A 55,137-nucleotide genomic window follows, 5' to 3' on the forward strand; every position below is an offset into this window, starting at 1 on the left:
GGTCGCCGCCTGCCGCGAGCGCGGAGGCGACGTCGGAGACATCGGCGTGGAAGGCGAGGCTCGCGCCGAAGTGCGCGACGGCCGCGGCCGGGGACGCCGGGGCGACGCGCAGTACGGGGTTCGTGCTGGTCGCGGTGCTGGTCACAGTGGTGTCGACGGTCGCGGTCATGGTCTGGCCTTCCCTCCCTGCCCCGCCGCACCGGCACTTTCGCCGCACCGGGCCCACGGGGACCTCCTGGCCAGAAATCTACGGCCGGTGATCCCCTTCCTGAAGTGGCGATCCACGGCATCGCTCTTGATCGGCCGGGGTTTTCCCTGCTATCCATCGCTCATGACCGCGTATTCCCCGGACGCCACCGACTGGCACATCCTCGATGTCCTCCAGCGCGAGGGCAGGGCCAGCTTCGCGGAGCTGGCCCGTGCCGTCTCGATGTCCGCGAGCGCGGTCACCGAGCGGGTGCGCCGCCTGGAGGAGGCGGGGGTCATCCAGGGGTACGCGGCCGTCGTCGACCCGGAGAGCCTCGGTCTGCCGATCCTGGCCTTCGTCCGGCTGCGCTATCCGAACGGCAACTACAAGCCGTTCCACGACCTTGTCGAGGCGACGCCCGAGATCCTGGAGGCGCACCACGTCACGGGCGACGACTGCTTCGTCATCAAGGTCGCGGCGCGCTCGATGAGCCATCTGGAGAAGATCTCCGGCCGGATCGGCACCCTGGGTTCGGTGACCACGAGTGTCGTGTACTCCTCACCGCTCCCCCGGCGTCCCCTGGGTCACTGACCCCTCCGGCGAACCGTCGGCTCAGTCCTGGACGCCCCGCTGCCGTACGACCGATCCCGTTCTGCCCTTCACGACCTCCAGCTGGGCGTGGATGCGCCGCCGCAGGTCGGCGACATGGCTGACGATGCCCACGCTGCGGTCGCGCTCCCGCAGGGAGTCGAGCACGTCGAGGACCTCGTCCAGGGTCTGGTCGTCGAGGCTGCCGAAGCCCTCGTCGATGAAGAGCGTGTCCAGCCGCACCCCGCCGGCCTCGTCCGTCACGACGTCGGCGAGGCCGAGGGCCAGCGCGAGCGAGGCGAAGAACGTCTCGCCCCCGGAGAGCGTCGCCGTGTCGCGCTCCCGGCCGGTCCAGGCGTCCACGACGTGCAGTCCGAGCCCGCTGCGGCCACGGCCCGCGCGGTCGTCGGAGTGGACGAGGGTGTAGCGCCCGGAGGACATGCGCTGAAGTCGTACGGTCGCGGCGGCGGCCACCTGTTCCAGGCGGGCGGCGAGGACGTACGACTCCAGGCGCATCTTGCGCTCGTTGTCCGCCGAGGTGCCCGCGGCCAGCCCGGCCAGGCGTGCCACCCGGTCGAACTCCTCACGCAGCGGCGCGATCCGGCGTACGGACGTGCCCGCGCGCGTGGACAGCCGGTCCAGTTCCGTGCAGCGTCGGGCGGCCTCGTCCTGGGCGGAGGCGGTCTCCCGCAGCCGTCGGGCGGCGGACTCGGCGGCCCGTTCGGCGGCGGCCAGGTCGGCGGCAGGCCGCTCGGCGGCGGCCGCCGTGTCGGCCTCGGCGAGCACGGCGCGCACCGCGCTGTCCTCCAACTGCCAGACGTCGAGTCGTCGTTGGAGGTCCCGGTGGGCCGTGTCGTCGAGGAGCGCGGCGGCCGCGGCCTGGGGGGTGTCGAAACCGGCGCGGAAGGCGGCGTCGGACAGGCGCGCGTCGGCGTCCTTGAGGCGCTGCGCGGTGTCCTCGGCCACGCGCACGGCCTCCGCCGCCTCCGTGAGCAGGGCGGCCTGCCGCTCCAGCTGCGCGGCGCGCGCGGCGACGCTGTCGGCGGCGCCCCGGGCCTGCGCCAACTCCTCCTCCAGGGAGGCCCTTTCGCGGTCGTTCCGGTCGCGGTGGGAGATCCGGGCGGCGGCGCGCAGTGCGGCCTCCTGCTGGGCCGCGACCCGCCGCTCGTGCTCGAGTCCGGCCTGCGCGAGCCGCTCCCGCGCGGCGTGCAGCCCGGATCCCGCAGCCCGCGCCTCGGCGTACCGCAGCTCCAACTCTTCGGCCTGTTCGGCGAGTTGCGTGGTCGGCGTGTCGCCCGCCTCGGCGGTGGCGGCCGCCAGCGCCTCGCGTACGACGCCGAGCCTGCGCTCGTCCTCGGTGGCCTGTTCGTCGGCGCGCTGGTACGCGGCGAGGGCCCGCTCCTCGGCCTCCCGGTCGATGTGTCCGGCGTCCTTGCGCGCGGGTGCGGGGTGCGCGGAGCTGCCGCACACGGCGCAGGGCTCGCCGTCGACGAGACCGGCGGCGAGTTCCGCGGCGATGCCCTGAAGACGCTGTTCCTTCAGGTCGAGCCAGTGGACCCGGGCGTCCGTCGCGCGTTCACGGGCGGTGCGGGCCCTGGCGTGAGCGGCGTCCGTGTCCCGGGCGAACTGGTCGCGCTGCCGGGCCGCCCTCAGCCGCGCCTGGGCGGGATCACGGCGCTCGGCGAGCTGCTCCGCACGCGTGGTGGCCTCCTGCGCGGACTCGATGCGCGCCTGGAGCTCCGCGCGGGTCGCCTCCCAGGTGGCGAGCCAGCTCTCGGCGTCCTGGCGGATGTCGTCGTCCGCGCGCTCCTGACGGTCCAGGGAGGCGCGCTCCTGGGTGAGTTCGCCGAGCCGGCGCTCCGCCCTGCGGGCCGACTCCAGTCCGCCGAGCTCCTCGGCCGCCTTGCGCGCCGCCGCCGCGAGCCCGGGCGCACCGGCTCCGGCGTAGGTGTCCGGCAGGGCGAGACGCGCGCGTGCCTCGTCCGTGGACGCGCTGCGGTGCTCGGCCTCGGCGACGTCGCGCAGATCGAGCGCGGGGGCCACCGTCTCCGCCTTGCGCGCCCGCTCCATGCGCGCCTGCGCCTCCCGATGGGCGTCGGCACGCTCCTCCAGCCGCGCGGCACGCTCCCGCGCCTCGGTGAACCTGCGCTGCAGCCGCGCCACTTCGCGTACGTCGTCGAGTACGCGGTCGGCGGCGGCCTGCGCGGACTCGGCCGCCGTACGCGCGGTGCGTGCGAGGGTCAGCCGCTCGCGGGCCGTACTGCGGGCCACGGCGGCCCAGGTGAGGACTGCTTCGGCGAGGCCGGGCTCACCGGGCGCGAGATCGGGCGGCGGCACCTCGACGATGTCGCCGGCGGCCTGCTGCATGCGGTGCGCGTCGGCGAGCAACGCGGCGTCGCCCTCCCGCACTTCGGCCTCCGTGGCCCGGCGCCGCTCGGCGAGCCGCTTCTCGACCTCGGCGAACCGGTGGGTGTCGAAGAGCCGGCCGAGCAGCTTGCCGCGGGCCTCGGCGTCGGCCCGCAGGAAGCGGGCGAAGTCGCCCTGGGGCAGCAGCACGACCTGGCAGAACTGCTCACGGCTCATGCCGAGCAGCTGGGTGATCTCCTCGCCGATCTCCTGGTGGGAGCGGCTGAGGTCCTTCCAGGTGGCCGCCGACGCCTCGTACTCGCGCAGCCAGCTCTGCGCCTTTTCCGTGGTCGTGCCCGTGCCGCGCTTCTTGGGGCGGGCCCAGGGCGGCTGCCGGGTGACCTCCAACCGGCGCCCGGCGACGGTGAGTTCGAGGGTGATCTCGGTGCGCGTCATGGGTGCCGCGTGGTCGCTGCGCAGGGTCTGGCCCTGGCCGCTCTGGCGGGCGCCCGGGACCGCTCCGTACAGCGCGTAGCAGACGGCGTCGAGGACGGACGTCTTGCCGGCGCCCGTCGGCCCGTGCAGCAGGAAGAGCCCGGCGGCCGACAGCTCGTCGAAGTCGACGCTCTGGGTGCCGCCGAACGGCCCGAAGGCCGTGATGTCGAGGCGGTGCAGCCTCATCGGGCCTCCTTCGGGTCCTGCGTGCCGTGTGGGTCGTGCGTGTCTTGCGTGCCGTGCGTGTCGTGGGCGTCCCGCGTGTCGTGCGTACGTGGGGTCACCGGGCGATCTCCCGGACGGCCTCGTCGGCGCGGACGGCGTCGAACGCGTCCCTCAATACGGCCTGTTCGTCGGCGTCGGGGCCCGCGCCGCGCACATGGGCCACGAAGTCCTCCGCGATCTCCTGCTCGCTGCGGCCCGCGAGCCGCCGGGCGTAGGAGATGTCCGGGTCCTCGGGGGCCCGCTCAGGTTCGAAGACGAGGCTGAGCGTGTGCGGGAAGCGCTCGGTCAGCCGGGCCATGGGCTCGGCGGGGCGCACCGGGTCGGTGAGGGTCGCCTCGACCCACGCGTCCTCGTGGCGCGCCAGCCGCGGATCGGCGAGCAGGTCTTCCAGGTGCCCCCGGACACGCGCGAGCTTCCGGGGAACGGGACAGTCGACCCGCTCCGCGCCGACGAAACCCTCCGGCCCCAGGTCCACCAGCCACATGCTCTTGCGGTGGTCGACCTCCGAGAAGGAGTACGGCAGCGGGGAGCCGGAGTAGCGCACGCGCTCGGTGATGGTCTGGCTGCCGTGCAGATGGCCCAGTGCGGTGTAGTCGACGCCGTCGAAGACCCCGGCGGGTACGGCGGCCACCCCGCCGACGGTGATGTCCCGCTCGCTGTCGCTGGCGGCCCCGCCGGTGACGAAGGCGTGGGCGAGGACCACGGAACGGGTGCCCCGCGTGCGCGTGGCGAGGTCGGCGCGGACCCGGTCCATGGCGGCGGTGAGGACGGCCTCGTGCCCCGCCTTCTCGACACCGAACTCGGTCTTGACCAGGGCCGGTTCGAGATACGGCAGTCCGTAGAAGGCCACGTCTCCTTGGTCGTCGGCGAGGAGGACGGGCGTGCCGCAGGCGGAGGGCTCGGTCCGCAGGTGGATGCCCGCGCGGCCGATGAGACCGGCGCCGACACCGAGCCGGCGCGCCGAGTCGTGGTTCCCGGAGATCATCACCGTGGGCACCCCGAGGTCGGCGAGCCGGTGCAGCGCGTCGTCGAAGAGCTCGACGGCGGCCAGCGGCGGCACCGCCCGGTCGTACACGTCGCCCGACACGACCACCGCGTCCACCTCGCGCTCACGCACGGTCGCGACGAGGTGACCGATGAATCCGGACTGGGCATCGAGCATGTTCACCCGGTGGAAGGCCCGGCCGAGATGCCAGTCGGACGTGTGCAGAATCCTCATGATCCCCGAGACTAACGGGCGGGTCGGACATCACGGGCGGCTACTCCCGTATCGGTCCGCGCTGCCCGCCTATGCGTCCCCGTACGCCTCTCCGCCCAGTTCGAACCCGGCCGTCCCGGCCGTCGCGTCGGCGAGCCACGCCCGGAAGGGCTCGACGTCGGTGTCCGGCAGCCCGATCTCGATCGTGACGGCCTCGCCGTACCGGACGTCACGGACCTCGCGCCCGGTGGACCGCAGGTCGTTCTGTATCTTGCCGGCGCGCTGGTGGTCGACCGTGACCGTGGCCAGCCGGAAGCGTTTGCGCGTGAGTGTGCCGAGGGTGTCCAGTGCCTCGCCCACCGAGCCGCCGTACGCCCTGATCAGTCCGCCCGCGCCGAGCTTGACCCCGCCGTAGTAGCGGGTGACGACGGCGACGACGTACCGCATGTCGCGGCGCAGCAGCATCTGGAGCATGGGCGCGCCCGCGGTGCCGCCGGGTTCGCCGTCGTCGCTCGCCTTCTGGACGGCGGCGTCGGCTCCGATGACGTACGCGTAGCAGTTGTGCGTGGCGTCGGCGTTCTCCTTGCGGACGCCCGCGATGAACGCCTGGGCCTCCTGCTCGGTGGCCGCCGGGGCGAGGGCGCACAGGAAGCGGGAGCGGTTGACCTCGGTCTCGTGCACGGCCGCGCGGGCGACTGTGCGGTACTCGTCCTGCATCACGCCAGCGTATGCGCTTCCCGCGCGGGTCCGGCACGCCGGACCCGGGGGGGGGGGGGGGGGGGGGGGGGGGGGGGGGGGGGGGGGGGGGGGGGGGGGGGGGGGGGGGGGGGGGTGGGGGGGGGGGGGGGGCCCCCCCCCCCCCCCCCCCCGGGGGGGGGCCCCCCCCCGGCGGCCCCCCCCCCCCCCCCCGGGCCCCCCCCCCCCCCGGGGGGCCCCCGCGACCCGGAGATCTCGTCGGCACGGCGAGAGGGCACGGCTCGCCCGCGCGGCCCTCGCGGCACGTACGCCCCCGCGGCGCGACCCGACGCGCCCCGTCCCAGCGCGGCCTATCCCGACGCGACCCATCCCGGCGCGACCCGTCCCGACGCAGCCCCTCCCAGCGCGACCCATCCCGACACAGCCCATCCCGACGCAGCCCCTCCCGGCGACCCGTCCCGACGCGACCCATCCCGGCGCAGCCCCTCCCGACGCAGCCCCTCCCGGCGACCCGTCCCGACGCGACCCGTCCCGACGCAGCCCCTCTCGGCGCGGCCTATCCCGGCGCAGCCCGTCCCGGCGCAGCCCACCCCGACGCGACCCGTCCCGACGCAGCCCGTCCCGACGCAGCCCGTCCCGACGCGACCCATCCCGATGCAGCCCATCCCGACGCGACCCATCCCGACGCGACCCATCCCGACGTAACCCATCCCGATGCAGCCCATCCCGACGCGACCCATCCCGACGCAGCCCTCCCGGCGCGACCCATTCCCGACGCGGGCGGCCTCGGCCGCCGCGCGCCCGGTGGACTCGAGATCGCCCGCTGGGCGCCCCTGGCAGCGGCGGGCCGACCTCACGGCCACTGACACCCGCCGCGCACCGCGCCCGACCGCGGCGGCGGGTCCGCCGGTGACTGCCTCCGGCGCCTGCCCGGGCTGCCGGGCGGCGTGGATCGCGCGGCCCGCGGTCGCCCCGGTCCAGCGGATGGCAGAACCGGCACGCGAACGTCCCGGTGGAAACGGCTCCGCCCCGCACCATCGACCCGGCGACAGCACGACGGCCCCGGTCGCCCCGCGGCCAACCCGCGGCCAACCCGCGGCCAACCCGCGTCGTCCCGCGGCCAACCTCTGTCGACCCGCGGCCGACCCCTGTCACCGCCCCGGTGTCCGCGGGGCCCTCGGGACGTTCGGACCCGGCTCAGGTGCGCGGGGCGGGGTGGTGGATACTCGCTCCTCGTTGCCCGAAGCCGGATCGCCGGCCCGACCGATCGCAGGGAGATCGCAGCATGACCGGCACCCAGGTGGACAGTTCGGACTCCGCCGAGCCCCTCGAACGGGAGCCCTCCGCAGCCGCGCCGCGCTGGCGGGCGTGGCTTCTGGAGGGGCTCAGCGAGCAGTCGGCCAAGCACCCCGGCCCACACGCCACCCCGGACGCCGAGCACCAGGGCCACAAATGGTGGCGGGTGATGTGCCTCACCGGCGTCGACTACTTCTCCACGCTGGGCTACCAGCCGGGTATCGCGGCCCTCGCCGCCGGACTGCTCTCCCCGCTCGCGACCCTCGTCCTGATCGCGCTCACCCTGCTCGGCGCACTGCCGGTCTACCGTCGCGTGGCCAAGGAGAGCCCGCACGGCGAGGGCTCGATCGCGATGCTGGAGCGGCTGCTGCCCTGGTGGGCCGGGAAGATCTTCGTCCTGGTGCTGCTCGGCTTCGCGGCCACCGACTTCCTGATCACGATCACCCTGTCCGGAGCGGACGCCTCCGCACACGTCGTGGAGAATCCCTTTGCTCCGCACTGGATGCACGGCGGGAACACCTGGATCACCCTGCTTCTCATAGCCGCGCTGGGCGCGGTCTTCCTGAAGGGCTTCAAGGAGGCCATCGGGATCGCGGTAACGCTCGTGGCCACCTATCTCACCCTCAACGTCGTCGTTCTGGCCGTCTCCGCCTGGCAGGTGCTCAGCCACCCGGTCAAGATCGGTGACTGGACCGACGCGATGACGGCCGCGCACTCCTCGCCGCTCGCCATGATCGGCGTGGCGCTCCTCGTCTTCCCGAAGCTGGCACTCGGCATGTCCGGCTTCGAGACGGGCGTGGCGGTGATGCCGCAGGTCGAGGGCGACCCGACGGACACGTACGAGAAGCCGACGGGCCGGATCCGCGAGACCCGCAGGCTGCTCACCACGGCCGCCGTGATCATGAGCGGCTTCCTGCTGCTGTCCAGCCTGGCGACGACGATCCTGATCCCGCAGGACGAGTTCAAGAGCGGCGGCTCGGCGAACGGCCGTGCCCTCGCCTACCTGGCCCACCAGCACCTGGGCGAGGCGTTCGGCACGGTCTACGACCTCTCGACCATCGCGATCCTCTGGTTCGCGGGTGCCTCCGCGCTCGCCGGTCTCCTCAACCTCGTCCCGCGCTATCTGCCGCGCTACGGCATGGCCCCCGAGTGGACGCGCGCCGTCCGCCCCCTCGTGCTCGTCTTCATGGCGGCCGCGGTCCTCATCACGCTGTGGTTCAACGCGAACGTCGACGACCAGAGCGGCGCGTACGCGACCGGTGTGCTGGTCCTGATGCTCTCCGCCTCCTTCGCCTCGGCGGTCGCCGTGCATCAGCGGGGCCACCGCGCCGCCGCGATCGGCTTCGGCGCGATCACCGCGGTCTTCGGCTACACCCTGGTCACCAACGTCATCGAGCGCCCCGACGGCATCAAGATCGCGCTGATCTTCATCCTGGCGATCCTGATCACCTCGTTCGCCTCCCGGGTGCGCCGCGCCTTCGAACTGCGCGCCGCCGAGGTCACGTTCGACGAGGCCGCGGCCCGTTTCATCGACGAGGCCGCGGCGAGCGGACCGCTGCGGCTGATCGCGAACGAGCCGCACGAGCACAGCACCCGCGAGTACCGCGCCAAGGAGTACAGCCAGCGCGAGCAGACACACATCCCGGACGGCCGTCCCGTGCTGTTCCTGGAGGTGTTCGTGACCGACTCCTCGGACTTCACCGCCGACCTGACCGTGCACGGCGACGAGAAGCACGGGGTGCGCAGGCTGCGCGTCGAGGGCGCGACCGTGCCCAACACCATCGCGGCCGTCATGATGCGACTGCGCGACCGCACCGGCCAGGTCCCGCACGCCTACTTCAACTGGACCGAGGGCAACCCCCTCAGCCACCTGGTCCGCTTCCTCGTCTTCGGCGACGGCGAGGTCGCCCCGGTCACCCGCGAAGTGCTCCGGCGCGCCGAGCCGGACCCCGAACGCAGGCCCCGGATCCACGTGGGCTAGCCCTTCCTCCGGCCCGTCGGTCCCGCTGCCTTCCCTCCCCCCGTCAGCCCTGCTTCTTGCCCCGCGGCACGGTCATGCCCGTCAGCAGCGCCGTGCCCGGGGCGAGCGCGCCCCAGGAGTCTCCGTGCCAGGCGAGGACGGCTGTCGCGGAGGTCGGGAACTTCGCCCGTACGTCGTCCAGCGCGTCGTCGAGGCTGTCCCCGGCCAGTTCGAGCACGAGTTCCTCCAAGCCGGGGTTGTGCCCGATCAGCAGCAACGTCCCGATCCGGTCCGGGACTTCGTGCAGGGCCGCCAGCAACTCCGGTACCTCGGCGCCGTACAACCGCCGGTCGAACCGTACGGGCGGCGGGGTGCCCCACTGCCGCGCCGCCAACTCCCAGGTCTGGCGGGCGCGTACGGCGGTGGAGCACAGGGCGAGGTCCGGCAGACAGTCCGACTCGGCGAGGGCGCGTCCGGCGGCCGGGGCGTCGCGGCGGCCGCGCGGGGCGAGGGGCCGCTCGTGGTCGGCCACACCCATGGGCCATGCCGACTTGGCGTGCCGCAGGACGACGAGTCTGCGCAGCGGGCCGGCTCCGGCGCGTGCGATCACCGCTGCGCCCCGATGTCACGGGTGAGTTCGAGCCCGAGGAGACGGTCCGCGTAGGCGTACGTCTCGAAGCGGGCACCGTCCGGTACGTCGTCCGCGTGCTCGACGCGCCGCAGCACCTCGAGTACGGCGGGTACGTCGAGGTCGTCCTCCCACGCGGCGCGCAGTTCCTGGCGTACGCGCTCGGGGACGGGCTTGGACGGCCGGGTGGCCCAGGCGGCGACGGACTTGCGCCAGCGCGCGAGCGTCTCCCGGGCGCCGTCGAGGTCGGCGGTGGCGAAGTCGACGGGCTGTCGGCGCGGGACCGCGAGCAGAACCATCCTCAGCAGCGCCGGGTCGGCCGTGCCCCGCACCGGGGCGACCTCGATGCGGATGCCCTCCACGGCGGTGGCGCCGGGCGCGAGCACGTGCAGGGCCGGGCCCGCACCGCTCCGGTCGCCCTCGGCGCGGCGGATGCCGAGCGCGTCGGCGCGCACCCGGAGCTCCGCGGGCGGGTCGGCCACCGTGACGACGGGGGTCCCACCGAGTTCCAGGGTCCTGGCGAGCACGTCGGCGACCAGCAGCACCCGTAGTGCGGACAGATCGTCCCGCTCCACGTGCGCCTCGACGCGGGTCAGGCTCCGGCGGGCAGGGACGGCGTCGATGGGCTCGCCCGTTCGGGCGTCGGTGATACGCAGCACGGAGCGAGCGTAGGCGGGCGGGAGCCCGGGCGCAGGGAGGTCGGACCCATTCCGGACACACGGGCTTCCCCGGCTGCCCCTCCGGATGAGGTGCGAGTGGTCGTCCAACGACGAGATCGCCGAGGAACTCGTCGTCAGCCCGCTGACCATCCGCACCGATGTGCACCGCGCCATGTCCACACTCCACGCACGGGGCCACGCCCAACGGGTCGTCATCGCCTACCGGTGCGGCCCTGCGCGTCGGCCCTCTGGCCACAGCGCCGGGCCCGGTCCCCTTGCTCCCGGCGTCAGGCCTTTCGAGAGCCCTCGGGCGCCAGATCGATCTCGTCCTCGGCGTGTTCGAAGAAGTCGTCGGCCAGCCGATGGCACAGCCTGGCCAGCCGCTCCAGGTCTCCCGGCGACCAGTCCGCCAACGCGACCGACATGCCTCGGCAGCTCGCCTCCCGCACGCGGTCGACCGCGTCCCGGCCGGCCGGCGTGAGCTCGATGCGCTGGGCTCGGCGGTCGTTCGGGTCCGGGACGCGCGTCAGAAAGCCGGTCTTCTCCAGCTGCTGCACCTGCCGGGTCACGTGGGACGCCTCGACGGACAGCAGGTTCGCCAGCTCACTGGGCCGCAGCGAGCCGGTGTCGGCGACCTGTCGCAGCAGCGCCACGGCGGCCCGGTCCAGGGGCAGCCCGGCCAGTGCCATGAGGCGCTCATGCTGACGAACCCTGCTGGTCAGATACGAGATACGAGTGAGCGCACGCTCGATCTCGGCCACGTCCGTCAACGCGGGATCGGCTGCCTTGGGCGGTGGTGTCGACATGGAACGACTCTAGCGTCCACTTGCATAAGTCAAGCAATGTCGCGTGAGGCCGAGGGGGTCCTGAGGGCTGCTCGGGCCCCGCCCCTCAGGAGTCGAGGTCGTCGGCGAAGTGCCGGTAGCCGTGCCGGTCCTGGTGGACGTTCCAGAGGGTCTCCGCGAGCGCGGCGGGGTCCTTCCTGGGGTGTCCGGGGCTGATCGCGCCGGGAATGACGAGTTGCGCGACGTGGATGCCCTCGTCGGCGAGCGCGCCGTGCAGCAGGTGGCCGTAGGCGCTCTCGGCGGCGAAGGCGATGGAGGTGCCGGCCCGGTCGGGGTGGGGTACCGCGGCGGTGCCGCCGTTGACGAAGAGGATGGTGCCGCGGCCGAGGGCGCGCATGCCGGGCAGCACCTGGTGCACGGCGGCGACAGGGCCGTACACCGAGAACTCGATCGGTCCCACGAGGTCGGCGGGGGTGGTTTCCAGGACCGGCCGCATGAACTCCCGCTGCGGGACCGGGCTGTACTGCATGACCTCGATGGGCCCCAGGGTCGCGGTCGCCGCGTCCAGCGCCGCTTCGAGGGCCTTCGGGTCGCGTACGTCGGCCACGAAACCGCGCGCCGTCAGGCCCTCGCGCGCCAGAACCGCGGAGAGCGTGTGCGCCCGGTCCGTGGTGCGGGTGACGAGGGCGATGTCGAACCCCTCGCGGCCGAACCGCCGTGCGACGGCGACTCCGAGGCCGGGTCCGGCTCCGATGATGGCGATGGTGGTCATGGTCTTCCTTGGGGCCTCGGGGGTGGGGCAGCCTACGAGGGGCAGCATGCCCTTGCTGGGCCTCCGCCGCTCGTCACTCACGGCGGCACCCCGCAGGAAGGCCCTCGGGCGGCACCCCGTACGAGGGCCCTCGGGCGGCACCCCGTACGAGGGCCCTCGGGTGGCGCCTCGTACCGGGTGATCTCGGGGCGTTGACGGGGCGTCAGCCGGTCAGTAGCGGCCGCCTTCCGGTGCGGGAAGGGTGTCCAGGTCGGCCAGGGCCGCCGCGCTCAGCTCCACGTCCGCCGCCCCGGCGTTGTCCGCCAGGTACTTCGGGGTCTTGGTGCCGGGGATGGGGACGACGTACCGCCCCTGGGCGACCAGCCACGCGAGTGCCACCTGCGCCGGGGTGATCCCGGCCCGCTCGGCGATCTCGCGGACCCGGCCGACGATGGCGAGGTTGGCGCGCAGCGCGTCCTGCTGGAAGCGCGGCAGCCGTCGCCGGAAGTCGTCCTCGGGCAGGTCGTCGAAGGAGGCGAACCGTCCGGCCAGGAAGCCGCGGCCCAGCGGCGAGAACGGCAGGAAGGCGATGCCCTGCTCCTCGCAGTACGGCAGCACCTCGGCCAGCGGGTCGCGGGTCCACAGCGACAGCTCGGACTGCACCGAGGCCACCGGATGCACCGACTGCGCCCGCTCGATCTGCTCGACGTTCACCTCGGACAGGCCGATCTGCCGGGCCTTGCCCGCGGCCACGACCTCGGCCATGGCTCCCCAGGTCTCCTCGACGGGCACCTGGGGGTCGACGCGGTGCAGCTGGTAGAGGTCCACGTGGTCGGTGCCGAGGCGCCGCAGGCTCTCGTCGATCGACTTCCGTACATGCTCGGGACGGCCGTTGTTGACGATGAGCGGGGAGTGGTCGGGACCGCCGGTCGGGTCGCTCACGACCAGGCCGACCTTGGTGGCCAGCACCGCGCGCTCACGGTGGCCGCCCGCCAGCGCCCGCCCGACCAGTTCCTCGTTGGTGTAGGGGCCGTACACGTCGGCGGTGTCGATGAGGGTGGCGCCCAGGTCGAGCGCCTGGTGGACGACCGCGATGGAGGTGGCCTCGTCGCGCGGTGACCTCATGTCGTAAGAGAAGGTCATGCCCATGCACCCCAGGCCGATCACACCGACCTCGGGTCCCTTGCTGCCCAGTGTCGTGGTGCGCATGGCGTACGTCCTCTCGGTCGGCCGTGGTCGGTTCACGGCGGGCTTGCTGGTCCGCGCCCTCGGACCGGCGAACGGTCGAGGGGCTTCCACCCTCCCCCTCACGCGCGCCGCATGACAGACCGCGCCGTACCGGGGAGTGACGTTCCCGGGTGTGACAGGACCCCTGTGCCCCAGGGAATCACCGTGTGCCTCATGCTGTTCTCCGCCTGAGTACCCATGACACCACGCGGGCCCATGACAGTCCCCGACACCAGATCCAGGAGGCCGACCGTGTACGGCGACCCGGCAACGATCCGCAAGATCCTCACCGAACTCGGCGACACCTGGGCGATCGTCGGCCTCTCGTCCAACGAGCGGCGCGCGGCGTACGGGGTCGCCGACGTCCTCCAGCGCTACGGCAAGCGGATCGTCCCCGTGCACCCGAAGGCCGAGACCGTTCACGGTGAGAAGGGCTACCCGTCGCTGGACGCGATCCCGTTCGACGTCGACGTCGTCGACGTCTTCGTCAACAGCGACCTCGCGGGGCCCGTCGCCGACGAAGCCGCCGCCGTCGGCGCCAAGGCCGTCTGGTTCCAGCTCGGCGTCATCGACGAGGGCGCTTACGACCGTACGCGCGCCGCCGGGCTCGACATGGTCATGGACCGCTGCCCCGCGATCGAGATCCCGCGCCTCGGCTGAGCAGCGTCCGCACGGCAAGCCGGTTCGGGGCAAACCCGGTTGACGGCCCGTGATGGGGGCGGGTTTGCTGCTCCGGTGTCCACACTCAGCTTTCAGCAGTCGGACGACGAGGCCGGTCTCAAGGACTGGCAGTACGTCCACAATGTCATCGTGCCACCCGCCGCCCTGTCGCTCGACGAGGTCCGTGAGCGGGCCGGGCGCAACCACCTGGAGGTCGCCCACCTCGGAGACGTCCTGGTGGGCTGCTCAACCGTGCGTCCGCCGAAGGACGGTGGCTCGACGGCGACGGTGATCGTCCGGGTCCTGCCCGGACACCGTCGGCAGGGGTTCGGCGAGGAACTCTACGAGCGCGGGCTGAAGCAGGCGCGGGCGCTGGGCGCGGACGTCATCGAGACGGTCGTACTGGCGTCCAACGAGGACGGGCTGCGGTTCGCCGTGCAGCGCGGGTTCGTCGAGATCGAGCGGTATGTGCTGCCGGGCGAAACGGCCGAGTGGGTCGACCTGCGGCTGGCCTGAGCCGGCCGGGCCCGGTCACCGCGCCCGGTCGAGGAAAGCCGTCACCGTTTCGGTGAAGCGCCGGGGGTCGTCGAGCCACGGGTGGTGGCCGGCCTCCGGCTGGACGATCAGTTCCCCCTCGGGGAACAGCTCCGCCACGGCGGCGGCCACGCGCGGCAGTGGGCCACTGTCGAGTTCGCCCGCGAGCAGCAGGACCCGTGCGTCCAGCGTGGCGACGGCGGCGCGGGCCACGGCAGGTTCGAACGCGCCGGCGGACGCGTACAGGCCCGCGGCCTCCTCATTGGTCTGTTCGACCTCGGTCTCGGCGTGCGCCTGCGCGGTCGCGTCCCAGCGGCCGTAGAAGAACGGGGCGGCGGCGTCCCAGTCGGCATCGGCCGCCGAGCCCGCCCAGATCCGTTCGTAGGCGTCGTGCCCCGCTGCGAACCACGGCTCGGCCTTGCGCCGCGCGGCCGCCTCCCGGCGGTGCTCCTCGGTGAAGTCGATGCCGAGGGCCCGGGCGCGCCCGGTGACCGATGTGAGGGTGCGGATGCGGTCCGGATACCGGGCCGCGTAGAGGAGCGCGAGGTCACCGGCCGCCGAGTGGGCGAGGAGATCCATCCGCTCCCACCCGAGATGCGCCCTGAGGGCCTCGACGTCGTCGACCTGCCGGTCGCAGCGGTACGTCGCCGGGTCGGCCGGGACGGCGGAGTCACCGGTCCCCCGCAGATCCAGCAGGAACAGCCGACGGTGCCGCGACAGTCCGCCGAGGTCGCCGAGGTAGGCGGAGGCACGCATGGGCCCACCGGGCAGACAGAGCAGCGGCTCGCCCTGACCCGTGACGTGGTAGGCCAGTTGGGTCCCGTCGGGGGCGGAGAAGATCGGCATTCCGTCATCCTCATGACGACGGGACGGTCGGGGCAAGCGTTTTTACGCACGCCGAGGGAGGTCCCCCGGACCGAAAGAACGTCCAGGTCGGCCGGTACGGGCCGACCTGGACGTCCTGGCCGGGATGATCAGACGAGGTCGAACCGGTCGAGGTTCATGACCTTGACCCACGCCGCGACGAAGTCCTTCACGAACTTCGCCTTGGCGTCATCGCCCGCGTAGACCTCGGCGAGCGCGCGCAGCTCGGAGTTCGAGCCGAAGACGAGGTCGGCACGGGTGCCGGTCCACTTGATCTCGCCGGTGGCGTCGTCGCGGGCCTCGAAGGTGGTCGCGTCCTCGGACGTCGGCGTCCACGTCGTGCCCAGGTCGAGCAGGTTGACGAAGAAGTCGTTGGTCAGCGTTCCGGGGGTCGCGGTGAGGACACCGTGCGCCGACTGCTGGTGGTTCGCGCCCAGGACGCGCAGGCCGCCGACGAGGACCGTCAGCTCGGGAGCGCTCAGGGTCAGCAGGTTCGCGCGGTCAAGCAGCAGGTACTCGGCCGGGAGGCGGTTGCCCTTGCCGAGGTAGTTGCGGAACCCGTCGGCGGTGGGCTCCAGCGCGGCGAAGGACTCCGCGTCGGTGTGCTCGTCCGTCGCGTCGACGCGGCCCGGGGTGAAGGGCACCTCGACGTCGTGACCGGCGTCCTTGGCGGCCTTCTCGACCGCGGCGCTGCCGCCGAGGACGATCAGGTCGGCCAGGGAGACCTTCTTGGCACCGGCGTTGAACTCCCGCTGGATGCCCTCCAGCGTGCGCAGCACCGCCGCGAGCTGGTCGGGGTCGTTGGCCTCCCAGCCGCGCTGCGGCTCCAGGCGGATGCGCGCGCCGTTGGCGCCGCCGCGCTTGTCGCTGCCGCGGAACGTCGAGGCCGACGCCCACGCGGTGGAGACCAGCTGCGGGACGGTCAGGCCCGAGTCGAGGATCTTCGCCTTGAGGCCGGTGACGTCCTCGGCGGCGATGGCCTCGCCCTCCGCCTCCGGCAGCGGGTCCTGCCACAGCAGGGTCTCCGCGGGGACCTCCGGGCCGAGGTAGAGCGACTTCGGGCCCATGTCACGGTGGGTCAGCTTGTACCAGGCGCGGGCGAAGGCGTCCGCGAACTCCGCGGGGTTCTCGTGGAAACGGCGGGAGATCGGCTCGTAGATCGGGTCGACGCGCAGCGAGAGGTCGGTGGTGAGCATCGTGGGCAGACGCTTCTTCGACGGGTCATGCGCGTCGGGGACGGTCGCCTCGGCGTCCTTCGCCACCCACTGGTTGGCGCCCGCGGGGCTCTGGGTCAGCTCCCACTCGTAGCCGAAGAGGTTGTCGAAGAAGCCGTTGCTCCACTGGGTGGGCGTGGTGGTCCAGGTGACCTCCAGGCCGGAGGTGATGGCGTCCGCGCCCTTGCCGGTGCCGTACGTGCTCTTCCAGCCCAGGCCCTGCGCCTCGATCGGGGCGGCCTCGGGGTCGTCGCCGACGCTCTCCGCCGGACCCGCGCCGTGGGTCTTGCCGAAGGTGTGACCGCCCGCGATGAGGGCGACCGTCTCCTCGTCGTTCATCGCCATACGGCGGAACGTCTCACGGATGTCGCGGGCCGCGGCGATCGGGTCCGGGTTGCCGTTGGGGCCCTCGGGGTTGACGTAGATGAGGCCCATCTGAACGGCGCCGAGCGGGCTCTCCAGCTCACGGTCGCCGGTGTAGCGCTGGTCGTCGAGCCAGGTGGTCTCGGGACCCCAGTACACGTCCTCCTCGGACTCCCAGACGTCCGCACGGCCGCCGGCGAAGCCGAAGGTCTCGAAGCCCATCTGCTCCAGGGCGACGTTGCCGGTGAGGATCATGAGGTCGGCCCAGGAGAGGCTCTGGCCGTACTTCTTCTTGACCGGCCACAGGAGGCGGCGGGCCTTGTCGAGGTTGCCGTTGTCCGGCCAGCTGTTGAGGGGGGCGAAGCGCTGCTGACCTGCGCCGGCGCCGCCGCGGCCGTCGCTGATGCGGTAGGTGCCCGCGCTGTGCCAGGCCATCCGGATCATGAACGGGCCGTAGTTGCCGAAGTCGGCCGGCCACCAGTCCTGCGAGGTCGTCAGCACCTCGGCGATGTCCTGCTTCACGGCCGCGAGGTCGAGGGTCTTGAACGCCTCGGCGTAGTCGAACTCCTCACCGAGGGGGTTCGCCACGGCGGGGTTCTTGGCGAGGATCTTCAGGTTGAGCCGCTCCGGCCACCACTGGCGGTTTCCGCCGCCCTGGGTCGGGTGCGCGGCACGCCCGTGCGCGACGGGGCAGCCACCTGCGCCCTCCGACTTCGCATCGGTGACGATTGCATCATGGTTCTCGGACATGGGAATCCTTCCGGACGGGGCGGATCTCTGTGCTCAGGAACAGCGGGCGGTGGAACAGTCGGTCACAACAGTCGAAACAGTCGAAACGGCCGGCGAGCGGGCCCCTGGGGACGTCGACGACGACACCGTACGACCGGCACACGACGGAGTGGTGGCAGTCGCCGACGCGTCGCTCGAACCGGGTGGGACCGCCGGGTTCGGCACGGCCTACGCGTCGCACCGCGGTGGGTGCGCGAAGGGCCCCGTGCGCGGGGCGCCGGTTCCGCTCGCCTGGGCGATGCGCCTCGCGTGGACGATGCGCTCGGGGATGCGCTCGCGGCTGAAGTGGGCGAGCTCCACCCGTCTCCTGAACCGTCACGTGCCTTCCCCTGCTGTTGTCCTGTCCCTTGGCTGCCGCCGGAACCGATCCTACGATGGACTCAATCCAAGTCAATACGAGAACCAGACCCGTACGGATTCATTCGTCAGACGATGCATGGTTAGGCTGGTGAGCATGAGTGACCTGCTCGAACGACTTCGCGGACGCGGCTGGCGGATGACCGCCCAGCGCCGGGTGGTCGCCGAGGTACTCGACGGCGAGCATGTGCACCTCACCGCGGACGAGGTGCTCGCGCGCGCCACCGCCCGGTTGCCGGAGATCTCCCGCGCGACCGTCTACAACACCCTCGGCGAGCTCGTTTCGCTCGGCGAGGTGATCGAGGTGGCCACCGACGGCCGCGCCAAGCGCTACGACCCGAACGCCCACCGCCCCCACCAGCACCTGGTGTGCTCGGTCTGCGGCGCCATCCGGGACGTCCACCCCAGCGGCGACCCCCTGTCCGATCTGCCCGCCTCCGAGCGGTTCGGCTTCACCGTCTCCGATGTCGAGGTGACCTACCGGGGCCTGTGCCCCGACTGCGGCCGCGCCTAGGGACGAGTACCGCGCACAGGACGCGTTTCAGCCACCGCACGCCGACCGACCCCCGAGCGAACCGCGTCGAGGCCCCTTCCTCCGTACCGTCACCTTCACTCCGGCTCACACCACCTTCGCCTCCGGTTCGCCCGGCGTACGCCTGTGGTCGCCTCCATGAGGGGATGGACCACATCACGTTCCTCGTGGCGGTCGTCATCGTCACGGCGCTGGCTTTCGACTTCACCAACGGATTCCACGACACGGCGAACGGGATGGCCACGTCCATCGCCACCGGGGCACTCAAGCCGAGAACAGCGGTCCTCATCAGCGGCGCCTTGAACATCGGCGGGGCGTTCCTGTCCACCGAGGTCGCGAAGACCATCTCGGACGGCATCGTGGACGACACCCTGGTCACACCAGGGATGATCTTCGCGGGCCTGGTCGGGGCGATTCCCTGGAATCTGCCGACCTGGCTGCTCGGGCTGCCCTCCAGTTCCTCGCACGCCCTGTTCGGCGGACTGATCGGGGCGGTGTGGGTCGGCGCGGGCGAGCACGGAGTGCACTTCGCACCACGCAGGACTGCTCGGGCGGCATCCTCGGCGCCGGCCTGGGCAGGCGACTGGCCGAGGTCCGCTGGGGCACGGCGGGGCGCATGGTGATCGCCTGGCTGGTCACGCTGCCCGCCGCCGCGTTGGTCGGCGGGGTCTCGGCGAGCGTGGTGAAGCACGGCGGCACCTTCGGCACCGTGGTGATCGCCCTGTGCGCCGCCGCCGTCGCCGCGTCCATCGTGGTCGCTTCGCGCCGCAACCCGGTGCGCGCCGACCATGTGAACGACGCCCACGAGGTCACCGTCCGTGCCGCTGTGCCGACGACCGTCGGCTCCGTCGCCTGAGCCAAGGGGAAGTCGTACGATGCATGTGAACTGGTCCGCACTCGGCGAGGTCACCGCGGTGAGCGTCGCCGTCACTGTCGGAGTGGTGGTCGTCTTCGCGCTCGGCGTGCTGGGTGTCTCCCAGATCGAGGCCGCACGCGAGAAGGACGCCGGCGGCACCCACGCCCTCGGCTTCGCGCGGGCGGGACTGTCTTTCCTGGCCTGCGCAGCTGTCGTCGCGTACGGAATTTACCTGATCGTGCCGCAGTTCCACTGAAGTGAAGCCGGGGAGGCCGCGATGACGCCATTGCTGACGGGTCTGACCGTCGATTACAGCGACCACGACGACCCGGTACTGATCCGGTCGGACGGCAGTCCGGTGGAGACCTGGCGTGAGAACTACCCGTACCACGAGCGCATGGAGCGCAAGGAGTACGAGTGGCACAAACGCCTCCAGCAGATAGAACTGCTGAAGCTGCAGAGCTGGATCAAGGCGACCGGGCGCCGCCTCGTCATCGTCTTCGAGGGGCGCGACGCGGCCGGCAAGGGCGGCACGATCAAGCGGTTCACCGAGCACCTCAATCCGCGCGGCGCCCGCGTGGTGGCGTTGGAGAAACCGACCGAGCGCGAGCGCGGCCAGTGGTACTTCCAGCGGTACGCGGAGCATCTGCCGACCGCGGGCGAGATCGTGATGTTCGACCGGTCCTGGTACAACCGGGCCGGCGTCGAGCGAGTGATGGGCTTCTGCACGGACGACGAGTACCGGCGCTTCATGCGGCAGGCCCCCGCCTTCGAACGGATGCTCGTCGACGACGGGGTGGACCTGGTCAAGTTCTGGTTCTCCGTGTCGCAGGGCGAGCAGCGCACCCGTTTCACGATCCGCCAGGTCGATCCCGTACGACAGTGGAAGCTCAGCCCCATGGACCTGGCCTCCTTGGACCGCTGGGACGACTACACCGCCGCCAAGGTCGCCATGTTCCGCGAGACGGACACCGAACAGGCCCCCTGGACCGTGGTGAAGAGCAACGACAAGAAGCGGGCGCGTGTCGAGGCGATGCGCAGCGTCCTGGCCCGCTTCGCCTACGCGGACAAGGACGACGAGGTCGTCGGCAGCCCGGACCCGAGCATCGTGGGCGCGGCGGCGAACCTGCTGGAGGCGGGCGAGGACGACACCGGCCACTGAGCGCCGGGGGCTCCCCTCAGTCGTGCGGCGGGCGGTCGGTGAGGCGGTGGTCGGCCAGGTTCAGCGCCTCGTCGACCACCCGGCGCAGATGGCCGTCACCGAGTGAGTAGATCACCCGGCGGCCCTCCTTTCTGGTGTTCACCAGACCGGCGAGCCGCAGCCGGGCCAGATGCTGGCTGACGGCCGGGCGCGCGGCCCCGCACGCCTCGGTGAGCGTCGTGACATCGGCCTCCTGGCCGGTCAGCGCGTGCAGGAGGGTGAGCCGCGTGCGGTCGCCCAGGACGGCGAGGAGTTCGGCGGCGAGCGCGAACTGTTCCTCGCCGGGGGTGCGCGGATGCGCATCATGCGCAGGTGACAGGTGCATGCGTGCGCTCATACGCACATAATGGTCCCATGGACGCCGACACGTCCAATCCCGCGTACCGGAAGGGGACCCCCATGAGCGACCGGCACGACGAGCAAGGCCACGGCCACGACAACAGCGACGGTCGCGGCCACACCCACGGTCACGGCTCGCCCCACGGCCATGACCACAGTCACCACCACGGCCGCTCGGGGCACGACCACCCGCCGCCCCATCCGCACCCCCACGATCACCCCCACAGCGCCCCTTCCGGGCCCCTCCCCCGACTGCGTCACCTCCTCACCCCCCACTCCCACGAGACCGGCGACAAGCTCGACTCCGCGCTGGAGTCCTCGGCGCGCGGCATGCGCGCCCTGTGGGTGTCGCTCGTCGTCCTCGGTACCACCGCCGTGGCGCAGGCGGTCGTGGTCGTGGTCTCCGGATCGGTCGCGCTGCTCGGCGACACGGTGCACAACGCCGCCGACGCGCTCACCGCCGTCCCCCTCGGCATCGCGTTCGTGCTGGGCCGGCGCGCGGCGACGCGCCGCTTCACCTACGGCTACGGCCGGGCGGAGGACCTCGCGGGCATCGTGATCGTGCTGACGATCGCCGCTTCCGGTGCCTTCGCGGCCTGGACCGCGGTCGAGCGGCTGATCGACCCGCGTCCCCTGCACCACATCCCGGCCGTCGCGGCGGCCGCGCTGATCGGCTTCTTCGGCAACGAGTGGGTCGCCCGGCACCGCATCCGGGTCGGGCGGGAGATCGGCTCGGCCGCCCTCGTCGCGGACGGCCTCCATGCCCGTACGGACGGATTCACGTCACTGGCGGTGCTGGTGGGGGCGGGCGGCGCGGCACTGGGGTGGCAACTCGCCGACCCGCTGGTGGGCTTGGCGATCACGGCCGCGATCCTGCTGGTGCTGCGCGACGCCGCCCGCGAGGTGTTCCGGCGCGTGATGGACGCCGTGGACCCGGAGTTGGTCGACTCGGCCGAACAGGCGCTGCGGGAGGTCCCCGGCGTGCGCGGGGTGGGTGAGCTGCGGCTGCGCTGGATCGGGCACCGGCTGCGCGCCGAGGTGGCGGTCGTGGTGGACGGCGAGGCGAGCGTGCGACAGGCGCACCGGATCGCCGTCGAGGCCGAGCACGCCCTGCTGCACGCCATACCGAAGCTCACCGCGGCCCTCGTACACGCCGATCCGGCTCCCGTGCCGGGCGAGACGGACCCGCACCTGGCGCTGGCGCATCACATGGTCGCCTGACCGGTCAGGCGATGCCCAGCCCCTCCAGCACCACCGCGTTCGGCAGTTCGGCGAACGCCTTGCCCGGTACCAGCAGCTTCCCGCGCCGCCGGCCACTGCCCACCAGGACGTACGGCAGCTCGACGACCGCCGGGTCCACCAGCACCGGCCAGTCGCCGGGCAGTCCGATCGGGGTGATACCGCCGTACTCCATGCCGCTCTCGCCGGTGGCGGTGTCCATCGGGGCGAACGAGGCCTTGCGGGCGCCGAGTTGGCGGCGGACGGCGCCGTTGACGTCGACGCGGGTCGCGGAGAGGACCACGCAGGCGGCGAGCGTGGTCTCGCCGCCGCGTCGGCCGGCGACCACCACGCAGTTGGCGGACTGGTCCAGCAGTTCCTTGCCGTAGTGCTCGACGAAGGTCGCGGTGTCGGCCCACTCGGGGTCCGTGTCGACGTACACGATCTGGTCGGCGGGGACGGTGCCGCGCCAGTGGCGTACACCGTCCGCGACCGGGCGGGTGAGCTCTTCGAGGCAGTCGGGGGCGGCCGTGGCATGGTCGAAGTGTCCGATGGGAGCGCGCATGACGGCACGCTAACAGCCGCTCCGGTCCGCCCGGCCGGGTGTCTCAGCGCACGAGCGGGACCGACACCGCCATGACCATCTCCACCGGCACGTCGCCCTTGTTGGCGTACGTATGGGGGGTGTTGGCCTCGAAGGACACGCTCGCGCCCTCGGGGACGCGGTAGTCGGTCCCGTCGACGCTGAGGGTGAGTTCGCCCGCCATGACGTGGACGAGTTCGACCGTCCCGGTGGGGTGCGGGTCCGAGGGGCTGCCGTCGCCCGGCATCAGCCGCCAGTCCCACATCTCCAGCGGTCCGGGCGCCTCGGTGCCCGCGAGGAGGCGGTTGTAGCTGCCCGCGTCCGTGTGCCACAGCCGTACGGCCTGCTCGGCCGGGACGATCCGGACCTTGGGGCCCTGCTCGTAGTCGAGGAGGGTCGTGATGCTGACGCCGAGCGCGTCACCGATCTTCACGACGGTACCGATGCTGGGGTTGGTCCTGGCCTGCTCGATCTGGATGAGCATGCCGCGGCTGACTCCGGCGCGGCCGGCGAGCACGTCCAGGGTGAAGCCGCGCTCGGTGCGCCAGCGCTTGACGTTGCGCGCCAGGGACTGGGTCAGCAGGTCGAGATCCGACACATTCCGTCCAATAGTCTGCGTCCAATATTCTAGATTACAGAGTTCAATAGAATGAACTATGCTGTGGTGCACCTGATCGTTCACTGAACTGTACTGCGAGGGGCCCGATGACGGCACAGACAGCGCTCTTCGCCCTGGGCACCAGCCTCCTGTGGGGCCTGGCCGACTTCGGCGGAGGGCTGCTGACCCGGCGCACGCCCGCGCTCACCGTGGTCGTCGTCTCGCAGTCGATCGCGGCGGTGGTACTGGGCGCGATCGTGGTCGTGACCGGCGGCTGGAGCGCGGCGGGACCGCAGCTGTGGTTCGCGTTCGCCGCGGGACTCGTGGGACCCGTCGCGCTGCTCTCCTTCTACAAGGCGCTCGCCCTGGGCCCGATGGGCGTCGTCTCCCCACTCGGCTCCCTCGCCGTGGCCGTCCCCATCACCGTGGGACTCTTCCTCGGGGAGCGCCCCGGACTGACGCAGGTGGCAGGCATCGCGGTCGCCGTCGTGGGCGTCGTGCTCGCCGGCGGGCCCCAGTTGAGAGGCGCCCCCGTGCAACGGCAGGCGGTCCTCCTCGCCCTGATCGCCGCACTCGGCTTCGGCACGGTGTTCGCGCTGATCGCGGAGGCGTCCTCGTCGGTGACCGGGCTGTTCCTCGCGCTGTTCGTGCAGCGTCTGACCAACGTCGCCACCGGTGGCGCGGCGCTCCTCGTCTCCGTGCGACGCGGCGCCGCCGCCCTCCCCGAGGGCGGCTTCCCCTGGCACTCCCTGCCCGCGCTCGCCTTCGTCGGCCTCGCGGACGTCGCGGCGAACGGCACGTACTCCGTCGCCGCCCAGCACGGCCCGGTCACGGTGGCCGCCGTCCTCGCCTCGCTCTATCCGGTGGTCACGGCCCTGGCCGCACGCGGCTTCCTCAGTGAACGGCTGCGCGTGATCCAGGCGGCGGGCGCGGGCCTGGCACTGGTCGGCACGATACTGCTGGCCACCGGCTGATCGGTACCGATCGACTTCAGGACGACTCGGCGTCCAGCTCCGCCAGCCGCTCCACGGTCTCCTCGTCCAGCTCCGACAGCGCGAGCAGTTGCTCCGGTGTCACCCCGTCGGGAATCGGGACCGGCGCGGGCGTCCGCAGCGGCGGCTGCCAGCCGTCGGCCGCGTCCCAGCGCCGTACGACCCGTGCGGGCGCCCCCGCGACGACCGAGTGGTCCGGCACCGCGCCGCGCACCACCGCACCGGCGGCCACCACGACGTTCCGCCCGATCCGCGCCCCCGGCAGGATCACCGCCCCGGTGCCGATCCAGCAGCCGGATCCGATCTCCACCGGTTCCATCCGGGGCCACTGCTTGCCGATCGGCTCGTGCGGATCGTCGTACGAGTGGTTCGTGGACGTCACGTACACATACGGCCCGAAGTAGCAGTCGCTGCCGATCGTGACCGTCGTGTCGGCGATGACATGGCTGCCGCGGCCGAGCACCACACCGTCACCGATGCGCAGGATCGGGTCGGCGCCGAGGTCGAGGTCGGGCATCAGACCGGCGGTGAGCGTGACCTGTTCGCCGACGATGCAGTGGGCGCCGAGATGGATCCAGGGTTCACCGAAGACGGTGCCGAGCGGGAAGGCGAGTCTGGTACCCGTTCCCATCGCGCCGAAGCGCAGCCGCCCCGGGCGCTCGGCCGTCACCGAACCCGTGCGCTGCACCCAGGCCCAGCCCGCGTGGACGGCGCGCTGCGCGAGGCGGCGCCGCCATGATGAGAACACGTTCCTGTTGCTGGGCACCCGCTCACCGTACTCAGGGCGACCTGGGCCCAGCAGAGATCACCGCTGTGATCTTCGCCCCACCGGGGCCGGGAGCGATGGCATACGGTGCCGCTGTACCGCCGCCGCCGACGACAACGAGGAGAAGCTGATGACGCAGCAGGCGCTGATCATGGGGATCGGCGGCAAGGACCCGCAGGTGGACCCGGAGGCGTTCGCGGCACCGACGTCCGTGGTGATCGGGGACGTCACCCTGCACGCGGGCGCGAGCGTCTGGTACGGCGCGGTACTGCGGGCCGACTTCGGTCCGATCGTCATCGGCGCCGACAGCAACATCCAGGACAACTGCACCCTCCACGTCGACCCCGGCTTCCCGATCACGGTCGGCGAGCGCGTCTCGGTCGGCCACAACGCCGTGCTGCACGGTGCGACGGTCGAGGACGACTGTCTGATCGGCATGGGCGCCACGGTCCTCAACGGCGCGGTGATCGGCGCCGGTTCCCTCGTGGCGGCCCAGGCCCTGGTCCCCCAGGGGATGCGGGTCCCGCCGGGCTCCCTGGTGGCCGGAGTCCCCGCCAAGGTCAAGCGCCCCCTGACGGAGGAGGAACGCCAGGGCCTCACTCTGAACGGCACCTTCTACGTGGACCTGGCGAAGACGCACAAGCAGGCGCACGGAGGCTGAGGGGCGCCCCGCAGGGGCGCGGGGCTGTGTCATTGCGCGGCTGCGCCGCGTGGGCGCGACCAGCAACGCACAGCCCGCACGCACCCGACGACAAGAGCTACTCGGCAGCCGCCACCGGCTCCCGCTCCCCCGCCTCGATCTCCGCCGCCGCCTTCTTCGCCTTGCGCTTCACGATCAGCATCGAGGCAAGCCCGATGAGCACGGCCACCACGAGCCCGACCCACGAGAACCGCTTCAGCCAGGACTCGGCGACGACACCCACGTAGTAGATGACCGCGGTGGTACCCCCGGCCCAGATGATCCCGCCCAGTACATTGGCGATCAGGAACTTCCAGTACGGCATCTTCAGCACACCCGCGAGCGGCCCCGCGAAGATCCGCAGCAGCGCGATGAACCGGCCGAAGAAGACGGCCCACATGCCCCACTTCTGGAAGGACCGCTCGGCGGTCGCGACGTGCCCCTCGCTGAAGTGCCTGGGGAACTTCGCGCCCAGCCAGGCCAGCAGGGGGCGCCCGCCCTTGCGGCCGATGGCATAGCCGATGGAGTCGCCGACGATCGCGCCGATGCCGGCGCACGCCCCGAGGATGACGGGGTTGATACCCGAGTGCTGCGAGGACAACAGCGCCGCCGAGACCAGGATGATCTCGCCGGGCAACGGGATGCCCAGGCTCTCCAGGCCGATGACCAGGGCCACCAGCGCATAGATGCTGACCGCGGGCACCGTCTCGAGCCAATGCTGGACGTCCAACGCCGGTTCCTCCCGAATCGCACACTTCCCGGCGTGCGCCCGCGACGACGGGCACACGCCGGGAAGCCTACCGCTCAGCCTCGCGGGGCGGCGTCCCACAGGTCGCAGCGATGCTCCCGGTGGACGGTCGCGCTCACGACGTTTCCGCCCCGGGAGACGGTCCGCAGCGAGAGCACCGGACCCGACACCGCCGGGCATCGAGGGCTGCCCGGCGGCACGCGGACTCCTGCGGAGCAGGGCAGGGCACGGGTTGCGCCTCCAGGGCGAAAGACCGTCCACTGGCGTTGAGGGTGTAAGACCCGTAGGTCCGCTGGACCCGCAGGCAACCTGAGCCAGGAATCCCCCTGCTTCAGCGGGGGAGGGTTCCAATGGGTCGCCCCGAAGTCGAAGCCCGTGTGCAGATCGCGCGGCGAGGCGAACGGCGGCGAGGTGCGGCGAACAGCCGCCCCTCGTCCTCGTTCGCCCCGTTCAGTACGGGGACCCGGGCCGCGGCCCCCTTCGCGTACGCCTCGAAGGGCTGTACCGGCAGGAAGGCGCCGCCGACGACGGGCCCCCAGTCGAATCCGCCCTGGGCGGCGAGGATCGCCGCGGACGACTTGCCGCGCAGACACGCCGCCGACAGATCGGCGCAGCCCACCTTCCGTGCGAAGGCCGCGCCGGCGGCCACGGCCGCCTCGTGGGTGCGCGCCGCGCAGTTCCCGTACGCGCCGCTCTCGACGATCCCCGCCCGGTACAGGCCCTTCGAGGTCGGCGAGGCCAGCTGGGTGCAGACCGAGCGGCCGCCCGCCGACTCGCCCGCGACGGTGACGCGCGGCGGCGAGGACCGTCGCGCCCAGCATCAGCGTGCGCAGGCGGCCGGATCGGAGGATCCGCCCCCTGTTCACGCGCCCACCTCCACGCTGCCGCGCAGCCGCAGATCCCGCGACGACGACCCCACCCACACCGAGCGCCGCCCGGTGCCGAGGACCCAGTCGTGCCGCCCGGCGTCCCAGGACGACAGCGTGCGCCGGTCGAGGCGCACCGTCGCCCGCCGCCGCTCCCCCGCCCGCAGCGCGAGCCGCCGGTACCCGGCCAGCAGCCGTACGGCCTGGTCGAGCCGGAGATCCGGCGACGGTCCCAGGTAGACCTGCGCCACCTCGACGCCGTCGCGCCGCCCGGTGTTGCGCACGGTGAAGCCGACCTCGTTCCCCCGGACCCGCAGATCCTCGTACGCGAACGAGGTGTACGAGAGTCCGTGCCCGAAGGGGAACAGCGGGTGTACGCCCTGCGCGTCGTACCAGCGGTAGCCGACATGGATCCCCTCCGAGTACTGCTCGGTGCCATTCACGCCGGGGTAGCGCCGCGGGTCGCCGGCGACCGGGTGGTGGGCGTCGTCGACCGCGAAGGACTGGGTGAGCCGGCCGCCGGGATCGCAGTCGCCGAACAGGACGGCGGCGGTGGCGGCCGCGCCCTCCTGGCCCGGGTAGTACATCTGGAGCACGGCGGCCGTGCCGTCCAGCCAGGGCATCGAGGTCGAGGAGGAGGTGTTGAGGACGACGGCCGTCCGGGGGTTGGCCGCGGCGACGGCCTTGATCAGCCGCTCCTGGTTCCCGGGCAGCGCGAGGGTGCCGCGGTCCAGGCCCTCGGTGGCGTCCTCGTAGGCGAAGAGGACGCCCCGGTGACGCGCCGCAGCCGGAACAGCTGTCCCGTGTCGGCGCCCTGGGCGGTGATGGAGACCTGGTGCGCGCCCCGGGAGAGGTTCAGGGCCTTGCGGCGTACGGCGAGTCCGTCGGGCGCCGCGGAGACCAGACCGCCGCTGAAGTACTCGCCGTAGCCGGGCAGCGGCGGGAAGAGCTCGACGCCGTCGACGAGCACCGTGGGCCGGATGCCGGAGTAGTGGATGACGAAGGTCCACTCGTCGGCGTCCGCGACGGTGAGCGTCCCCGTGTACGTCCAGGCCCCTCCGGCGGCGACGCTCTGGCCCTCGGCGTCGATGCCCGCGGTCAGCGCCCCGTCGGGGATCGCCTTGCCGAAGAGGTCCTCGCCGAGGGCGTACGACACCCGGGCGCCGCCTCCCGCGCGGGAGCGGATGGCGTCGAGCGGGCTGTCGGCGTGGTCCGGGACGACGTGCGCGCTGCCGCCGCCGCTGACGAACGGCAGGGAGCCGGTGGGGCCGACGACAGCGATGCTGCGGGCGGCGGCCCCGGTCAGGGGCAGCGCTTGACGCCTGTTGCGCAGGAGGGTCGCACCCGCCTTGGCGACCTCCAGGGCGACGGCCGCGCCCGCTTTCGGGTCGCGGGCGGGACGGGGCGGAACGCTGCCGTCTAGCAGCCCGAAGCGGTCCATCACGGCGAGGACGCGGCGTACGGCCCGGTCGACGTAGGACTCGGCCACGGCGCCGCTCTGCACGGCCGACTTCAGGGCGGCCCCGAAGTACGTCCCGTCCGGCATCTCCATGTCGAGGCCGGCGGTGAGGGCGGTGACGGTGCTGTGGGCCGCGAACCAGTCGGTCATCACCCAGCCGCCGAAGCCCCACCGCTCGCGCAGGATGCCGGTGAGGAGCGTCTTGTTCTCGCAGGCGAAGGTGCCGTTGACCTTGTTGTACGCGCCCATGACCGCGCCGGTGCGGGCGGCGACGGCCGCCTCGAAGCCGCGCAGTTCGACCTCGTGCATGGTCTGCTCGTCGACCCGCACGTCGACGGACATGCGGTCCTGCTCCTGGTTGTTCAGCGCGAAGTGCTTGACCGTCGCGATGAGGCCCTCGCCCTGGATACCGCGGATCTCGGCCGCGACCAGGTCGCCGGCGAGCAGCGGGTCCTCGCCGAAGGTCTCGAAGTTGCAGCCCGCGTACGGGGTGCGGATGAGATTGACCATCGGGGAGAGCAGCACGTCCTGGCCGAGGGCGCGGCCCTCGCGCCCGATGACCTGCCCGTAGCGGCGGGCCAGGCCGGGGTCGAAGGCGGAGGCGAGAAGCACCGGGGCGGGCAGGGCGGTGGCGTGCCGGGTGACGCGGACTCCGGCGGGGCCGTCGGCGAGGCGGAGCGGGGGGATGCCGAGGCGGGGTACTCCGGGTGTGTACCCGGCCTGGCCGAGCGAGGCGGGGTCGGTGGCGCCGTGCAGCAGGGAGATCTTCTCGTCGAGAGTGAGCTTGACCATCAAACCCTCTACGCGAGGGCCGGCGCCGGATCTGGACTCCGCCCGGGCGAGCGGAACGGAACCGGTGGTGGTGGCCGCCGCGGCGACCGCGATGGCGCCGCCCAGCAGACGCAGGGTCGAACGCCGGGAAAAGGTGTGGGACATGAGCCGTCACTCCTTCGGTGCGCGGACACGTCGTCGTGACCCGCAGGTACGCGCGCCGACGACAACGGCCGCCTTCGGCCCTTGAACACACCAGGTCCAGAACCAACATGACACGCCGTCACACAGCACGGGTACGGCGCGAAAACTATGACCGCCGGTGACTCGTGTCAATGAAATGAACAGGAACGGCCGAGGCCCCGACAACAACCGAAGGGACCACAGCAGAGACCATGGCAGGGACCGCAGCGAGGGCGGCCGGTTATGCCGCCGCCGGGCCTCCCGCCACCACCAGTTCCGCGTTGCGGTCCCCTGCGCCGCCCGCCCAGCCCTCCTGGACGCCGCCCTTCATGCTCTCGGCAAGGCCGGGAGCGTTGTAGGCCACTTCCCGGTACAGGGAGGCGAGTCCCACCGCCGAGAGGTCGTCGAAGTCCTGGGCGGTGCGGTGCGGCGCTGCGGACTCGACGAGGGTGGTGAACAGGGACACCGTCCCGTCCCCGTTGTCTGCCAGCTCGATCAGCCGGGCGTGGTGCGGATAGTCCACGTGGGAGGCGGTGTTGACCTCCCAGAAGGAGCGGGCGGGCGTCGCGTGCGGGTGCGGCGTGATCCGGTTGACGTGACTGTGCCCGTTGATCCAGGCGACCACGTTCGGGAACCGGCCGAGCAGGGCGATGACCTCCGCTCCGTCGTGGCGCGGCTCGTCCGTGCGGGCGGCGTCGGGACGGCGGGTCATGCTGGGGCTGTGGTGGTGGCTGAAGACCAGGATGTGGGCGTCGTCGGCCCCGGTGTTGCGGACGAGCCGGCCGTCCGCGTCGTAGGACCGGGAGCTGTGCGCGGCCAGGGTCCTTTCCAGCCAGCGGAGTTGGTCGCCGCCAAGTGAACCCTCGTAGTGGCCGCTGCGGTACGTCGTGTCGATGCTGATGCCGAGGACGTTCTCGGCCACCTTGAAGGAGTAGTACATCCGCTCGCCGTCCAGGTTGTCCTGGGTGTAGCCGTGGCCGACCGGACCGGCACCGGCGTGGGCGGGGTCGAGATGCGCGGCCAGATAGTCGTGCGGGGTGCACAGCCGGCGCCGCTCGTCGGCGGTCACGGTCCGCGCCGAGGCCGCGTTCCTGGTCAGGATCGACTTGAGCACCTCGCTCTTCGGATCGTCGCCCGACCCGAGCGCCTTGGCGTAGGCGGCCGCGTCCGCGGCGGGTACCGACAGCAGTTTGCGGGAGCCGACGGCGAAGTCGTTCAGCGCGGGCGACAGGCAGCCGCCGGGCAGATCGTCGTGGTTGCCGACCGTGGAGTACCAGGGGATGCGCAGCCCCGGGCTGGTGACCGGGCGGGTGGCCGCGTCGAGGAAGCCGGGGATGAGGGGCAGCCCGCGCCGCTTGTCCAGGTCGCGCAGGTGGGGGTCACCAGGGTGCCAGTACAGGGGAAGACCGGAGTTCTGGGCGCCTTCGTACGCCCGCGGGTCACCGGTGTTCGGCGTGATCCGGCCGCCGCTCATCACGGTCAGGAACCACTCCAGCTCGATCGCGGAGTTGTTGTCGACGTTGTCGCCCGTGGTCATCACGAAGGCTGGGCGCAGCCTGGTGTTCGGGCCGCCGCCGAGCGCGTTCACCTGCTCGACGAGCGCGACCGCCCCGGCCACCGTCAGCGCCTCCTGCGCCCGCCACGACGAGGCTCCGCGCGAGCGCAGGAACTCGGTGCGCAGCGGGTTCTGCACGTCGGCGAGATGGAGGTCGGTGAACTGTACGAAGCACGCGAGCGGGGTGCGCCGGTCCTGGCGCCCGGAGCCGGGCGTGGCGAGCTCCTTACGGACGACCAGGGGCCAGCCGGGGCCCGAGACCATCCGTCGGTAGGTGCCGGTGTGGGCGCTGCCGCCGAGGCGGGCCGTCGTCTCCAGGGTGGTCACGGCGTACGGCGCCGCTCGCGGGGTGCCGCGGGGCGGCGGCTGGGCGACGACGCTCCGTGCGGCGGGCTCGACGGCGGGATGCCGGCGCTGGCGCGGGAGGAGCGTCCCCGCGCTGGTTCCGGCGACGCCGGCCGCCGCCGTGGCGCCTGAGGCGAGCAGAAATCGACGACGGTTGACGGCGGCGGATACGGGTGCGGTTCCGGCCATGGGGCGACCCTCCGGTGCCTCCGAGCGATTCACTTGCTGGAACCACTCAGCCAGGCCGCGGGGACACGGGCGTGGCCTCGCCGTGAACGCCTCCGGAACAGGCGGAACGCCACGTGGCCCCGGTGTTTCCGAGGGCGTCGCCCGGCCCGCGGGAGGTCCGGCGGCGACGCCGTGGACGGCGTTCGGGACCATTCCGCCATCGGCCTCAAAGTCCCTTGACGCGCGGCATGTTACCGATAACATCACTGAGTCTGGGAACGCTCCCAAGCCCCAAGCCCCAAGCCCCAAGCCCCGAGCCCCGAGCCCCAAGTACCAAGTACCAGGCTCGAGAACGGGACCGGGACCGAGGACGGAACCGGGGACGGGGACGAGTGACCGCACCCCGTCGCGCCCGCCCCACCGTGCCCGCACCGCACCCACCCCCACACCCGCACCGCACCCACACCCCGCCGAAACCGACGCCCGCCCCCAACCCGGACCGGAGAAGTCCCGATGCCGCATCTCCTGCGCGTCCCCGCGCCCCCCGCACCGCCCCTGACCGGCCACCTCCCCTTCGCCGACGCCCCGGAGGCGGCCGACCCCATCGAGGTGACCAGCCGCTACCTCACGCGCGGCGGCCGCCCCTGGTTCCCGGTCTCCGGCGAGTTCCACTACGCGCGCTACCCGGCACGGGACTGGGAGGAGGAGCTGCTGAAGATGAAGGCGGGCGGGGTCACCGTCGTCGCCAGTTACGTCATCTGGATCCACCACGAGGAGACCGAGGGCCGCGTCCGCTTCGACGGCGACCGCGATCTGCGGCGCTTCGCCGAGTTGTGCGCCCGGCACGGCCTGGACTTCATCCCGCGCATCGGCCCCTGGTGCCACGCGGAGGTCCGCAACGGCGGCTTCCCGGACTGGCTGCTCGCCCGCACCCGCGCTCCCCGCACCGACGATCCCGCCTATCTGGAGCCCGTACGCGGCTGGTTCACGGCGATCGCGGAACAGCTGCGCGGACTCGACCGGGCGCACGGCGGTCCGATCGTCGCGATCCAGATCGAGAACGAGCTCTACGACCGGCCCGGCCACCTCCTCACCCTGAAGCGGATGGCGCAGGAGGCGGGTCTGAGCGCGCCGCTGTGGACGTCCACCGCGTGGGGCGGGGTCCAACTGCCACCCGACGAACTGCTTCCGCTGTACGGCGGCTACACCGAGACGTTCTGGACGGAGGCGGGCGGCGGCTGGGCGGACACCTGCCGCACGCACTTCTTCTTCACCCATCAGCGCGACGACGAGGGCATCGGCGCCGACCTGCGCCCGACGACCGTACGCGGCGGCGACCCCGCGCCCACGGAACGCTTTCCCTGGGCCACCTGCGAGCTCGGCGGCGGCATGGCCGTCGCCTACCACCGCAGGCCGCGCGTCGAGCCCGACGACATCGGCGCGCTCGGCCTCACCAAGATCGGCTGCGGTTCGGTCTGGCAGGGCTACTACATGTTCCACGGCGGCACGAACCCGGCCGGTGAGCTCACCACCCTCCAGGAGTCCCACGCCACCGGCTACCCCAACGACCTGCCCGTCCTCACCTACGACTTCCAGGCGCCGCTGGGCGAGTACGGCCAGGTCCGGCCCTCGTACCACGCACTGCGCCTCCAGCACCTGCTGCTGGCCGACTTCGGCGACCTGATCGCCCCCATGGAGTCCGTCCTGCCCGAGCGGCAGCCCGCCTCCCAGTGCGACCGGCACACCCTGCGCTGGGCCGTGCGCGGCGACGGCACCTCCGGCTTCCTGTTCGTCAACAACCACCAGCCGCACGAACCGCTGCCGGCCCACCCCGGCACGACCTTCACGGTCGACTTCCCCGACGCTCCCGCCCTGACGTTGCCCAGCGCCCCGGTCACCGTCCCGGCCGGCGCGTACTTCTGCTGGCCGCTGCGTCTGAACGTCGCCGGTCTACGGCTCGACTGGGCCACCGCCCAGCCGGTCTGCCGGGTCCAGGACGACGGGCGTACGGTCCTGGTGCTGGCCGCCGCCGACGGCGTTCCGGTCGAACTCGCCCTGGACGCGGGCACGGTCGCATCCCTCGACACGCCCTCCGGCGAGGTCACCGAGGCCGACGACCGGATCCTGATCACCGGTCTGCGCCCCGGCACCGACGCCCTGGTCCAGGTCAAGACCGCGGACGGCGACGACATCGGCCTGCTCGTGCTCGACGCCGGCAGCGCCCGCACCGCCTACCGGGGCACGGCCTGGGGGGCCGAGCGGCTGGTGCTCTGCCCGGACGGGGTCGTCTTCGACCAGGACGGACTCCGCGTGCACAGCTCGGCGACGCGGCCCTCCTTCGCCGTACTCCCCGCGCCGGAATGGGAGTTGACGGTGGCCGGAACTCCGCTGTCGACGACGGCCGTCGGCCCGTTCACCCGCTGCACGATCGCCGAAGGGGTCGACGCCGAGGACACCACGCTCGCCGCCACCCTGGTGCGCCCCGCGGGACCGCCGCCCGCGCTCACGAAGGGCCCGCTGGGGCGCGCGAGCGCCCCGGCGGACGAGCACTTCACGACCTCCGCGGCCGAGTACCGCGTGGAGGTCCCGGACGAGCTGCTGCGTGAACCGTCCGGCACGCTCCTGCGCCTTCACTGGACGGGCGACGTGGGGCGCGCGTACGTCGGGGACACCCTCGTCGCCGATCAGTTCTTCTCCGGCCGCGTCTGGGACCTCGGTCTCGACCGGCTCCCCTCCGAAGCCCTGCGCGCCCACGGCCTGACGCTGCGGCTGCTGCCCCGGGCCGCCGGCGCTCCGGTGTACGTGCCCGAGCAGACGGGCGACGTCACGGGACGGGCGGCCTTGTGGCGCGTCGAGTGGGTGACCACCCGCACCTGGGCGATCACGGCGGACAGTGCCTAGCGGCGGCCGACGCGGCAGGCGGGCCTATCCTGTGGGCCTGCCGGGCGGATCGGTACAGACCGCCGCCGAGACGTCGGAGGTTGCGCCCCCATGACCCGAGGTGCCACGGACGGCGCCGTCCCCCAGGGAACCGAGGGCCCCAAGGGACGCAGCCGGCGCAGCTTCGCGGGGGCGCGCCCGGTGATGGACGACGTGGCCCGTCTGGCCGGTGTCTCGAAGCAGACGGTCTCCCGGGTGCTCAACGACAGTCCCGCTGTGCGGCCCGAGACCCGGGAGGCCGTCGTGACCGCCATGCGCACGCTCGGCTACCGGCCGAGCCGCAGCGCGCGTTCCCTGGCCAGTGGCAGGACGCGGATGCTCGGGGTGATCTCGTTCGACGCGGCGCGTTACGGGCCCGCCTCCATCCTGACCGCGATCAACTCCGCCGCCCAGGAGGCCGGTTACCTGGTCAGTTCCATCGCGCTCGAGACGGCCGACCGGGACACCCTGGTGCGCGCCGTGCACACGCTGTCGGCCGAGGGGGCGGACGGCCTGCTCGCCATCGCACCGCAGCGCTGGGTGGGCAGGGCCCTGGCGGAGGCGGCGCTCGACGTCCCCCTGATGGTCCTGGAGAACGACCTCGGGGACGACGCCTCCTACGTCACCGCGGACTCCCGCGACGGAGCGCGCCAGGCCACCGAGCACCTGCTGAAGCTCGGCCACGGCACGGTCCACCACATCGCGGGGCCCACGGGCTGGCTGTCCGCCGAGCGCCGCCTGGAAGCGTGGCGCGACACCCTTCGGGCGGCGGGGGCCGAGGTCCCCGAGCCGCTCATCGGCGACTGGAGCGCGGACTCCGGGTACGCGCTGGGCGGCCGGCTGGCCGGGCGCCCCGAGGTCACGGCGGTGTTCGCCTCCAACGACCAGATGGCGCTCGGCGTGCTGCGCGCCCTGCACGAGGCCGGGCGGCACGTTCCGGACGACGTCAGCGTCGTCGGCTACGACGACATCCCCGAGGCCGCCCACATGCTGCCCCCGCTGACGACCGTGCGCACCGACTTCGCCGCGGCAGGCCGACGTTCGCTTCAGCTGCTGCTGTCGCGCATCGACGGTTCGGCGAAGCCCCGGATCGATCACATCGAGCCGGTCCGGCTCGTCGTACGCCGCAGCACGGGGCCCACGCCGCGGAAGCGGTGACGCGCGGCAACGTCGACGCGGCGGGAAACGCCGGGCGGGCCCACTCGACGCCCGGCCGAGGGGACCCGCCGCCGTTCCGCTAGCTCGGCTCAGGCGTTCGGCCGCAGGGTCCAGACGACGGTCATCTCGCCCGTGACGGCGCCGTCCGCGCGCTGGATGGCGATGGCCACGGGGAACTCGGGACGCTGACCCGCGTCGAGCTCGGCGACGACCTCCGCGGCCGGGCGGCCGAGGGTCGCGGTGGCCGTCACGGGGCCCATCGCGAGCTTCTTGTACGCGATCTCGGCGCTGACCGCGAGCGGCACGGCGCGCGACAGCTGCTCCCCGAACGCGGCGAGCACGATCGCCCCGCTCGCCGACTCGCCGAGGGTGAACATCGCTCCGGCGTGCGGCCCGCCGACATGGTTGTGATAGTCGCTCTGGTCCGGCAGGGCCACCACGGCCTTCTCCGGGGTGGTCTCCACGAACTCGAGGTTCAGCGTCCGGGCCATCGGCACCGTGGCGGCGAGCATCTCGCCGATCGTCATCTGGTCTGCGCTCATAGCGGCATGTTACTCATGAGTAGCCGGATCTGGCCAGATTTCGATGCGTCCCTGACAAGGGGCAGTGACCGAATCGTTTCCCTGGTGCCACTAGGGTTAGCGCCCATGTGGCCAGGACAGCAGCCGCCCGGGGGCGAGCAGAACCCGCAGAACAGCCCGTACCAGCAGCCGAATCCGTACCAACAGCCCGGCTATCAGCAGCCCAATCCCTACGGGCAGCAGCCGCAGTGGGGCACCCCCGCGGGCATGGGCGCGCCGCAGCCACCGCAGGGCGGGGGCGACGGCGGCAACCGGACGAAGCTCGTGGCGATCATCGCGGCCACGGCCGTAGTGGTGGCCGCGGGCGTGACGGGCTTCCTGGTCCTCGGCGGGAACAAGGACGACAAGGCCGGGGGCGGCACGAACAACACCTCCGGCCCGTCGACGTCGGCATCGACGGACCCGAGCGACTCGGCGTCCACGTCGGACGACAACCCGCGCGGCACGGAGACGGAGAAGCCGACCATCGCCGGCTGGAAGGTCGTGGTGAACCCCAAATGGGGGATCGCCTTCGACGTGCCGGCGGACTGGGAGGTCCAGTCCCCCGGCCTCGGGATCGGCTTCGAGTTCCCGAAGGAGGAGGACAAGGGAATCACGATGTCGGGCACCGCCGAGTACAAGTCCAAGTGGTGCACCTCGGACGACGACAAGGACGGCCGGACCCAGGACACCCCGCTGGCCGTGGTGGGTACCAAGGGCGCCAGCGGCGCCAAGAACAGCGACGAGATCGCGATCAACACCCCCGTCTGGTGGGTCTTCGGCGGCTACACCCAGCCCGACAAGAAGAGCCTCTCGTACGACAAGAAGGCCACGCCCTTCACGACCACCTCGGGCATCACGGGCAGCGTCGGGTGGGCCCAGTCGACCAACACACCCGACAAGGGCAAGTGCGCGAGCGACGGCAAGGCACTCACGTTCGGCTTCAAGAACTCCGCCGCCGATTTCGTGTCGTTCAACTTCTTCGGGGCCAAGGGCGTGAAGGACGAGGTCTCCAAGGCGACCCTCATGAAGATCCTCGGCACGGTCCGGCTGCACGGGACCCCGACCGGCGGCTGACCCCGGTGGCACACCGGCCCGCCCCGACGGGCGGGCCGGAACGCCGGGGGCCTCAGCCCTTCAGGTAGTTGCGGAAGACCCAGCGGCCCGTGATCGCGTCTTCGTCGACGTGACACTGGCCGATGCACACCCAGTTGCCGGTGCTGTTGCTGCAGGCGTAGTCGGCGTGCACCTTGTTGTCCTTGTACTTGTAGCCGGTCACGCTGCCCCGAGGCGACGGTGTGGCGTGGACAGCCACCTTCTCCTGACTGACGGTGTAGCTGTGGCTGACCGGCTGGCAGGAGAACGCGGCCGCCGAGGCGGGCATCGCGGCCGCGACGGGGAGGGCCGCGCCCACCAGCGCGGCCGTGGCGAACAGAGATGCAACATGCTTTCGCATGACGCTCCTTTCCTTGGGAACGAATCGTTCCTGGAGGGGGCAAATCATCATGAACATGACATGATCACCCTAGAAGACGCCGCGACCAGCGTCAAAGAAGCCGTCGGCACGGCGACCGGGGAGTCGGCCCGCGGCCGGCGCACGATGTTGCGCGTGGGGACACCGGCGGGGATAGTCGGCCGGTGACCTCCGCCGCCGACGCCTTCCGCCGCTCCCGCCGCCCCACCTGGGCGGGCCGCAACTACACCCTGCTGACCGCCGCCGCGGTCTTCACCAACCTGGGCGGCCAGGGCGCGCTGATCGCCGCGGCGTTCGCGGTGCTCGAGGCGGGCGGCAACGGGGGTGACGTGGGGCTGGTGGCGGCGGCTCGGACGCTGCCGCTGGTGCTCTTCCTGCTGATCGGCGGAGCGGTCGCGGACCGGCTGCCGCGCCACCGGGTGATGGTCGCGGCCAACGCCCTGAACTGCGTCTCGCAGGCGGTGTTCGCGGTCCTCGTCCTCGCCGGTGAGGCGCGGCTGTGGCAGATGATGCTGCTGTCCGCGCTCGGCGGCACCGGGCAGGCGTTCTTCGGCCCGGCGGCCGAGGGCATGCTGATGTCCTCGGTGAACGGGGAGCAGGCGAGCCGCGCCTTCGCCGTGTTCCGGATGGCGATGCAGGGCGCCGGCCTGGGCGGCGCCGCCCTGGGCGGGGCGATGGTGGCCGTGGTCGGACCCGGCTGGGTGCTCGCCGTGGACGCGGTGGCGTTCGCGGTCGCCGGGGCACTGCGCTCGTTCCTCGACGTGAGTCACATACCGCCGCGCGAGCCCGGCGGCGGGCTGCTCTCCGATCTCCGCGAGGGCTGGCGGGAGTTCGTCGGACGGCCGTGGCTGTGGACGATCGTCGCCCAGTTCTCCGTGGTGGTCGCGGTCGTCGGCGCCGCCGACGCGGTCTACGGTCCGCTGGTTGCCCGGGACAGCCTCGGCGGCCCGGGGCCATGGGGGCTCGCGCTCGTCGCATTCGGTGCCGGAACCGTTGGCGGCGCACTGCTGATGACCCGCTGGAAGCCCCGCCGGCTCCTCCTCGCGGGCACCCTCTGCGTCTTCCCGCTCGCCGCTCCGGCCGCCGCGCTCGCCGTACCGGTCCCGGTGGGTCCCCTGTGTGCCGTGATGTTCGTCAGCGGTGCGGCGATCGAGGTGTTCGGGGTGTCGTGGATGACCTCGCTGCACCAGGAGATCCCCGAGGACAAGCTCTCCCGAGTCTCGGCGTACGACTGGTTCGGCTCGATCGCGATGGTCCCGCTGGCCACCGCCCTGGCGGGCCCGGCGGAACAGGCCTTCGGGCGTACGACCGCCCTGTGGGGCTGTTCGGCGCTGGTCGTCGTGGTCACGGCGGCGGTGCTGTGCGTGCCGGACGTGCGGAATCTGACCCGGCGGAGCAAGCCGGTGGCCCAGTGGTCACCGGTGGCGGAGGTCGAGCTGCGGTCAGCCGATGCTGAAGGCACCGCCGGGCGGCTCGGGTGAGGGAACCGCGTCCTCGTCACGTACGGGTGCGGCGGAGCCGATGAACTCCCGCAGCGCGGCGCCGCTTTCGACGCGCGCCGGGAAGGCGTCGGCGGCCGTGCGGCGGGCGAGAACGGCCGTGTCGAGCGGGCGGTGGGAGGCCACGAGCACCGCGTTGCCGAAGCGCCGGCCGCGCAGCACGCCGGGTTCGGCGATCAGGGACAGCTCCTCAAACACGGTCGCGAACGTGGCGAGTTGGGAGCGCAGGAAGGCGAAGGGCGCGGCGTCGGCGAGGTTGGCCAGATAGACGCCGCCCTCGCGCAGCACGCGCGTGGCGGCGCGCGCGTACGCCGTGGACGTCAGGTGCGCCGGGACGCGCGCGCCGCCGAAGACGTCCGCGATCACGATGTCGGCGGAGGCGGGCGCGGCGGATTCGAGCCAGCCTCGCGCGTCCGCGCCGTGCAGCGTGATGCCTGTGTCCTCGGGCAAGGGCAGGTGCTCGCGGACCAGCTCCAGCAGACCCAGGTCGGCCTCCACCACGTCCTGCCGTGAGCCGGGGCGGGTCGCGGCCACATAGCGGGGCAGCGTCAGGGCTCCCCCGCCGAGGTGGAGCACGTCCAGGGGCCGGCCCGGCTCCACGACGGTGTCCAGGACGTGCCCGAGCCGTCGGGCGTACTCGAACTCCAGATGGGTCGGCTCGTCCAGATCGACGTACGACTGCGGTGCGGCGTCGACCGTGAGCAGCCAGGCCCGCCTCCGGTCCACGTCCGGCATCAGCTTGGCGGTTCCGTGATCCACGGTCCGTGTCACGGGTATCGGCTCGTCCACGGGTCCATTGTGCCGCCCCTTCCAGGAGCGCGGTCATCGGTACGAGCCGGTGCCCGCTCCCCCGTTGCGGGAGCGGGCACCCTCGTCCTGCCTCTCGGCCGTCAGCCCACCGAGGTCACCGTCCCCGCGCCGACGGTCCGGCCGCCCTCGCGGATCGCGAAGCCGAGCCCCGGCTCCAGCGGCACCTCGCGCCCGAGCTCGACCGTCATCGCGACGGTGTCGCCGGGCCGGGCGACCGCCCGCTCGCCGAGGTCGACGTCGCCGACCACGTCCGCGGTGCGGATGTAGAACTGGGGCCGGTACCCGGTGGAGACGGGCGTGGTACGGCCGCCCTCGCCCGTCGACAGGACGTACACCTGGGCCGAGAAACGACGGCTGGGGGCGACGCTGCCGGGCGCGGCGACGATGTGCCCGCGGCGTACGGCGTCGCGGGGCACCCCGCGCAGCAGCAGCGCCACGTTGTCCCCGGCCTGCGCCTCGTCCATGGGCTTGCCGAAGGTCTCCAAGCCGGTCACCACCGTGTCGACGGCCGCGCCGAGCACTTCGACGCGGTCGCCGACCCGGATCGTGCCGCGCTCGACCGCGCCGGTGACGACCGTCCCGCGCCCGGTGATCGTGAGCACGTTCTCGACCGGCAACAGGAACGGCGCGTCGAGGTACCGCTCGGGCATGGGCACATACGTGTCCACCGCGTCGAGCAGCGCGTCGATCGCCGCGGTCCAACGGGGGTCCCCCTCAAGAGCCTTGAGGCCGGACACCCGTACGACGGGTACGGACTCGCCGCCGTAGCCGTGCGCGGAGAGCAGCTCGCGGACCTCCAGCTCCACGAGGTCGATGAGCTCCTCGTCGCCACTCGCGTCGGCCTTGTTCAGGGCGACGACAATGTGGTCGACACCCACCTGCCGGGCGAGCAGCACGTGCTCGGCGGTCTGCGGCATGATCCCGTCGAGCGCGGAGACGACGAGGATCGCCCCGTCGAGCTGCGCGGCCCCGGTGACCATGTTCTTGACGTAGTCGGCGTGACCCGGCATGTCCACGTGCGCGTAGTGGCGGGTGTCGGTCTCGTACTCGACGTGCGCGATGTTGATGGTGATGCCGCGCGCGGCCTCCTCCGGCGCCCGGTCGATCCGGTCGAACGGTACGAACGTGCCGGAGCCGCGCTCGGCGAGGACCTTGGTGATGGCGGCGGTCAGGGTGGTCTTGCCGTGGTCGACGTGACCCATCGTGCCGATGTTCAGGTGCGGTTTGGTGCGGACGTATGCCGTCTTGGGCATGGCGGTACCTCGAAGCCTCTTGAGTGTCAGCGGAGCTGAGTGATGGCCCCGGCGCTCAGCGGCCGGGACGGGGACCCCAAGGACTTGCCGACCCTCCCCCTGCGGGGTCCGCCGGACGATCCGGGAAGGGTCAGCTTCGGGCGCCGTCGACGGCGGCCACGATGATCGGGACGGCAGCCTTCGGCGCATCCGCGACTGCGGATGCTGCGAAGAGGAAGGCGTGCCGGAACATGAGGCGATCATCGCCGACGTATCCGGCCACGTCGAATGGTTTTTCTCGCCACGAGGGCGGGTGTGGCGGGTGTCTCTGCCGGTGTGTCAGGGGCCGATGTTCTTGAGCGCCTCACGTACGGAGAGGGGCGCGAGCCGCCCCCGTTCCCGGGCGACGAAGGCCCGTACCGCCTCCGGATCCGTCTTCGCGTACTCGCGCAGACACCAGCCGATCGCCTTGCGGACGAAGAAGTCGGGATGTCCGGACTGCCGTACGCAGTAGGCGAAGAGCCGCTCGGTGTCGGTCGCCTCCTTGTAACGGAGCTGGTGGAGCAGGGCCGTACGGGCGGCCCACAGGTCCTCGTCCTCGATCCACGCGTCCATGTCGCTCTTCAGCTTCGGATCGGCGGCCACGAGGCCTCCCACCACGTGGGAGGCGAGTGCGTCGACGGTGTCCCACCAGGAGACCGTGCCGACGAGATGGCACGTCACCGGGAGGAAACCGGAGGAGAGTTGCCTCACATGGCGGCTCAGGTAGTCGACGGCGAAATAGTGGTACTCGCGCTGCGGCAGCGCCCAGCAGCGCAGGGCCACGGCGGTGCAGTCGGCCTCTGCAGGGGCCGCTGTTCCGAGGAGGACCGTGCGGGACAGCGCGCGACGATCGGGCGTGGTCAGACCGAGGAAGGGGGCGACGTCCTTCATGTACGCGCGCATGGACACGGCCCGTTCCGGATCGGCCGCCGCGCCGTAGGCCGTGGTGAGCCGTTCCAGCACGGTGTCCGCGAGGGAGCTGTTCGGCACCTCGAACCGCGCACCCGACGTTCCGGAAGCTGTGACGCCCATGAGACGAACCATACGGCGATCACACACACGGGTCGGTTAGTGTCGCCGAATGCTCGATGCCACCACCCGCTCTGGGGGCACCGCCACAGCCGCTCCCCCGGCTCCCGTCGCTGAGCTCTCCCTCGCCGCGGAGTTCGCCGTCTCCACACCCACGGGCCTCGCCGCCCGTTGCACGAGAGTCCTGCTCTCGCCCTGGTCCCGGCTCTCCCTGCTGCTGGTGCTGCTCGCGGCGGCCGCGTCGAGCGTGCTGCTCTTCGAACCGCAGCGGCTGCTGTCCGACGGCTGGCCGCCACAGCTCAGCGGCGCCGCGGCGGCCGTGGTGTTCGCGGTGGCGTACGGACTGTGCACGGTGGCGTTCGTGCCCCGGCCGCTGCTCAACCTCGCGGCGGGCGCGCTCTTCGGCTCGCAGCTGGGCCTCGGCACCGCGCTCGCGGGCACGGTGCTCGGCGCCGGCGTGGCGTTCGGGCTCGGCCGGATCCTCGGGCAGGACGCGCTGCGGCCGCTGTTGCGCGCCCGCTGGCTGAAGGCGGCCGACGGACAGCTCAGCCGGCACGGCTTCCGCACGATGATGATGGCCCGGCTCTTCCCCGGCGTGCCCTTCTGGGCGGCGAACTACTGCGCGGCCGTCTCCCGCATGGGCTGGCTGCCGTTCCTCCTCGCCACCGCCCTGGGATCGATCCCGAACACCGCCGCGTACGCCGTCGCGGGCGCCCGGGCCTCGGCGCCGACCTCCCCCGCCTTCCTGATCGCCATGGGCTTCATCGCGCTGCCGGCCCTGGTCGGCGCGGTGGTGGCCTGGCGCAAGCGCCACCACCTGCGCGGACACTGATCGGCCTCCGGGACTGATCAGTCTGCGGCACGGCGGTTCTCGGGGAGGGGGCCGAACCGGGCCGTCCGGGGTTACACGGCCTCGATGACCATCGCGTTGGCGAGTCCGCCCGCCTCGCACATCGTCTGCAGGCCGTAGCGGGCGCCGCGCTCGCGCATCGCGTGCACGAGGGTGGTCGTCAGCCGGGTGCCGCTCGCGCCGAGCGGGTGGCCGAGCGCGATCGCCCCACCGTGCACGTTGACCCGGGACAGATCCGCGCCCGTCTCCTGCTGCCAGGTCAGGACCACGCTCGCGAAGGCCTCGTTCACCTCGAAGAGGTCGATGTCGCCGAGGGTGAGCCCCGCCTTGCGGAGCACCTTCTCGGTGGCCGGGATGACGCCCGTGAGCATCAGCAGCGGGTCGGAGCCGGTGACGGCGAAGCTGTGCAGGCGGGCGAGCGGGCGCAGGCCGAGCCTGGCCGCGGTCTCGCTCGACGTGATCAGCACGGCCGACGCGCCGTCGTTGATCGGGCTCGCGTTGCCCGCCGTGACGGACCAGTCGATCTGCGGGAAGCGCTCGGCGTAGGCCGGGTCGTAGTAGGCGGGCTTGAGTCCGGCGAGGATCTCCGTGGTCGTGGCGGGCCGGACGCTCTCGTCGCGCGTCACGCCCTCCAGGGGTGCGATCTCGGTGTCGAAGAGGCCCTTGCCCCAGGCCGCGGCCGCCTTCTGGTGCGAGGCCGCCGCGAAGGCGTCCATCTGCGCGCGCGACAGGCCCCACTTGGCGGCGATGAGCTCGGCGCTGATGCCCTGCGGCACCAGGCCCTCGGGGAAGCGCGCCGCGATCCCGGGTCCGAAGGGATCCTCGGTGCCTCGGACGTTCGAGCCCATCGGCACACGGCTCATCGACTCCACACCGCAGGCGACGACCATGTCGTACGCCCCCGACAGGACGCCCTGGGCCGCGAAGTGCACGGCCTGCTGGGACGAGCCGCACTGGCGGTCCACGGTGGTCGCGGGCACCGTCTCGGGAAAGCCCGCCGAGAGCGCCGCGTACCGGGTGATGTTCGCGGCCTGCTCGCCCACCTGGCTGACGGTGCCGCCGATGACGTCGTCGATCAGCGCCGGATCGACTCCGGAGCGCTCGACGAGGCTGCGCAGCGTGTGGGCGAGGAGCTCCACGGGGTGGACGTGGGCGAGGGAGCCGTTCGGCTTGCCCTTGCCGATGGGGGTGCGTACGGCTTCGACGATGACGGCGTCACGCATGTTTGATCTCCAAACTCACTGAGTTTGTTTTCCAAACCCACTAGGTGACTCAAGAGTAACTCAGTGGGTTGGACAAACCAACCCACCCCCTAGACTGGTGGCATGAAGGACGCCCGCCCCTGTTCGATCGCCGATACGCTCGCTCTCGTCGGCGAGAAGTACTCCCTGTTGGTACTGCGCGAGGTGTCGCTCGGCGCCACCCGCTTCGACCAGCTCGTCCGCAACATCGGCGCACCGCGCGATGTGCTCACCGCCCGCCTGAAACGGCTCGTCGACGCGGGCGTACTGGAGAAAGTCGAGTACAGCGACCGCCCGAAGCGCTACGAGTACCGGCCCACCCGGGCCGGACTGGAACTGGAGCCGGTGCTGCACACGCTGATGGCGTGGGGCGACCGTCATCTCCAGGAGGGCGGTTTCCGTCCCATGGTCCTCGAGCACACCTGCGGCCATGAACTGGTCCCGCAGGTCGTGTGCCGGGAGTGCGGCGAGGTGGTCGAGCACGGCCATCTGACGGCCCACCCGCAGACCCCGGGCTGGACGGCGACGGGGCCTGCGGTGGCGTAGGGACGGCCCCGCACCGGCTCGGGGCGGACCCGCGGTGGCGCGGGCCCGGAAGAACCCCCTCAGGGGCTAATCGGTCCCCTTGTAGACGTCGAGCCGTCCGCACATCCCGAACTTGCCGTGCGCGGACGGCTGTTCAGCCCGTACGAGGGCGTCGGCGAGGTGGGAGACGTCGTCCCGCTCCAGCCGGTCGAGCTGCTCTCCCGTGGCCGCGGCGGCGGCCTCGGCACCGCGCCGCCACCGCTCGCGCCACTCGGCGAGCCGGGGCCGCACCAGCGCGGCCGCGGCCCTGTGGAACGCGGCGAGCGGCTCGGGCCCGTCCGCCGCGCGCAGCGCCCGGTAGCCCTCCAGAGCGAGGTCCCGTCGGGCCCGGGCGATCCGCTCCTGCTCCTTCTCGGGCGCGTCGGCCGGGATGACCGTCGCGGCCGCGTACGTCTCGGGGTCGGTCAGGTACTCCGGGGGCAGGGTGAGCACCGCGTCACCCGCTTCGGGGAGACCGTTGTTCTGCATGAGGACGGTGATGCGCAGGTCGTCCTCGTTGACCAGGCGGTGGATGGTGCCGGGCGTGAACCACGTGACCGTGCCGGGTTCGAGCGGCGTGACCTCGTACCCGGACGTCGTCAGCGTCTGCACCGCTCCGCGCCCGCCGGTGACGACGTACGCCTCCGAACAGGTCAGATGCAGATGGGGGGTTCCGCCGGAGACTCCGTCGGCGGCGGGCCAGTCGTACACGCAGAGGTGCGAGACGGCGACGGCGCCCGGCAGCCCGGTGAAGACCGGGTTCTCGTGCGCGCCGCTCACCACGGGTGCTCCTCCAGGTACTTGGCGACCTCCTCGCGTTCCCAGGCCCCGTCGGCCACGACGACGCGGTAGCGGCGGGTGAGGGTGTCGCCGGGGGCGAGTTCGAGCTCGTCGAAGAAGGCGAAGGAGGGGGCGACGGCGGCGAACGGCTCGTTGCGCACGAACCAGTGGGCCGGGTGCACCCCCGCCTCCCCGGTGTGGTCGTTCTCGGGAGCGTGCGCGAAGACGAGGGTCGCGTGGCCGTCCGCGCCGTCGTGCTCGCCGGAGTACGCGAGCCAGGGCGCCTGCTGCCCCATCAGGCCGGGCCCTTCGGAGTCGGGGCCGATGATCCGGCCGTCCCGGAAGGCACGCGGCCCGCGCCAGAACAGGCCCGTGTAGCCGGCCATCTCCCGCCCCGCGGTGGTCGGGCTGCCGAAGCGCAGCGGTTCGTCCCGCCGGTTGGTGACCGCGGTCGTCCAGGTCAGCGCCCAGGAACCCGACGCGGGATCGACGTCGTGCACCTCGACGCGGCGCTCCTCCTCGGCCCACAGCTCACCGTCGTACGGATGCCAGGTGAGACGCTCGGCGATGACCGCGCGGTCCCCGTCCGAGACCACCTCGCCGAAGCCGACGTGGGCCATCGACCCGACGCGCTCCGGGAGTTCGAGGTATCCCTCCCCGTGGACGTAGGTGTTGCCGCCCCACAGGTTGGAGCCCGACAGGTGGGAGGCCGTCATCTGGAGGCCCTTGTGCCAGCGGTGGTCGTTGGGCCGGTAGTCCGTGACGATGTCACCGGCCAGCGTCCTGAGGGGGTGCAGATACGGCTTGGGGGCCTCCCAGGCCGCCTCGGGCCGGTAGACGTAGCTCAACAGGTCCACGCCGGTGGTCGTGTCGCTGATCGTGACGCGATCACCATGGGTGTGGACGATACACAGCGCGCCCTGCGCGGACTCGGTCATGCCGACGCCTCCTGACTCACGGTGGTCGCGGACTCGCCGGTGGACGCGGCGGGCGGCGCCCAGCCCGGCGCGCCGCCGTGCAGGGCCGTGTAGAACGGGTCCCCGGGCCCGACCTCCCCCGCGCGGACGGTCGTGTCCGTGAACGCCGACTTGTAGAGCGCGGTGATCAGTTCCAGGCTGGTGCGCCCGTCGGCGCCGCTGCTGCGCGGCCGCTCACCCGCGCGCATGCTCGCGACCAGTTCCCGCAGCTGCTCCAGGTGCGAGCTGGGCACGTCCGTACCGAAGTCCCGCCAGACCGCCACGTCGCCGTCGGACACGTCGGGGGCCGGGGTGATACGCCAGTTGTCGTTGCTGTGGCCGTAGAGGTGCGTGAGCTCGACGGTGGCGCGTTCGCAGTCGATACGGATGCGGCTCACCTCGTCCGGGCTCAGGACGCTGTTGACGATCGTGGCCAGCGCTCCGCTCTCGAAGCGGACGAGGGCCGTCGACACATCCTCCGTCTCCACGTCGTGGACCAGGCGCCCGGCCATGGCCCGCACCTCGCTCCACGGCCCCATCAGGTCCAGGAGCAGGTCCATCTGGTGGATGCCGTGTCCCATCGCGGGGCCGCCGCCCTCGGTCTCCCATCGCCCGCGCCAGGGCACTGCGTAGTACGCGGCGTTGCGGTACCAGGTGGTCTGGCAGTGCGCGACGAGCGGGCGGCCCATGGTCCGCTCGGCGATGAGGCGCCGCACGTGCCGGGACCCCGAGCCGAACCGGTGCTGGAAGACGATGGCCGCGTACGGGCCTCCGTCCTTCCCCTCCTGCGCCTCGACGGCATCGAAGTCGGCGAGCGTCAGGACCGGCGGCTTCTCGCACCAGACCCAGGCCCCGGCGCGCAGCGCGGCGACGGTCTGGTCGCGGTGCAGGGTCGGCGGGGTGCAGATGGCGACCAGGTCCGGCCGCTGCTCCTCCAGCATGCGGTCCAGATCGGTGTACGCGTGCGGGATGCCCGCCTCGGCGCAGAACTTCCGGACGGCGTCCTCGGCGATGTCGACCGCGGCGACGATCTCCGTCTCGCCCTCCTCGGCGAGCCGGGCGAGCGCGGGAACATGGCTCCCGCGCGCGATGGCGCCCGTACCGATGACGGCGGCCCGGATGCGGCGGCCCTCGAACGGGGTCGCGGGGCGGTTGGGGGCGGACTCGGTGCTCTTACTCATGTGCGTGATCAGCGCTCCATCGGACGTGACGTCAGACGTTGGCCAACGCATGGTGTCACCGAAACGGAACCGGCGACAGCAAGCGCTTTCTCTTCTGTTGCAACGTATGTGCCGGTCCAGCGGCAGGTCAACACCCCGGTCACACCGTGGACGACGTTGCCCACCGGGTCGGCACAGGACCGTCACCGCCCGCCCGCCTTCCGCCCACGAAACCCCTGTGGCCGAGCCGTCCTTGGGGGACGCTACGCTGCCACCAACACCCGTGATCACCGCCCACAGCGGCTCGGCGTGCCCATCGCCCCTTTCCGATCAGCGCTTGGACCGTCTCACTTCATGTCTTGGTTTGAATCCCTCATCCTCGGACTCGTCCAGGGGCTGACCGAATTCCTTCCCGTCTCCTCCAGTGCGCATCTGCGCCTGACGGCGGCGTTCTCCGGCTGGGAGGACCCCGGAGCGGCCTTCACCGCGATCACGCAGCTCGGCACGGAGGCGGCGGTACTGATCTACTTCCGCAAGGACGTCGGCCGGATCCTCGCGGCGTGGTTCCGCTCGCTCACGAACAAGGAGATGCGGCGGAACCACGACGCCCAGATGGGCTGGCTGGTCATCGTCGGCTCCATACCGATCGGCGTGCTCGGCCTGACGCTCAAGGACCAGATCGAGGGCCCGTTCCGCGATCTGCGGATCACCGCGACGATGCTCATCGTCATGGGCGTGGTCATCGGCATCGCCGACCGGCTCGCCGCGCGTGACGAGACCGGCGGAAAACACCGTGCGCCCAAGCAGCGCAAGGCACTCGAGGACCTGAACGTCAAGGACGGCCTGCTGTACGGCGTCTGCCAGGCGATGGCCCTGATCCCCGGTGTCTCCCGGTCCGGCGCGACCATCAGCGGCGGCCTCTTCATGGGCTACACCCGTGCCGCGGCGGCCCGTTACTCCTTCCTCCTCGCCATGCCGGCCGTGCTCGCCTCGGGCACCTTCGAGGTCAAGGACGCCACCGCGAACGGCCATGTGGCGTGGGGGCCGACCATCTTCGCGACGGTGATCGCGTTCGCGGTCGGTTACGCCGTCATCGCGTGGTTCATGAAGTTCATCTCGCACAAGAGCTTCATGCCGTTCGTCTGGTACCGGATCGCGCTCGGCATCGTCATCATCGCGCTGGTCTCGACCGGCGGGCTGAGCCCGCACGCGGCCGAGTCCGCGGGCTGACCGTTCCCGTCCGCGGGCCGACGGCTCACCACCCTTCAGGCGCCCGGGCGGTCCGTCCCGGGCAGGGCGAGCGCCCAGGGTTCCGGCCCGATCCGCGCGCCGTTGGCGACGTAGGCGATCGTGCGGTACCAGCCCGCGAGAACCAGCAGCTCAAGGACTTCGGGCTCGTCGAGGTGCTCCCGCAGTCCGCTCCAGGCCGCGTCGCTCACCCGGGCCGTGTCGTGCAGCTCGTCGACGGCCCGGAGCAGTGCCGCCTGCCGTTCGGACCAGGCCGGATGGTCGGGTCCGCCGGTCGCCGTGAGCGTCACCTGCCGCGGGGTGAGTCCGGCCGTCTCGGCGTACGTCGCCATGTGGACGCCCCACTCGTACGCGCATCCGGCGCGGGCGGCGACGCGGGCGATGACGAGTTCTCGGTCGGCGTCGCTCAGCCGGCCGTGGACGAGGAGGCCCGCGCCCAGTGCCCGCATGCGTGAGGCGAGTTCCGGGTGGCGCTCCAGCACCTTGAACAGCATCAGGGGTTCACGGGCGACACCGGGCGGCATCCACCGGTGCAACGCGCGGTCGGTCTCGGGCTCGTAGGGCGGTGTGACGCCGTCGATGCGCTGCTTCATGACTCGCAGCCTTGCGCTTCTGAAATCGAAGCGCAAGGGTGGGAGATGAGCGACTCCCAGCGAGAGGTACTCACTTGGGCACGACACCCGCGTCGAACGATTCGGCTTCCGGCATGGCGCGGCGGGGCGGTCCGGGCACCGGCAGCCCGTTCGAGGGCATGGCCGCCTCGGTTCCCGGCAGCCCCCCTCAGGACGCGGACGCCCCCGCCCCCGTCAGCCCCGCATCGAGCACTCCCGCTCCAGGCCGCCCCGTGCGCGGCTCGGCCACCGGTCGCCCCGTCATGGCGGCGCTGGATCTGCTCGGCCGGCGCTGGACGCTGCGGGTCATCTGGGAACTGCACGGCAACGGCTCCCCGATCGGCTTCCGGGACCTCCAGCGCCGTTGCGACGACATGTCGTCCAGCGTCCTCTCCACGCGCCTCACGGAACTCCGCGAGGCCGGCATCGCCGCGTCGACAGCGACGGCGGCGCAGCCGGCGTGGCATCTCACCGCGCTCGGCGACGACCTGGTCACCGCGATGGGCCCGCTGCTGGACTGGTCCCGCGCCTGGGCCGAGCGGGGGTGAGCGGATCCCGGCCGCCTCGGCGCAAGTCGGGCGACAGCGCACCACCGACCGACGATCCGGCCGCCGTCGACGAGGTCTTCGGGAGCGCTCAACTCCGGGGCCAGTGTGTCGTCGTAAGGGTCGGCTGCGCCCGTTCGCGTCACTCCGCGTCGGCCGTGACGAACCGCATACGGGATGAGTAGCCGCCCGGTAGCGCAGTGTCAGTCCTTGCCCCTAGGCTGATGCGCATGTCCCCCGATTTAATGTCCTCTGGTTCCGTGCGGTCCGCTGCAGCGCTGAACGAGCAGATCCGCGCCTTGTGGATGCGCGCGGGCGGCTCCCTCTCCGCCCAGGAGCGCGCGGAGTACGAGCTGTTGGTCGTGAAGTGGGCGGAAGCGATACGCGGAGAGGTCGTCGAGGCCGCGTGAGATCGGGCATGGGGACCCGCACGAAGTCCGAGGGTCGATGACCGGCACCCTTGTCGGGGCTCACCGTCCCCCGGACACCCGCAACACCGCCCCCGTCGTGTACGACGCGTCGGGCGACATCAACCACGCGACGGCCGCGGCGACTTCCTCGGCCTGACCGACGCGGCGCAGCGGAATCGACGAGGCGGCGCGCTCGGCGCGGCCCGGATCTCCGCTGGTGGCGTGCATCTCCGTGGCGATCATGCCGGGTGCGACCGCGTTGACGCGGATGCCGTCCGGGCCGAGTTCCTTGGCCAGACCCATCGTCAGGGCGTCGACGGCGGCCTTGGTGGCCGCGTAGTGGACGAAGTCACCGGGGCTGCCGAGTGTGGCCGCCGCCGAGGACACATTGACGATGACGCCGCTCCCCCAGGCCGCCATGGACCGGGCGGCGCGTCGCGAACACAGCAGCGTGCCCAGCAGGTTGACCTCCACCACACGCCGTAGATCGGCGGGGTCGGTGTCCGCGAGCCTGCCGAGCGGACCGGTCACGCCGGCGTTGTTCACCAGGCCCGTCACCGGCCCGAGCCGGTCCGCCGCCGTGTCGAAGAGCCGCTCGACGTCGTCCTCGTCGGAGGTGTCCACGCGTACCGTGACGCAGCGGGCCCCCGCCGCGCGGACGGCGCTCGCGGTCGACTCCGCGGCGGCGCCGTCGCGCACGTACCCCACCACCACGTCGTGTCCGTCCGCCGCGAGACGCACGCACGTCGCGGCACCGATCCCCCGGCTGCCGCCCGTGACGACGGTGACATGGCGTGTCATACGTACCTCCTGGTGGCGAGCGGGCAACCCGGGTCCGTATCGAGCCCGTACTCGTCGTCGATCACTCTACGATCGAGGACGCACCGCCGGGCAAGGGGTGAGAGTGCGCCAACACGCCCTCATGGATACGTCCTAGGCGACGGCGTCTGCGGCGACGTGCGGCACGCGGAACACACGGCCTCGGGGGCCCCGCAGCCCCGGGACGCCCTGCCACAGCACGGCCCCGTTCGCGCGCTCCCAGCCCAAGGTCGCCCGGGACCGAGCCCACTGGGTCAGGGCAAGCGTGACCAGCATGACCGGCGGCAGCACTTGATGGGTCGCCAGGCCGATGAACAGCAGCCAGCAGGCCATGACACCCGCGAATCCCGCCATGCGCCGCAGCGACAGCCGCCGCACCGCGTCCTGCCCGTCGCGCGGTTCGGCGACGCTCTCGATCGGCGTGGCATCGTCATAGGTGCGGCGCAGGCGGGCGGGGAGACGAAGACCCATCGGCAGTAGCACCACGGACACGAAGACGAGCGCTGTCGATCCCACCATCAGCGTCTCGGCCTGGTGAGCCGTGCCGGCCAGGGCAAGCAGCACCGCTTCGGACAGCACCGCGCCCGCGGCCATCATCAGCGCGGAGATCCGCTCCAGATACACCACGCGTATCAACCCGTCGCGGGCGTCACCAGCCACCGTCGTACCCCTCTCACCGCCCCGACGCCGCGACGCCCCGACGGGCAGGCGAGATCCAACTCCGAGCGGAACACAAGGTCAATACGCGAGAGTTCGAGAATGCGCGGTCTTGACCACCACTTGGCCGATGCGCGGTCTTGGCCGATGCGCGGTCTTGGCCGATGTGCTGCCTTGATCACCGCTTCGCCGATGCGCGGCCGAGTTGGCGAGCATCGCGCTCGACCGACCGCGCCGGTTCTCCCGCCGACGCCGCTCAGCCGCCCGTTCCCCCTCACGACAGTCCGGTCAACGCACTGTGTCGCGCAGGATGACGAACAGGCCGCGGCTCTCGTCGCCGTTCTGCGAGCGCCAGTCGGCAACGACACGTCCTCGGGCCGCGCGGTCCACCCGGATTGGGGAATCCTGCGTGTCGGGCCGGAGGACACGCATCACGTCGATGGTCACGGCACCGGCCAACCGACAGTGCGGCCCCGCTTCTTCCTTGGTCTCCACCACGATGGCGGTGCCGTGCTGCCTGTCGTCGACGGCTGTCGAAGCGATCACGGTCGAGAAACCGGCCCCGGTGAAGTGGCTCGTGACGGAGGGGGCGGGGGTGTTGGTCTCGCTCTGCGCCTGCGGCACCGCGCGGCCCTGGAGGAGATCGAGCAGTTGAGCGACGAGGACCGGGTCATGGGTCCCGTCGTACACCCATCGCGTTCCCAACACCCCGTGCTCGGACGTGCCGATCAGCGCCCGGTCGGCTCCGTCGAGCGGCGCCCCGCGGTAGCTGAGCGGCACATGGTAGGAGCGCGGTCGCTCGCCGGAGGTGTCCGTGACCACCATGAACTCGATTCCCACCTCCCCTTGTGGATCATCGAGCCGGAACCCGCCGGCCTTGGTGAGGTGCGGCTCACTCGACATGCCGATGTACCACGGCTGCCTGGGAAGCCAGGCGGTAAGGAGCTCCAGCTTGCTGGGCGTCATCGTGGTCTTGTAGATCACAGCCATGCTTCATGAACGTCGTCCGTCGGCATGAGGTTCCTCCATGACGTGCCGCTTGACGAGTTCGTACGACCTCAATCGGTCGGCCAACGCGTAGATGGGCGTCACCAGCATGAGTTCGTCCGCACCCGTCAGATCCACCAGGTGCGTCAGGTGCTTCGCAACGGTCTCGGGTGAGCCGTGTGCCTGATGGGCACGGAAGTTCGTCAGCGCCCGCACTTCTTCCGCGGTGAACGAGTGGGTCGCCGCCTCTCCGGGCGTGGGGAAGGGAATGTCGCCTCGCCCCTTGAGGAGTCCGGCCTTGACGACATCCATCGGGCCGACCAGCCGGGCCGCCTCCTCATCCGTCTCGGCGCACACCGTTTCCACGCAGACCAGCACGCGCGGGCGCGCGCACCAGCGGGAGGGGGAGAAACGCTCGCGGTAGTGGCTGAGCGCGGCCAGGGTGTTGTCGGGACGAATGTGATGGGCGAAGGCGATCGGCAGCCCGAGTTCCGCGGCGAGCGCGGCGCCTGCCGTGCTCGAGGACAGCAGCCATGGCTCCGGGAGCGGGCTGAGTGCGACTTCGTCCACCAAGAGACGCAGAGTCGACGACACGTCGTCGCGGTACTCGTCGTCGGTTGTCGGACCGGCCCCGCGGCGCAGGGCCCGTGCCGTGGAGTCGTCGAAGGTACCCGGGCCGCGGCCGATGCCCAGGTCGATGCGGCCCCTGTGCAGTGCGGACAGCGTGCCGAATTGCTCCGCCAGCATGATCGGGGCGTGGTTCGGAGCGAGAACGCCACCGGAACCGAGTCGGATGGAGGACGTCAACGCGGCCGCGTGGGCGGTCAGGACGACGGGCGGGAACGCTCCGATGGCCGGCGAATGGTGATGCTCGGCGTACCAGAGTCGCAGGTAACCGAGGCCTTCGAGGCGCACGGCGAACTCGGTGGTGTCTCGTAACGTGTCTGCGGCTCGTGCGCCCGTTTGGACCATGGCCACTTCGAGCGCGCTGAGCGGTACGGTGATCATTCGGTCAGTATAGGAATCGCCCATACGCGCCAACTCCCTTCACTGGCAAGGCGGAGTTGTGCACCTATTGGTGCACGCCCCTTGGCTGCGCACCCCCCGTGGCCAACACTGAGCCGATGACGCAGCGTGTGGAGCTCGCGACCGTGATGGACCGATTCGCCGTGGACGGACTCGTCACCGAGTACGCGGTAGCAGTCGACGACGGCGACTGGGAGGCGTACCGGAGGCTGTTCGCACCGGACGGACGCGCCGACTACCGCTCGGCCGGCGGTATCGAGGGCGGCGCCGACGAGGTCGCGGATTGGCTCGCGCGCAGTATGGAGCTCTTCCCCATGCGCCAGCATCTGATCGTGAACCGGCGGCTGCGGTTCGGGGCGCTGGACCAGGAGGAGGGCGACACGGCCCGGGTCCAGGCGGACTACATCAATCCCATGCGGTTCGCGGGCCACGACAGTGGGTCCACCGCGCCCGACTTCGTGTGCGGCGGCCGGTACGCCTTCGGACTGGTGCGTACGGACCTCGGCTGGCAGCTGCGCGAGGTCGTCGTCCAGGAGAAGTGGCGCCGTGCGCCGCAGCCGAGCCAGGAACCCACCGCCACCTGACCGGACGCCCCCTGTCGGAGATCGTCGCCGACGCGCACACTGGAGGCATCCCCCGGGGAGGGAGGCCCTGTATGAAGAGGCCCGAGCGTTGGCCCGAGCGTTGGCTGGGCAGTGGGCCCGATCTTTGGCTCGCCTCCCCGTGGCGGCGCGCGATCGTCGCCGCACTGGCCGGCGCGCTGCCGATGCTCGCCTTCCCCGCCCCTTCGTGGTGGTGGTTCGCGTACATCGCCCTGGTGCCGTGGATCCTGCTGGCCCGCTCGGCACCGACGGGCAGGCGGGCCGCCTACGACGGCTG

Annotated in this window: 55 protein-coding genes and 2 pseudogenes (2 of these 57 running past the window's edge); 22 read left to right on the plus strand and 35 right to left on the minus strand. The window is 72.0% G+C overall.

Features of this window, described 5'->3' with window-relative positions:
• Positions 1-169: the start of a rhodanese-like domain-containing protein gene (locus ACIQTP_RS28660; RefSeq protein ID WP_403404897.1), read on the minus strand. The gene continues 338 nt to the left of window position 1, outside the view; only the first 169 of its 507 coding nucleotides appear in the window; the start codon lies at positions 167-169; its stop codon lies beyond the left edge, outside the window.
• A gap of 162 nt (positions 170-331) precedes the next feature.
• On the opposite strand from ACIQTP_RS28660, the gene ACIQTP_RS28665 reads away from it, so the two are divergent.
• Positions 332-778, plus strand: coding sequence for an Lrp/AsnC family transcriptional regulator (locus ACIQTP_RS28665; protein ID WP_095858239.1), 447 nt, complete (start codon positions 332-334; stop codon positions 776-778).
• A 21-nt stretch (positions 779-799) separates the two neighbouring features.
• On the opposite strand, the gene ACIQTP_RS28670 is transcribed toward ACIQTP_RS28665, so the two are convergent.
• The 3 genes from ACIQTP_RS28670 to ACIQTP_RS28680 all read right to left on the minus strand — a co-directional run bounded on the left by ACIQTP_RS28670 (position 800) and on the right by ACIQTP_RS28680 (position 5,756).
• The gene (locus ACIQTP_RS28670; protein WP_403404901.1) at positions 800-3,802 is read right to left on the minus strand and encodes an AAA family ATPase; all 3,003 of its coding nucleotides are present in this window, start codon (positions 3,800-3,802) and stop codon (positions 800-802) included.
• 94 nt (positions 3,803-3,896) lie between these two features.
• Entirely contained in the window at positions 3,897-5,060 is a 1,164-nt protein-coding gene (locus ACIQTP_RS28675) for an exonuclease SbcCD subunit D (RefSeq protein ID WP_403404903.1), read from the minus strand.
• A 69-nt stretch (positions 5,061-5,129) separates the two neighbouring features.
• Positions 5,130-5,756, minus strand: a complete 627-nt coding sequence (locus ACIQTP_RS28680; RefSeq protein WP_403404906.1) for a YigZ family protein — start codon at positions 5,754-5,756, stop codon at positions 5,130-5,132.
• Positions 5,757-7,020: 1,264 nt separating this feature from the next.
• Between ACIQTP_RS28680 and ACIQTP_RS28685 the strand changes: the two genes are divergently transcribed.
• Positions 7,021-9,012 carry an amino acid transporter gene (locus ACIQTP_RS28685; protein WP_403404909.1) on the plus strand — a complete coding sequence of 664 codons (1,992 nt, stop codon included), beginning with the start codon at positions 7,021-7,023 and terminating at the stop codon, positions 9,010-9,012.
• Positions 9,013-9,055: 43 nt separating this feature from the next.
• Here ACIQTP_RS28685 and ACIQTP_RS28690 read toward each other — a convergent pair whose 3' ends face one another.
• From ACIQTP_RS28690 to ACIQTP_RS28710, 5 genes are all read right to left on the minus strand, one after another.
• Positions 9,056-9,601 carry a SixA phosphatase family protein gene (locus ACIQTP_RS28690; protein WP_403404912.1) on the minus strand — a complete coding sequence of 182 codons (546 nt, stop codon included), beginning with the start codon at positions 9,599-9,601 and terminating at the stop codon, positions 9,056-9,058.
• A complete protein-coding gene (locus ACIQTP_RS28695) occupies positions 9,598-10,278 on the minus strand; it encodes a hypothetical protein (RefSeq protein WP_402049403.1) in 681 nt (226 codons plus the stop codon). Before ACIQTP_RS28695 ends, ACIQTP_RS28690 begins: the two co-directional genes overlap by 4 nt.
• A gap of 287 nt (positions 10,279-10,565) precedes the next feature.
• On the minus strand, positions 10,566-11,084 hold the full coding sequence (locus ACIQTP_RS28700) for a MarR family winged helix-turn-helix transcriptional regulator (protein ID WP_403404915.1): 519 nt from the start codon (positions 11,082-11,084) through the stop codon (positions 10,566-10,568).
• An 85-nt stretch (positions 11,085-11,169) separates the two neighbouring features.
• A complete protein-coding gene (locus ACIQTP_RS28705; protein ID WP_403404918.1) occupies positions 11,170-11,835 on the minus strand; it encodes an SDR family NAD(P)-dependent oxidoreductase in 666 nt (221 codons plus the stop codon).
• Positions 11,836-12,045: 210 nt separating this feature from the next.
• Positions 12,046-13,023: an aldo/keto reductase gene (locus tag ACIQTP_RS28710; protein WP_402049412.1), complete on the minus strand. Its 978-nt coding sequence runs from the start codon at positions 13,021-13,023 to the stop codon at positions 12,046-12,048.
• 270 nt (positions 13,024-13,293) lie between these two features.
• Here ACIQTP_RS28710 and ACIQTP_RS28715 point away from each other — a divergent pair, with 270 nt between their 5' ends.
• Positions 13,294-13,701 (plus strand): CoA-binding protein, encoded by a 408-nt coding sequence (locus ACIQTP_RS28715; RefSeq protein WP_402049415.1) that lies wholly within the window; start codon positions 13,294-13,296, stop codon positions 13,699-13,701.
• A 75-nt stretch (positions 13,702-13,776) separates the two neighbouring features.
• Entirely contained in the window at positions 13,777-14,217 is a 441-nt protein-coding gene (locus ACIQTP_RS28720; protein WP_403404922.1) for a GNAT family N-acetyltransferase, read from the plus strand.
• Positions 14,218-14,232: 15 nt separating this feature from the next.
• On the opposite strand, the gene ACIQTP_RS28725 is transcribed toward ACIQTP_RS28720, so the two are convergent.
• The 3 genes and pseudogenes from ACIQTP_RS28725 to ACIQTP_RS28735 form a co-directional block, all read right to left on the minus strand.
• On the minus strand, positions 14,233-15,081 hold the full coding sequence (locus ACIQTP_RS28725) for an alpha/beta fold hydrolase (RefSeq protein WP_403404925.1): 849 nt from the start codon (positions 15,079-15,081) through the stop codon (positions 14,233-14,235).
• A 128-nt stretch (positions 15,082-15,209) separates the two neighbouring features.
• A complete protein-coding gene (gene katG, locus ACIQTP_RS28730; RefSeq protein WP_403404928.1) occupies positions 15,210-17,426 on the minus strand; it encodes a catalase/peroxidase HPI in 2,217 nt (738 codons plus the stop codon).
• 258 nt (positions 17,427-17,684) lie between these two features.
• Positions 17,685-17,762: pseudogene (locus ACIQTP_RS28735) on the minus strand (catalase); the annotation flags it as partial.
• A 157-nt stretch (positions 17,763-17,919) separates the two neighbouring features.
• Here ACIQTP_RS28735 and ACIQTP_RS28740 point away from each other — a divergent pair.
• The 4 genes and pseudogenes from ACIQTP_RS28740 (at position 17,920) to ppk2 (ending at position 20,372) form a co-directional block, all read left to right on the plus strand.
• Positions 17,920-18,336, plus strand: a complete 417-nt coding sequence (locus tag ACIQTP_RS28740; protein WP_385374277.1) for a Fur family transcriptional regulator — start codon at positions 17,920-17,922, stop codon at positions 18,334-18,336.
• A gap of 164 nt (positions 18,337-18,500) precedes the next feature.
• Positions 18,501-19,210: pseudogene (locus ACIQTP_RS28745) on the plus strand (anion permease).
• A gap of 19 nt (positions 19,211-19,229) precedes the next feature.
• Positions 19,230-19,466 (plus strand): hypothetical protein, encoded by a 237-nt coding sequence (locus ACIQTP_RS28750; protein WP_403404931.1) that lies wholly within the window; start codon positions 19,230-19,232, stop codon positions 19,464-19,466.
• 21 nt (positions 19,467-19,487) lie between these two features.
• Positions 19,488-20,372 carry a polyphosphate kinase 2 gene (gene ppk2 / locus ACIQTP_RS28755; protein ID WP_402049434.1) on the plus strand — a complete coding sequence of 295 codons (885 nt, stop codon included), beginning with the start codon at positions 19,488-19,490 and terminating at the stop codon, positions 20,370-20,372.
• Positions 20,373-20,388: 16 nt separating this feature from the next.
• Here ppk2 and ACIQTP_RS28760 read toward each other — a convergent pair whose 3' ends face one another.
• Positions 20,389-20,748 carry an ArsR/SmtB family transcription factor gene (locus ACIQTP_RS28760; RefSeq protein WP_403404935.1) on the minus strand — a complete coding sequence of 120 codons (360 nt, stop codon included), beginning with the start codon at positions 20,746-20,748 and terminating at the stop codon, positions 20,389-20,391.
• Positions 20,749-20,810: 62 nt separating this feature from the next.
• Between ACIQTP_RS28760 and ACIQTP_RS28765 the strand changes: the two genes are divergently transcribed.
• Positions 20,811-21,971 carry a cation diffusion facilitator family transporter gene (locus ACIQTP_RS28765; RefSeq protein WP_403405167.1) on the plus strand — a complete coding sequence of 387 codons (1,161 nt, stop codon included), beginning with the start codon at positions 20,811-20,813 and terminating at the stop codon, positions 21,969-21,971.
• 4 nt (positions 21,972-21,975) lie between these two features.
• Here ACIQTP_RS28765 and ACIQTP_RS28770 read toward each other — a convergent pair whose 3' ends face one another.
• Positions 21,976-22,533, minus strand: a complete 558-nt coding sequence (locus ACIQTP_RS28770) for a YbaK/EbsC family protein (protein WP_403404937.1) — start codon at positions 22,531-22,533, stop codon at positions 21,976-21,978.
• Positions 22,534-22,576: 43 nt separating this feature from the next.
• On the minus strand, positions 22,577-23,149 hold the full coding sequence (locus ACIQTP_RS28775) for a helix-turn-helix domain-containing protein (RefSeq protein WP_403404939.1): 573 nt from the start codon (positions 23,147-23,149) through the stop codon (positions 22,577-22,579).
• Between the two features lie 107 nt (positions 23,150-23,256).
• Between ACIQTP_RS28775 and ACIQTP_RS28780 the strand changes: the two genes are divergently transcribed.
• Positions 23,257-24,123, plus strand: a complete 867-nt coding sequence (locus tag ACIQTP_RS28780; protein WP_403404942.1) for an EamA family transporter — start codon at positions 23,257-23,259, stop codon at positions 24,121-24,123.
• A 16-nt stretch (positions 24,124-24,139) separates the two neighbouring features.
• Here ACIQTP_RS28780 and ACIQTP_RS28785 read toward each other — a convergent pair whose 3' ends face one another.
• Positions 24,140-24,907, minus strand: a complete 768-nt coding sequence (locus tag ACIQTP_RS28785) for an acyltransferase (RefSeq protein ID WP_403404945.1) — start codon at positions 24,905-24,907, stop codon at positions 24,140-24,142.
• A 130-nt stretch (positions 24,908-25,037) separates the two neighbouring features.
• On the opposite strand from ACIQTP_RS28785, the gene ACIQTP_RS28790 reads away from it, so the two are divergent.
• Positions 25,038-25,568, plus strand: a complete 531-nt coding sequence (locus tag ACIQTP_RS28790) for a gamma carbonic anhydrase family protein (RefSeq protein WP_403404947.1) — start codon at positions 25,038-25,040, stop codon at positions 25,566-25,568.
• Between the two features lie 97 nt (positions 25,569-25,665).
• On the opposite strand, the gene ACIQTP_RS28795 is transcribed toward ACIQTP_RS28790, so the two are convergent.
• From ACIQTP_RS28795 to ACIQTP_RS28815, 5 genes are all read right to left on the minus strand, one after another.
• Complete coding sequence (locus tag ACIQTP_RS28795) at positions 25,666-26,316, minus strand: DedA family protein (RefSeq protein WP_403404950.1); 651 nt, start codon at positions 26,314-26,316, stop codon at positions 25,666-25,668.
• 349 nt (positions 26,317-26,665) lie between these two features.
• On the minus strand, positions 26,666-27,076 hold the full coding sequence (locus tag ACIQTP_RS28800) for a carboxylesterase family protein (protein ID WP_403405169.1): 411 nt from the start codon (positions 27,074-27,076) through the stop codon (positions 26,666-26,668).
• Positions 27,077-27,196: 120 nt separating this feature from the next.
• Positions 27,197-27,934, minus strand: a complete 738-nt coding sequence (locus ACIQTP_RS28805; protein ID WP_403405172.1) for a glycoside hydrolase family 3 C-terminal domain-containing protein — start codon at positions 27,932-27,934, stop codon at positions 27,197-27,199.
• A complete protein-coding gene (locus ACIQTP_RS28810; RefSeq protein ID WP_403404953.1) occupies positions 27,889-29,595 on the minus strand; it encodes a glycoside hydrolase family 3 protein in 1,707 nt (568 codons plus the stop codon). Before ACIQTP_RS28810 ends, ACIQTP_RS28805 begins: the two co-directional genes overlap by 46 nt.
• A gap of 259 nt (positions 29,596-29,854) precedes the next feature.
• Positions 29,855-31,702, minus strand: a complete 1,848-nt coding sequence (locus ACIQTP_RS28815; RefSeq protein WP_403404956.1) for a TIGR03767 family metallophosphoesterase — start codon at positions 31,700-31,702, stop codon at positions 29,855-29,857.
• Positions 31,703-32,194: 492 nt separating this feature from the next.
• Here ACIQTP_RS28815 and ACIQTP_RS28820 point away from each other — a divergent pair, with 492 nt between their 5' ends.
• Entirely contained in the window at positions 32,195-34,582 is a 2,388-nt protein-coding gene (locus ACIQTP_RS28820) for a beta-galactosidase (protein WP_403404959.1), read from the plus strand.
• Between the two features lie 90 nt (positions 34,583-34,672).
• On the plus strand, positions 34,673-35,758 hold the full coding sequence (locus ACIQTP_RS28825; protein ID WP_403404962.1) for a LacI family DNA-binding transcriptional regulator: 1,086 nt from the start codon (positions 34,673-34,675) through the stop codon (positions 35,756-35,758).
• 89 nt (positions 35,759-35,847) lie between these two features.
• Here ACIQTP_RS28825 and ACIQTP_RS28830 read toward each other — a convergent pair whose 3' ends face one another.
• On the minus strand, positions 35,848-36,300 hold the full coding sequence (locus ACIQTP_RS28830) for a DUF4442 domain-containing protein (RefSeq protein WP_403404965.1): 453 nt from the start codon (positions 36,298-36,300) through the stop codon (positions 35,848-35,850).
• A 105-nt stretch (positions 36,301-36,405) separates the two neighbouring features.
• Between ACIQTP_RS28830 and ACIQTP_RS28835 the strand changes: the two genes are divergently transcribed.
• Positions 36,406-37,395: a hypothetical protein gene (locus ACIQTP_RS28835; protein ID WP_403404968.1), complete on the plus strand. Its 990-nt coding sequence runs from the start codon at positions 36,406-36,408 to the stop codon at positions 37,393-37,395.
• A 52-nt stretch (positions 37,396-37,447) separates the two neighbouring features.
• Here ACIQTP_RS28835 and ACIQTP_RS28840 read toward each other — a convergent pair whose 3' ends face one another.
• A complete protein-coding gene (locus tag ACIQTP_RS28840) occupies positions 37,448-37,774 on the minus strand; it encodes a hypothetical protein (RefSeq protein ID WP_402049527.1) in 327 nt (108 codons plus the stop codon).
• 182 nt (positions 37,775-37,956) lie between these two features.
• Between ACIQTP_RS28840 and ACIQTP_RS28845 the strand changes: the two genes are divergently transcribed.
• Complete coding sequence (locus ACIQTP_RS28845) at positions 37,957-39,273, plus strand: MFS transporter (protein ID WP_403404971.1); 1,317 nt, start codon at positions 37,957-37,959, stop codon at positions 39,271-39,273.
• On the opposite strand, the gene ACIQTP_RS28850 is transcribed toward ACIQTP_RS28845, so the two are convergent.
• The 3 genes from ACIQTP_RS28850 to ACIQTP_RS28860 all read right to left on the minus strand — a co-directional run bounded on the left by ACIQTP_RS28850 (position 39,235) and on the right by ACIQTP_RS28860 (position 42,407).
• Positions 39,235-40,080: a spermidine synthase gene (locus ACIQTP_RS28850; RefSeq protein WP_402049536.1), complete on the minus strand. Its 846-nt coding sequence runs from the start codon at positions 40,078-40,080 to the stop codon at positions 39,235-39,237. The two genes, ACIQTP_RS28845 and ACIQTP_RS28850, sit on opposite strands and share 39 nt — an antisense overlap.
• Before the next feature lie 101 nt (positions 40,081-40,181).
• A complete protein-coding gene (tuf, locus tag ACIQTP_RS28855; RefSeq protein WP_402049539.1) occupies positions 40,182-41,354 on the minus strand; it encodes an elongation factor Tu in 1,173 nt (390 codons plus the stop codon).
• 318 nt (positions 41,355-41,672) lie between these two features.
• Positions 41,673-42,407 carry a DNA alkylation repair protein gene (locus tag ACIQTP_RS28860; RefSeq protein WP_403404973.1) on the minus strand — a complete coding sequence of 245 codons (735 nt, stop codon included), beginning with the start codon at positions 42,405-42,407 and terminating at the stop codon, positions 41,673-41,675.
• Positions 42,408-42,456: 49 nt separating this feature from the next.
• On the opposite strand from ACIQTP_RS28860, the gene ACIQTP_RS28865 reads away from it, so the two are divergent.
• On the plus strand, positions 42,457-43,236 hold the full coding sequence (locus ACIQTP_RS28865) for a TVP38/TMEM64 family protein (RefSeq protein ID WP_402049545.1): 780 nt from the start codon (positions 42,457-42,459) through the stop codon (positions 43,234-43,236).
• 71 nt (positions 43,237-43,307) lie between these two features.
• Here ACIQTP_RS28865 and ACIQTP_RS28870 read toward each other — a convergent pair whose 3' ends face one another.
• Positions 43,308-44,477 carry a thiolase family protein gene (locus ACIQTP_RS28870; protein ID WP_403404975.1) on the minus strand — a complete coding sequence of 390 codons (1,170 nt, stop codon included), beginning with the start codon at positions 44,475-44,477 and terminating at the stop codon, positions 43,308-43,310.
• Between the two features lie 102 nt (positions 44,478-44,579).
• Between ACIQTP_RS28870 and ACIQTP_RS28875 the strand changes: the two genes are divergently transcribed.
• Positions 44,580-45,041, plus strand: coding sequence for a helix-turn-helix domain-containing protein (locus ACIQTP_RS28875; RefSeq protein ID WP_168507045.1), 462 nt, complete (start codon positions 44,580-44,582; stop codon positions 45,039-45,041).
• A gap of 66 nt (positions 45,042-45,107) precedes the next feature.
• On the opposite strand, the gene ACIQTP_RS28880 is transcribed toward ACIQTP_RS28875, so the two are convergent.
• The 3 genes from ACIQTP_RS28880 to ACIQTP_RS28890 are packed head-to-tail and all read right to left on the minus strand — an operon-like array spanning position 45,108 to position 47,976.
• Positions 45,108-45,839 (minus strand): cupin domain-containing protein, encoded by a 732-nt coding sequence (locus tag ACIQTP_RS28880; RefSeq protein WP_403404978.1) that lies wholly within the window; start codon positions 45,837-45,839, stop codon positions 45,108-45,110.
• Positions 45,836-46,777, minus strand: a complete 942-nt coding sequence (locus ACIQTP_RS28885; protein ID WP_403404981.1) for a PmoA family protein — start codon at positions 46,775-46,777, stop codon at positions 45,836-45,838. The genes ACIQTP_RS28880 and ACIQTP_RS28885 overlap by 4 nt, the downstream gene beginning before the upstream one ends.
• Positions 46,774-47,976, minus strand: coding sequence for a Gfo/Idh/MocA family protein (locus tag ACIQTP_RS28890; protein WP_403404984.1), 1,203 nt, complete (start codon positions 47,974-47,976; stop codon positions 46,774-46,776). Before ACIQTP_RS28890 ends, ACIQTP_RS28885 begins: the two co-directional genes overlap by 4 nt.
• Before the next feature lie 333 nt (positions 47,977-48,309).
• On the opposite strand from ACIQTP_RS28890, the gene ACIQTP_RS28895 reads away from it, so the two are divergent.
• Positions 48,310-49,185 carry an undecaprenyl-diphosphate phosphatase gene (locus ACIQTP_RS28895; RefSeq protein ID WP_402049563.1) on the plus strand — a complete coding sequence of 292 codons (876 nt, stop codon included), beginning with the start codon at positions 48,310-48,312 and terminating at the stop codon, positions 49,183-49,185.
• Positions 49,186-49,220: 35 nt separating this feature from the next.
• Here the strand turns inward: ACIQTP_RS28895 and ACIQTP_RS28900 are convergent, their stop codons facing one another.
• On the minus strand, positions 49,221-49,796 hold the full coding sequence (locus tag ACIQTP_RS28900) for a carboxymuconolactone decarboxylase family protein (protein ID WP_403404987.1): 576 nt from the start codon (positions 49,794-49,796) through the stop codon (positions 49,221-49,223).
• 281 nt (positions 49,797-50,077) lie between these two features.
• Here ACIQTP_RS28900 and ACIQTP_RS28905 point away from each other — a divergent pair, with 281 nt between their 5' ends.
• Positions 50,078-50,362 carry a winged helix-turn-helix transcriptional regulator gene (locus ACIQTP_RS28905; RefSeq protein ID WP_403405175.1) on the plus strand — a complete coding sequence of 95 codons (285 nt, stop codon included), beginning with the start codon at positions 50,078-50,080 and terminating at the stop codon, positions 50,360-50,362.
• 227 nt (positions 50,363-50,589) lie between these two features.
• Positions 50,590-50,769, plus strand: coding sequence for a hypothetical protein (locus ACIQTP_RS28910; RefSeq protein ID WP_075032584.1), 180 nt, complete (start codon positions 50,590-50,592; stop codon positions 50,767-50,769).
• 60 nt (positions 50,770-50,829) lie between these two features.
• On the opposite strand, the gene ACIQTP_RS28915 is transcribed toward ACIQTP_RS28910, so the two are convergent.
• From ACIQTP_RS28915 to ACIQTP_RS28930, 4 genes are all read right to left on the minus strand, one after another.
• Complete coding sequence (locus ACIQTP_RS28915; protein WP_403404990.1) at positions 50,830-51,570, minus strand: SDR family NAD(P)-dependent oxidoreductase; 741 nt, start codon at positions 51,568-51,570, stop codon at positions 50,830-50,832.
• 132 nt (positions 51,571-51,702) lie between these two features.
• Positions 51,703-52,248 carry a hypothetical protein gene (locus ACIQTP_RS28920; RefSeq protein ID WP_403404993.1) on the minus strand — a complete coding sequence of 182 codons (546 nt, stop codon included), beginning with the start codon at positions 52,246-52,248 and terminating at the stop codon, positions 51,703-51,705.
• Positions 52,249-52,533: 285 nt separating this feature from the next.
• On the minus strand, positions 52,534-53,235 hold the full coding sequence (locus ACIQTP_RS28925; RefSeq protein WP_403404996.1) for a 1,4-alpha-glucan branching protein: 702 nt from the start codon (positions 53,233-53,235) through the stop codon (positions 52,534-52,536).
• 3 nt (positions 53,236-53,238) lie between these two features.
• The gene (locus ACIQTP_RS28930; protein WP_403404999.1) at positions 53,239-54,240 is read right to left on the minus strand and encodes an LLM class flavin-dependent oxidoreductase; all 1,002 of its coding nucleotides are present in this window, start codon (positions 54,238-54,240) and stop codon (positions 53,239-53,241) included.
• A gap of 116 nt (positions 54,241-54,356) precedes the next feature.
• Here ACIQTP_RS28930 and ACIQTP_RS28935 point away from each other — a divergent pair, with 116 nt between their 5' ends.
• Both ACIQTP_RS28935 and lnt read left to right on the plus strand, forming a co-directional pair.
• The gene (locus ACIQTP_RS28935) at positions 54,357-54,842 is read left to right on the plus strand and encodes a nuclear transport factor 2 family protein (RefSeq protein WP_403405002.1); all 486 of its coding nucleotides are present in this window, start codon (positions 54,357-54,359) and stop codon (positions 54,840-54,842) included.
• Between the two features lie 71 nt (positions 54,843-54,913).
• A protein-coding gene (lnt, locus tag ACIQTP_RS28940; RefSeq protein WP_403405005.1) for an apolipoprotein N-acyltransferase crosses the window boundary here: on the plus strand, positions 54,914-55,137 show its start. It continues 1,387 nt past the right edge of the window; only the first 224 of its 1,611 coding nucleotides appear in the window; its start codon is at positions 54,914-54,916; the stop codon falls past the right edge of the window.

The organism is Streptomyces sp. NPDC090798 (genome assembly GCF_044768965.1).
Lineage (GTDB): Bacteria > Actinomycetota > Actinomycetes > Streptomycetales > Streptomycetaceae > Streptomyces.

Coding starts and splice junctions, on each gene's coding strand:
- ACIQTP_RS28915 (WP_403404990.1), bottom strand. CDS start 51,570: ATGACACGCCATGTCACCGTCGTCACGGGCGGCAGCCGGGGGATCGGT.
- ACIQTP_RS28680 (WP_403404906.1), bottom strand. CDS start 5,756: ATGCAGGACGAGTACCGCACAGTCGCCCGCGCGGCCGTGCACGAGACC.
- ppk2 (WP_402049434.1), top strand. CDS start 19,488: ATGACGCCATTGCTGACGGGTCTGACCGTCGATTACAGCGACCACGAC.
- tuf (WP_402049539.1), bottom strand. CDS start 41,354: ATGCCCAAGACGGCATACGTCCGCACCAAACCGCACCTGAACATCGGC.
- ACIQTP_RS28930 (WP_403404999.1), bottom strand. CDS start 54,240: ATGATCACCGTACCGCTCAGCGCGCTCGAAGTGGCCATGGTCCAAACG.
- ACIQTP_RS28770 (WP_403404937.1), bottom strand. CDS start 22,533: ATGCGCGCTCCCATCGGACACTTCGACCATGCCACGGCCGCCCCCGAC.
- ACIQTP_RS28780 (WP_403404942.1), top strand. CDS start 23,257: ATGACGGCACAGACAGCGCTCTTCGCCCTGGGCACCAGCCTCCTGTGG.
- ACIQTP_RS28710 (WP_402049412.1), bottom strand. CDS start 13,023: ATGCGCACCACGACACTGGGCAGCAAGGGACCCGAGGTCGGTGTGATC.
- ACIQTP_RS28865 (WP_402049545.1), top strand. CDS start 42,457: ATGCTCGATGCCACCACCCGCTCTGGGGGCACCGCCACAGCCGCTCCC.
- ACIQTP_RS28750 (WP_403404931.1), top strand. CDS start 19,230: ATGCATGTGAACTGGTCCGCACTCGGCGAGGTCACCGCGGTGAGCGTC.
- ACIQTP_RS28890 (WP_403404984.1), bottom strand. CDS start 47,976: ATGAGTAAGAGCACCGAGTCCGCCCCCAACCGCCCCGCGACCCCGTTC.
- katG (WP_403404928.1), bottom strand. CDS start 17,426: ATGTCCGAGAACCATGATGCAATCGTCACCGATGCGAAGTCGGAGGGC.
- ACIQTP_RS28840 (WP_402049527.1), bottom strand. CDS start 37,774: ATGCGAAAGCATGTTGCATCTCTGTTCGCCACGGCCGCGCTGGTGGGC.
- ACIQTP_RS28705 (WP_403404918.1), bottom strand. CDS start 11,835: ATGACCACCATCGCCATCATCGGAGCCGGACCCGGCCTCGGAGTCGCC.
- ACIQTP_RS28740 (WP_385374277.1), top strand. CDS start 17,920: ATGAGTGACCTGCTCGAACGACTTCGCGGACGCGGCTGGCGGATGACC.
- ACIQTP_RS28905 (WP_403405175.1), top strand. CDS start 50,078: ATGGCGGCGCTGGATCTGCTCGGCCGGCGCTGGACGCTGCGGGTCATC.
- ACIQTP_RS28815 (WP_403404956.1), bottom strand. CDS start 31,702: ATGGCCGGAACCGCACCCGTATCCGCCGCCGTCAACCGTCGTCGATTT.
- ACIQTP_RS28860 (WP_403404973.1), bottom strand. CDS start 42,407: ATGGGCGTCACAGCTTCCGGAACGTCGGGTGCGCGGTTCGAGGTGCCG.
- ACIQTP_RS28895 (WP_402049563.1), top strand. CDS start 48,310: ATGTCTTGGTTTGAATCCCTCATCCTCGGACTCGTCCAGGGGCTGACC.
- ACIQTP_RS28670 (WP_403404901.1), bottom strand. CDS start 3,802: ATGAGGCTGCACCGCCTCGACATCACGGCCTTCGGGCCGTTCGGCGGC.
- ACIQTP_RS28760 (WP_403404935.1), bottom strand. CDS start 20,748: ATGAGCGCACGCATGCACCTGTCACCTGCGCATGATGCGCATCCGCGC.
- ACIQTP_RS28885 (WP_403404981.1), bottom strand. CDS start 46,777: ATGACCGAGTCCGCGCAGGGCGCGCTGTGTATCGTCCACACCCATGGT.
- ACIQTP_RS28825 (WP_403404962.1), top strand. CDS start 34,673: ATGACCCGAGGTGCCACGGACGGCGCCGTCCCCCAGGGAACCGAGGGC.
- ACIQTP_RS28870 (WP_403404975.1), bottom strand. CDS start 44,477: ATGCGTGACGCCGTCATCGTCGAAGCCGTACGCACCCCCATCGGCAAG.
- ACIQTP_RS28810 (WP_403404953.1), bottom strand. CDS start 29,595: ATGTCCCACACCTTTTCCCGGCGTTCGACCCTGCGTCTGCTGGGCGGC.
- ACIQTP_RS28925 (WP_403404996.1), bottom strand. CDS start 53,235: ATGGCTGTGATCTACAAGACCACGATGACGCCCAGCAAGCTGGAGCTC.
- ACIQTP_RS28790 (WP_403404947.1), top strand. CDS start 25,038: ATGACGCAGCAGGCGCTGATCATGGGGATCGGCGGCAAGGACCCGCAG.
- ACIQTP_RS28835 (WP_403404968.1), top strand. CDS start 36,406: ATGTGGCCAGGACAGCAGCCGCCCGGGGGCGAGCAGAACCCGCAGAAC.
- ACIQTP_RS28910 (WP_075032584.1), top strand. CDS start 50,590: ATGTCCCCCGATTTAATGTCCTCTGGTTCCGTGCGGTCCGCTGCAGCG.
- ACIQTP_RS28725 (WP_403404925.1), bottom strand. CDS start 15,081: ATGCCGATCTTCTCCGCCCCCGACGGGACCCAACTGGCCTACCACGTC.
- ACIQTP_RS28765 (WP_403405167.1), top strand. CDS start 20,811: ATGAGCGACCGGCACGACGAGCAAGGCCACGGCCACGACAACAGCGAC.
- ACIQTP_RS28900 (WP_403404987.1), bottom strand. CDS start 49,796: ATGAAGCAGCGCATCGACGGCGTCACACCGCCCTACGAGCCCGAGACC.
- ACIQTP_RS28935 (WP_403405002.1), top strand. CDS start 54,357: ATGACGCAGCGTGTGGAGCTCGCGACCGTGATGGACCGATTCGCCGTG.
- ACIQTP_RS28675 (WP_403404903.1), bottom strand. CDS start 5,060: ATGAGGATTCTGCACACGTCCGACTGGCATCTCGGCCGGGCCTTCCAC.
- ACIQTP_RS28830 (WP_403404965.1), bottom strand. CDS start 36,300: ATGAGCGCAGACCAGATGACGATCGGCGAGATGCTCGCCGCCACGGTG.
- ACIQTP_RS28685 (WP_403404909.1), top strand. CDS start 7,021: ATGACCGGCACCCAGGTGGACAGTTCGGACTCCGCCGAGCCCCTCGAA.
- ACIQTP_RS28875 (WP_168507045.1), top strand. CDS start 44,580: ATGAAGGACGCCCGCCCCTGTTCGATCGCCGATACGCTCGCTCTCGTC.
- ACIQTP_RS28820 (WP_403404959.1), top strand. CDS start 32,195: ATGCCGCATCTCCTGCGCGTCCCCGCGCCCCCCGCACCGCCCCTGACC.
- ACIQTP_RS28665 (WP_095858239.1), top strand. CDS start 332: ATGACCGCGTATTCCCCGGACGCCACCGACTGGCACATCCTCGATGTC.
- ACIQTP_RS28700 (WP_403404915.1), bottom strand. CDS start 11,084: ATGTCGACACCACCGCCCAAGGCAGCCGATCCCGCGTTGACGGACGTG.